Genomic DNA, 55,640 nt, shown 5'->3' on the forward strand with positions numbered 1-55,640 from the left:
CCGCGGGCGGCCTTCGAGCAGGGTGACCCGCAGTCCGGCGTCGGCGAGTTCGAGTGCGGCCGTCACGCCGGCGAGCCCGCCGCCGATGACGACGGCGCGCTGTTCGGTCGCGCTCATGCGGCCTCCCCCGTCGTACGCGTGCGGCCCGCCGGGGCGGCCGTCCGGGCGGAGCCCGCACGGTGAGACGCGGTGGGCCCGGCCGGGGTTGCCCGCCGGCCGTGCGGCCTCGGAGTCCGCGTCGTGGTGCGCGGCGTCTGCCTCGGGCCCATCAGCTCCGCCTCCGCGTGCTCTGGCGGGAGATGGTGCGGGCGTCGAGGCCGGACAGGCCGCGCACGGCGACGTACGCCTTCTCGTGCGGGGGCAGCGAGACGCGGCCGCGGAGCACGGCCTCGGGCTCGCGCTCGATCCGGTCGAGCAGGCGCCGGTAGATGCCGGCCATCGCGGCGACGCAGGCGCCGCTGCGCCGGTCGAGCATGGGGAGCAGCCGGTAGCCCTCGACGAACAGGGCGCGGGCGCGCCGGACTTCGTGGTGGACGAGCCCGGCGAAGTCGGCTCCGGCGGGCATCCGATCACTGCCGAACCCGTCCGAGCAGCCGAACTTGGCGAGGTCTTCGGCGGGCAGGTACGTACGCCCGTTGGCGGCGTCCTCGCGGACGTCGCGCAGGATGTTGGTGAGCTGGAGGGCGAGGCCGAGGGTGTCCGCGTACTCGCCGGCGCGCGCGGCGTCGGGGGCGCCGAGGCCGCCCGTGTGCACGGTGCCGAACACGCCGAGGGAGAGCCGCCCGATGGCTCCTGCCACGCAACGGCAGTAGGCCTTGAGGTCGTCCCAGGTCTCGTAGGTCTCGCCGCGGACGTCCATGAGGACCCCGTCGATGAGCTCGTCGAGGCCGCCGAGCGGGATCGGGAAGCGCCGGGCGGCGTGGGCGAGGGCGACGGCGACCGGGTCGGTGTCGTCCTCGTCGATCTCCTCGGCCCGGATCCGGCCGAGCAGGGCGCGGGTCTCCTCGAGCCGGGCGAACTTGGCCTCGGGGGCGAGCGTGCCGTCGCCGATGTCGTCGACGCGCCGGGAGAACGCGTACAGCGCGGACATCGCCTGCCGCTTGTCGGAGGGCAGCAGCCGGATGCCGTACGCGAAGTTGCGCGCCTGGGAACCGGTGACGGCCTCGCAGTAGCTGTACGCCGCCAGGACCGCTGCGGACGGTGCGGACGTGTGTGCGGAACCCTCCACGGTCGGGCTCACCCCTTTCTCGGCGCTGTGCGCAGGACGGCGGCCACCTCGCGGAGCAGGCCGCTCCTGGTGGGCTTGGGCGGGCCGGGAAGTACGTCGAAGCCGGCGGCGGTGACGGCTCGCAGGGCGGCGCGCCCTCCTCCCACGAAGCCCGCGAGCAGCAGCCGGAGTCTGCCGTGCACGCTACCCACGAGCGGGGTGCCTTCATTCAGGAGGTCCCGGGCACGTTCCGCTTCGAACGCGACCAGGGAGCGTACGGACGCGCCGGCGCGGTGGGCCTTGAGGTCGGTTTCGGCCACGTGGAAGCGGCGCATGTCCTCGGCCGGGAGGTAGATCCGGTCGCGGCCGAGGTCCTCCGCGACGTCCTGCAGGTGTTCGACGATCTGGAGGGCGGTGCAGACGGCGTCGGAGCGGCGGATCCGCTCGGGGGTGCTGGTGCCGGTGAGGGACAGCACGAGGCGGCCGACCGGGTTCGCGGAGAGTTCGCAGTACGCGAGGAGGTCGCCGTACGTCGCGTAGCGCGTGACGCGCTGGTCCTGGCGGTTGGCCTCGATGAGCCCGAGGAAGGGCTCGGGAGTGAGGCCGTGGGCGCGGACCACCGGCTGGAGCGCCTGCAGGAGGGGGTGGCGCGGGGGGCCGTCGGGGCCGCCGGTCCGCCGGAAGACGCGGTGCAGGTCGGTTTCGAGGGCGTCGAGCATCGCGAGCGGTTCGTCCGCGGCGGACGGGTCGAGGCCGAGGAGCACCGCGTCGTGTCCGCCGGGGGCGAGGTCGCCGTCGCCGATGTCGTCGACCAGGCGGGCGTACCCGTAGACGGCCATGAGGCCGTCGCGCCAGGCGCGCGGGAGGAAGGACGGGGCGACGGGGAAGTTCTCCGAGCGCGCCTTGCCGAGGGTGGCGTACGCGTGGGCTCGGGCGTCGGGGGCTGTGGGGGCCGCGTCCCCGCCGGGCCGGATACCGTGCCCGGGGGTCACCGCCCGCCGCCCGCGCGGGGGACGGCCGTAATGCCTGGGGGCCGGAGAATTCCCGTAGCCATTGCCGTCACGTCTCCCGTTCTACACTGCCGACCCAATACATCCTATTTCGGACACGCCGCCGGACTTTCCCCGGGGTACCCCGGGCCGTTCACCTGCGGGGAATCGTCCCCTCTGGCGTGATTCAGGACTGCTCCAGCTTACGCTGTACAACGCCGCGGCAGCCTCTCGGGTATTCGCTCGGCCACCGAATGTCGGCCGACAAGCCGAAACCCCCGCCGCTCGGAGCGACGGGGGCCGGCGAGGACCGCGGTCAGGCGCTGGTCGCCTTCTCGTAGGCCGAGACGACTTCCTCGGTGGGCCCGTCCATCAGCAGTTCACCCTTCTCCAGCCACAGCACGCGGCTGCAGGTGTCGCGGATGGACTTGTTGTTGTGGCTCACCAGGAAAACGGTTCCGGCGTGCTTGCGCAGTTCGCGGATGCGCTCCTCGGAACGCACCTGGAACTTCCGGTCACCGGTGGCCAGGGCCTCGTCGATCATCAGAACGTCGTGGTCCTTGGCCGCGGCAATGGAAAAACGCAGGCGCGCCGCCATACCGGAGGAGTACGTGCGCATCGGGAGGGAGATGAAATCGCCCTTGTCGTTGATGCCCGAGAAGTCGACGATGTCCTCGTAGCGCTCCCGGATCTGCTCGCGGCTCATTCCCATCGCGAGACCGCCGAGGACCACGTTGCGCTCGCCGGTGAGGTCGTTCATCAGTGCGGCGTTGACGCCCAGCAGCGAGGGCTGGCCGTCGGTGTAGACCTTGCCGGACTCGCAGGGCAGCAGGCCCGCGATGGCGCGCAGCAGGGTGGACTTGCCGGAGCCGTTGGAGCCGATGACGCCGATGGCCTCGCCGCGGTACGCGGTGAAGGACACGCCGCGCACGGCGTGCACCCGGCGGACGCCCGGCGCATCGCCCTTGCCCCGGCGCATTATCTTGCTCAGCGCGGCGGTGGCACTGCCCTTGCCGGAGCTGCCGGTGTTGACGCGGTAGACGATGTGCACGTCGTCGGCGATGACGGTGGGGACGTTGCCCCGGTTGATCTCAGCCACGGCCGTAACGCTCCTCAGCCTTCCAGAAGTACACGAAACCGCCGAGGCCGATCACGACGGCCCAGCCGACGGCGAAAGCCCAGACGTGCGGCGGCAGGTTCTCCCGGCCGTAGTCGTCGATCAGCGCGAACCGGACCAGGTCCATGTAGATCGCCGCCGGGTTCCACTGGAGCACGTCCGTGACCCACGCGGGCACGTGCCTGTCCTCGAGCGCCCCGCTGATCGAGAACATGACGCCCGAGGCGTACATCCACGTACGCGTGATGAACGGCATCAGCTGCGCGAGGTCGGGGGTCTTGGAACCCATCCGCCCGAAGACCAGCGCGAGGCCGGTGTTGAAGACGAACTGGAGCGCCAGGGTCGGGATGACCAGCAGCCACGACAGCCTCGGGTAGTTGCCGAAGCCGACCGTGACGACCACCACGACGATCATCGAGTACAGCAGCTGCTGGAGTTGCTGCATCGAGAAGGAGATCGGCAGGGAGGCGCGCGGGAAGTGCAGGGCGCGGACCAGGCCGAGGTTGCCGGGGATGGCCCGGACTCCCGCCATCAGCGAGCTCTGGGTGAAGGTGAAGACGAAGATGCCCGTCACCAGGAAGGGGATGTAGACCCCCTTCTCCATCCCCCGGCCCGCGTTCATGATCAGGCCGAAGATCAGGTAGTACACCAGAGCGTTGAGCAGCGGGGTCGCCACCTGCCAGATCTGGCCGAGCCGCGCCTCGCTGTACTGGGCCATCAGCTTGGCCCGGGAGAACGCCATGATGAAGTGGCGCCGGTCCCAGAGCTGCCGCACGTACTCGACCAGGGTCGGCCGGGCACCACTGACGGACAGGCCGTACTTCCTGGCGAGCTCCGCGGGGGCCAGCCCCGCGTCTTCGGACGGCGGCTTGCTCGTGGCGAGGGCGCCATCCTGGGTTGTGTCACTCACAAGTTGAAACTTTCCGTCTTCAAGATGCGGCAGAAGGTGGCATCGGGCCTGGGGCGCTCGGCCCGTGATCATGCATGTTCCGTGACCGCGTACGTCCCGGGGTCACGAATTTTCTCAGACGCGAGCGTGTCAGATGACAGGCGGTCGTCCCAGCCGGGTCAGCCGCCAGACCGTACGCCACTTCATGGGGCGCCGGGGACCGCAGGGGGTGGTCCATCCCTCCTTGAACCCACCGAACCAGGCCTTGAGCGCCGGCACCGAGGGCCTGCGCAACAGCGTCAGCAGGAGCCAGACGCCCAGGTAGACCGGGACCAGCGGGGCAGGCAGGTTACGGCGGGCGAGCCACACCCGGTTACGGGCAACCATACGGTGGTAGACCGCGTGCCGGGAGGGGGCGGTCGTCGGATGCAGGAGCACCATGTCCGCCCGGTAGTCGATCAGCCACCCTGCGTCGAGCGCCCGCCAGGCCAGGTCGGTCTCCTCGTGCGCGTAGAAGAACTCCCCGGGCAACGCTCCGACCTGCTTGAACACCGACGTGCGGACGGCATTGGCGCCGCCCAGGAAGGTGGTCACGCGGGAGGAGCGCATCGGGTCGGAGGCGCGCAGCCGGGGCACGTGCCGGCGCTGGGTCTCGCCGGACTCCGGATCGGCGATCCGGAAGCTGACGATCCCGAGCTTCGGGTCCTCGGCGAAGGCCTGACGGCACAGCTCGGCGGTGTCGGTGCGCTCCAGCAGCCCGTCGTCGTCGAGGAAGAGCAGGGCGTCGACATCGCCGCCGCCGGGGCCGAAGGCCTCGATGCCGACGTTGCGGCCGCCGGGGATGCCCAGGTTCTCGGGAAGCTCGACGGTGCGCAGGCCCGGAAGCACACCCTCCAGCCCGGTGACCGGCACCCCCTGGCCCACGACGACGACCTCGACCGGGTCGCCCTCCTGGCGGGCGACCGAGTCGAGGAGCGCCTTGAGCTCGTCGGGGCGGTTGCCCATGGTGATGATCACGGCGCCCAGCCGCATCGGCTTCGTCACTTGAGCCTGCTGGAGGCCAGGATCGACACCAGGTGCAGCACCGTCTGGAGCATCGCGATGCCGGCCAGCACGGCCACGCCGAGCCGGGAGAAGTACAGGTCGCCCCGTATCTGGTCCAGGATCGCGAGCAGCAGGATGAGCAGCGAGGCCTCGATGCCGAGGACGAGCCGGTGGAACTTGAGCGCGGACGCGGCCCGGCGGGCCAGCGCCATGCCGGAGGAGCGCGGCTCGGCGGCGGCCTCCGCGACGGGCTCCTTGCCGGTCTGGTGGCGCGCGACGCCGACCAGGTCGGTCTCGGCCTTGATCAGGATGGCGCCGAGGGCCGCGAGGGTGCCCAGGAAGGCCCACAGCCAGTCGATCCGCCCGGTGCCCCACAGGTCGCTGGCGCGCAGGCCGAAGCCGACGAGGACGGCCGCGTCGCACAGGTAGGCGCCGACCCGGTCGAGGTACACGCCGGAGAGCGAGTACTGCTTCTTCCAGCGGGCGACCTCGCCGTCGACGCAGTCGAGCAGCAGGTACAGCTGGACCATGACCACGCCGAGGGCGGCGCCCCAGATGCCCGGGATCAGCAGGGCCGGGGCGGCCAGGACACCCGCGAGGGTCATCACGTAGGTCAGCTGGTTGGGCGTGACCTTGGTGTTCACCAGGACGCGGGTGATGCGCAGGGAGATCTCGCGCATGTACAGGCGACCGCCCCAGTGCTCGCCACTGCGCCGGTCCTTGACGCCCGGCGGGTGAACGACGGGCCGGAGTTCAGCTACGGATGGTCTTGGCATAGTCGGCGTAAGCGTCCCTGATCTCGGCTGTGGACAGATTGAGGTGCTCCAGGATCGTGAAGCGTCCCGGACGGGTCTGGGGGGCGTACTCGACGGCCGCGACGAACTCGTCCACGCTGAACCCGATCTCGGCGGGCAGCACGGGCAGTCCGTGGCCGCGCAGCGACTCGACGAAGAGCCCGGCCTGCTCGTCGGCGCCGCGCAGGAACATCGCGAAGGCGGCGCCGAGGCCGACCTGCTCGCCGTGGAGCGCGGAGCGGCCCGGGTAGAGCAGGTCGAAGGCGTGGCTGATCTCGTGGCAGGCTCCGGAGGCCGGCCGGGTGTCCCCGCTGATCGACATGGCGATGCCGGTGAGCACCAGGGCTTCCGCGAGCACGGTGAGGAACGTGTCGTCGCCGCAGCCGCCGGGGTGGCGCAGGACGGCCTCGCCGGCCGTACGGGCCATGGCGGCGGCCAGGCCGTCCACGGGCTCCCCGGTGATCTTGTGCGAAAGCTCCCAGTCGGCGATGGCCGAGATGTTCGAGAGCGCGTCACCGATGCCGGAGCGGACGAACCGCACCGGGGCGTCGCGGATCACGTCGAGGTCGATGACCATCGCGATCGGCGTGGGCACACCGTAGGAGCCGCGGCCGTTGTCGTTGTCCAGCGTGGCCACGGGCGAGCAGATGCCGTCGTGCGCCAGGTTGGTGGCGACCGCCACCATGGGCAGGCCGACCCGCGCCGCGGCGTACTTCGCCACGTCGATGATCTTTCCCCCGCCCAGGCCGACGACGGCGTCGTAGCGACGGCCCTTTATGTCGTCGGCCAGCTTGACGGCGGAGTCGATCGTGCCGTCCGCGACCGGGTACCAGTCCGCGTGCGGCAGTACGGGCTCCAGCTTGGAGCGCAGCAGCTGGCCGGAGCCGCCGCTGATCGCGATCGCCAGTTTGCCGGACGCCGAGATCCGCTGGTCGGCCAGGAGGCCGGCCAGGTCGTCCATGGCGCCGCGGCTGATGTCGACGACGACCGGGGAGGGGATGAGCCTCGTCAGTACTGGCATGCGATCGTCCGGCCCTTGGCGAGGTCGTCGTGGTTGTCGATCTCGACCCACTTGACGTCGCCGATGGGGGCCACGTCGATGACGAAGCCGTCGTTGACGAGGTGCTGGTAGCCGTCCTCGTAGTACAGGTCGGGGTCGCGCTCGAAGGTGGTCTTCAGGGCCTCGGCGAGGGCCTCGGCGGCCTCCGGCTCGATGAGGGTGACGCCGATGTACTCGCCGGTGGCGTCGGACGGCTCCATGAGCTTGGTGATCTTCCGCACGCCCTCGGCGCCGTCGACGACGACCTTCATCTCCTCGTCGGCCAGGCTCTTGACCGTGTCGAGGGCAAGGATGATCTTCCGGCCGTCGCCGCGGGCGCCGAGCAGGGTCCGCTCGACGGAGACCGGGTGGACGGTGTCGCCGTTGGCGAGGATCACACCCTGCTTCAGGACGTCACGGGCGCACCACAGGGAGTAGGCGTTGTTCCACTCCTCGGCCTTGTCGTTGTCGATCAGCGTGATCTTGACGCCGTACTTGGCCTCCAGGGCCTCGCGGCGCTCGTACACGGCCTCCTTGCGGTAGCCGACGACGATCGCGACCTCGGTGAGGCCGACCTCGGCGAAGTTGCCGAGGGTGAGGTCCAGCACGGTCAGGCCGTCCTCGGCGCCTTCGGGGCCGACGGGCACGAGGGCCTTGGGCAGGGTGTCGGTGTAGGGACGCAGGCGGCGTCCGGCACCGGCAGCGAGTACAAGGCCGATCATGCTGGTTCTCCTTCGTCATGTACGGCGGGTGCCCCGGAGGAGACCCAGAAGCGGATGCTCTCCACGAGCACCACGAGTGCCACGAACACGGCCAGGGCCGTGAGCGCGACGGGGAAGTCCGCGGCGCGCGTCGCCAGGACGGCGGCCAGGACCGCGGTCAGCAGGACCCGGCCGTCGTGACCGCCGATCGTCCACACCAGCCACCGCGGGGGCGCGCCCGATCCACCGCGGATGCGGTAGACCGTGTCGTAGTGATGGTAGGCGACCGCCGCGACCAGTCCGAATGCCGCCGGAAGGGCCCCGGGCACGTCCGCCTTGGCGGCGAGGATCAGCACGGTGGTGTACTCGGCCGCCCGGAAGACGGGCGGGACGAGCCAGTCGAGGGCGCCCTTGAGGGGGCGGGCGACGGCCGCTCCGGCCAGTACGGCGTAGAACGCGGCTGCGACGATCACCTGGCGGGCGCCGAACGCGTACGCCCAGGCCGTCCACAGCAGGGCCACCGAGCCGATCACGGCGGCGGCGATCCCGGCCCCGGGGGCCATCCGGCCCACGACCCGGCCCGCGAGCTCGGCAACGGGGCCGGAGTCGGCGAGGTCGGCCAGCGCCCGTGCGGCCCGGTCGGTCCGCCGCGCCCTGCGCGTCAGCGAGCGCAGCACGCGGCCGGCGGTGGTGTAGAGGGCTCCGAACGCGCAGCCGATGAGCAGGGCGTAGAAGACGATCCGGGGGGTGGTGGCCGCGGTGAGCACCGCGATCATGGCCCAGCGTTCGCCGATCGGCAGGATGATCATCCGCCGGACCCAGACCGTCCAGCCGACGCTGTCGAGCTTGTCGGACAGGGCCGCCGTCGGGCTCGTGTTCGCGGTCGCGTCGTGGTTGGCCTCGTTGAAGGCGAAGTCGACGACGTGGCGGCAGGTCATGAGGATCATCGCGCCGAGCGCGAGGGCCCACACGTCGTCGCCGTTCCTGGCGGCGCCGAGCGCGAGGCCCGCGTAGAAGGAGTACTCCTTCGCGCGGTCGAAGGTGGCGTCGAGCCAGGCGCCCATCGTCGAGTACTGGAGCGAGTAGCGGGCGAGCTGCCCGTCCGTGCAGTCCAGTACGAAGGAGACGAGGAGCAGCACGCCGGCCGCGATGTAGCCGCCCCGCTCTCCGGTGGCGGCGCAGCCGGCCGCGATCAGCGCGGTGATCAGCGAGGCGGTGGTGACCTGGTTCGGGGTCAGGCCGCGGCGCGCGCACCAGCGGGCGATGTAGCGCGAGTACGGGCTGATGAAGAAGGTGGTGAAGAACCCGTCGCGGGACTTCACGGCGGTGCGCAGGCGTACGGCCTCGTCGTCCACGGCGGCGACGGCGGCGTCCGCCGCGGCGCGCTCGGCGTCGGTCGTGGGGACGGTGGCGACCAGGGTGCCCAGCTCGGGGTGCTGGACGGTGGTCCCGGCGGCCTCGACGGCGGCCGCGAGCCGGTCCGCGTAGGGGCCGTCGCCCTCCACCGGGAGGACCGCGGCCTTGTCCAGGGCCGCGCGGGCCGCCGGCTGGACGGCGAAGGCACCGGTCACGGCGCAGGCGTCGAAGCGCGGGTCGGTCAGTGCGAGCCGCAGGGCGTGGACGTGTCCGACGAAGGCGCTGTCGACGACGGCGACGCGCTGGTCGGCCGGTACGCCGGCCAGCACCGCGGCGGTCTCTTCGGGGCCGGCGGCCGGACGGACGTCGAAGCCGAGGGAGCGCAGCCCGTCGGTGAGCGGCGATCCGGGGACCGGCAGGCCGGTGAGGATGACGGTCGACAGACGGACTCACTCCTTGCAGCGAACACTGGACGGGCGCCCCGGCGGGGGCGGCGGCACGTCGGCAGAGGCTATCGGATGAATGGAAGCGGGGGTTCACCACCCGTTTTGCTCCCCGACAAGCCGAATATTCCGGGGCCTCCGGCCCCGGCGCGATCATCATTGACGATCACGGTGAGATACCACAAACCCGGGGAGCGGGGCTGCTCGGCCCCCGCCGCTTACCACGCCCCAGGGGCGGACATGCGCGGATGGCCGAAGTGGGGACAAGCCTCTTTTGTACGGCAGACTGAAGGCCGAAGTCCGAAGCGAAGGATGGGTATGCCGACCACACCAGCCACCGCCGCGAACACCGCGTCCCCCGGCACCGGCACTCAGGAACCGATCATGCTCGAACTGGTCGATGAGTCCGGCAATACCATCGGCACGGCGGAGAAGCTCTCCGCCCATCAGGCGCCCGGTCTGCTGCACCGGGCCTTCTCCGTGTTCCTCTTCGACGAGCAGGGCCGGCTGCTGCTCCAGCAGCGCGCCCTCGGGAAGTACCACTCCCCCGGCGTCTGGTCGAACACCTGCTGCGGTCACCCCTATCCCGGGGAATCGCCGTTCGCGGCGGCGGCCCGGCGGACCCACGAGGAGCTGGGCCTGTCGCCCTCGCTGCTCGCGGAGGCGGGAACCGTGCGCTACAACCACCCGGATCCCGCGTCGGGTCTGGTGGAGCAGGAGTTCAACCACCTTTTCGTGGGACTCGCGCAGTCGCGGCTGCGGCCGGATCCGGAGGAGGTCGGGGACACCGCGTTCGTGACCGCCGAGGAGCTGGCCGAGCGGCACGACGAGGTGCCGTTCTCCGCCTGGTTCATGACCGTGCTCGACGCGGCCCGGCCCGCGATCCGTGAACTGACCGGGGATGCCGCGGGCTGGTAGCCGCCGTACGTCGTTTCAGACCACGGTGGTCCGCGGGGCCGGTGCGACGAGCGGCAGGGCCGCCCAGATGACCTTGCCGCCCGTCGAGGTGTGCTCGACGTCGCAGACCCCGCCGGACTCGCGCGTGACCTCGCGCACCAGGAGCAGGCCCCGGCCGCCGGTCTGGCCGAAATCCGCCTCCAGCGCCTTGGGGCGGTACGGGTGGTTGTCCTCGACCGCCACCCGTACCCACTCCCGGCCGATGGCGACCTCCACCGCGACCTCCGGCGAGAGCAGGGCCGCGTGCCGGACCGAGTTCGTCACCAGTTCGGAGACGATCAGCAGCAGCGAGTACACGAGGTCCCGGTCGGCGGGCACGCCCTGGCGGCCCAGCAGGTCGCGGACGGCCCGACGGGCTTGGGGAACGGATTCTTCTACGGCGGGCACGGTGAACCGCCACACGCCCTCGTACGCGAGGGGGTCGGCCGGGGCGGCCGCCGGCTCCCCCTCCTTGGCTGGCGGGACGCTCCCGCTGACATCCATCTTCCGGCCCCCGTCTTCACGCTCGATCGTCTCCACGCGTCAAGAGTGGGGAGCGGACTGGTCCGGACCGGACCCCTGACCAGAAGTCAGCGTCAATCGGACGCTTTCTGACCGTTGGCGTATGACAGCGTCAGTTGTGCGACCGTTCCTGATCTTCCGTGGCGCCCTTCTCGGCCGCGATGTCCGGCGCGGCGGACGCGGCCGCGTCCGCCGGGGCCCCGTCTTCCCTGACCAAGCCCAGGATGCGCCGGGCACTCGTGCCCAGGAGGATCAGGCTCAGCCCGTCGAACAGCAGGGCGAGCGAGAAGAAGGTTCCGATCACGTGGAGACTGCTGCTCGGCCAGCCGGCGGGGATCAGGAAGCCCAGCAGGATCCCGAAGGCGCCCTGGACCAGGTTGACCCAGAGGTTCGTCCCGCGCACCACCAGCCCGCCGGCCAGCCGGAACACCCCGCCGATGAGGAAGAACAGCGCGGCGAACATGGTCAGGGCCTCGGCGCTCGCCTCGGGCCGGCGCAGGATCACGAAGCCCGCGGCCGGGGCCGCGGTTCCGGAACGGTCTGCGCCCCTGGTCGTGCCACCTCTCAGCACCCCGCGGACCGACTCCCCTTGATCATGGGATCGGCCGACCGGGATAGCATCCGGCGCATGGACGCAGCCCAGGACGCACCTCAGGAAGCAGCCCTCCGGCACAACGTCGCCGACGGGGTCGCCACGGTCGTCATCGCCCATCCCGCCAAGCGCAACGCCATGACGGCGGCGATGTGGCGGGCCCTCCCGGAGGTACTGGACGGGCTCGCGGCCGATCCGGCCGTACGGGTTCTCGTCCTGACCGGGGTCGGCCCGACCTTCTGCGCGGGGGCCGACATCTCCTCGCTGACCGGGGACGAGGACCCGCAGGCGCTGGCCGTGGCGGCGGAGGAGGCCCTGGCCGCCTTCCCCAAGCCGACGCTCGCGGCGATCCGCGGATTCTGCGTGGGCGGCGGCAGCCAGCTGGCGGCGGCCTGTGATCTGCGCTTCGCCGAGGAGGGGGCCTCCTTCGGGGTGACCCCGGCGAAGCTCGGCATCGTCTACCCCGCGTCCTCGACCCGCAGGCTCGCCGCGCTGGTCGGCCCGGCCGTCGCCAAGTACCTGCTCTTCTCGGCGGAGCTGATCGACGCGGAGCACGCGCTGCGGGCCGGCTTCCTGAACGAACTGCTGCCGGCCGGGCAACTGGACGAGCGCGTCGCGGACTTCGCCCGCGTCCTGACCAGCCGCTCGCAGCTGACGCAGGCGGCGGCCAAGGAGTTCACGAACGGGCGGACCGACCGGGACGCGTACTGGGCGGAGCAGGCGGCCGGAAGCGGCGACACCGCGGAGGGTGTCGCCGCGTTCCTGCAACGCCGTACGCCGTCGTTCGGCTGGACCACCGCGCCGACCGCCGCGCCGACGACCGGGCGGGCTACCGGGCGCCCGGCGGGTTGACCGCGCGCAGCCGCGCCACGATCTCGGCCGGGGCCTTGTCCGGCGAGCCGGCGTCGTAGGGCGGCTGGGGATCGTACTCGGTCATGAGCTGGACGGTCTGGGCGTACGCGTCGCCGGCGATCCGGCCGAGGAGGCCGAGGCCCATGTCGATGCCGGAGGACACCCCGGCGGCGGTGACGTACTTCCCGTCGTACACGACGCGCTCGCCGGTGGGCTCGGCGCCGAAGGCGGGCAGCCGGTCCAGGTAGAGCCAGTGGCTCGCCGCCCGGCGCCCCTTGAGCAGCCCGGCGGCGGCCAGCAGGAGCGAACCGGTGCAGACCGAGGTGGTCCAGGTGGTGGCGGCGTCGACGGCGCGCAGCCAGTCGACGACGGCCGCGTTCTCCATCTCCAGCTCGGGGTGGGGCCCGCCCGGGACGACGACGATGTCGGGCCGGGTCACCTCGTCGAGCCCCTTGTCGGCGACGAGGGCGAGCGCCCCGTTGTCGGTCCGCACGGGCCCGGGGCGCTCCGAGACGAACACGACCTCGGCGTCGGGCAGCCGTCCGAGGGTGTCGAAGGGCCCGATGGCGTCGAGCGCGGTGAACCGGTCGTAGAGCAGGACGGCGATCTGCATGTTTCCTCCTGAGTGATGGTCGGCCCGCTGGGCGGTGGTGCGTGCAGGCTTTAGAGGGCGGGGCCGAAGCGGCGGCGGTATTCCGCCGGGGGCTGGCCCAGGGTCTTCACGAAGGCGCGGCGCAGGGCCTCCGGGGTGCCGTAGCCGCAGGCGCGGGAGATCTGCGCGACCCCGTCCCCGGTGTCCTCCAGGAGCCGCCGCGCGTGCTCCACGCGGACCCGCTCCACGTAGCGGCCGGGCGTGACCCCCGTCTCCTGCTGGAAGGCACGGGCGAAGTGGCGCGGGGAGAGCCTGGCCCGCGCCGCAAGCGCCTCCACGCTCAGGTCCGCGCCCGGATGCTCCGTGATCCACTGCTGCACCTCCCGCAGCGGATCGCGCTGCGCGGTCTGCGCCGCCAGCTGCGCGCTGAACTGGGCCTGGTTCCCGGGCCTGCGCAGGAACACCACCAGGTGCCGCGCGATGCGCAGCGCCAGCTCCCGCCCGTGGTCCTCCTCCACCAGCGCCAGCGCGAGGTCGATCCCCGCCGTGACCCCGGCCGAGGTGGCGACCGGGCCGTCCCGTACGTAGATCGGGTCCGGTTCGACGGTCACCCGCGGGTAGTCCCGGGCCATCTGCTCGCACACGTACCAGTGCGTCGTCGCCCGCCGCCCGTCCAGGAGCCCGGCCTCGGCCAGCAGCAGCCCGCCCGTACAGACGGACACCAGCCGCTCCGCGCCACCCCCGTACGCGCGGAGCCACTCGGTGAGCCGGGGCTCGAAGTCCCCCCGGTACTGCCCGCCCGGCACCAGCAGGGTGGTGCCCGCCCCCGGCCGTTCGCCCTCCAGGTCCCCGTCCGGCACCAGCCTGAGCCCGCTGCTCGTCCGTACGGTCGCCCCGCCCGGGGAGACCGTACGGATCGCGTACCCGGCGCCCGCCCGGCCCGGGAAGCGGCCGACCGCGGCGAACACCTCCACGGGCCCGGTCACGTCCAGGCTCTGCAGGCCGTCGTAGAGGACGACGAGCACGTTTCGCAACGACATGAACCCATGGTGTGACGCGGCGCCCATGGCCGCAATGACGCTCATCCCACCTTTACGGCCATGCCCCGCGGCGCGGATAGGATCGACGGACCATGACTGCAACCCTCGTCGCCAAGAACCTCACCGCCGCGCACGGTGAGCGCACGCTCTTCGCCGATCTCGACCTCGTCGTCGCGCCCGGCGACGTCATCGGCCTCGTCGGCGTCAACGGCGCCGGGAAGTCCACCCTGCTGCGCCTGCTCGCCGGCCTGGACACGCCCGAGACCGGTGAGCTGCGGCTCTCCCCGCCCACCGCCGCCGTCGGCCACCTCCCCCAGGAGCCGGAGCGGCGTCCCGAAGAGTCCGTACGGGACTTCCTGGCCCGCCGGACGGGCGTCGCCGCCGCCCAGGCGGCGCTGGACGCGGCGACCCAGGGCCTGGTCGACGGGACCCCGGGCGCGGACGACGCGTACGCGACGACCCTGGACCAGTGGCTGAACCTCGGCGGCGCCGACCTCGACGAGCGGGCCCAGGAGGTCGCCGACGAGCTCGGGCTGGCCGTGAGCCTGGACCTGCCGATGACCGCGCTGTCCGGCGGCCAGGCGGCCCGCGCGGGCCTCGCCTCGCTGCTGCTCTCCCGCTACGACGTCTTCCTGCTCGACGAGCCGACCAACGACCTGGACCTGGAGGGTCTGGAGCGCCTGGAGCGGTTCGTGAAGGGCCTGCGCGCGGGCACGGTCGTGATCAGCCACGACCGCGAGTTCCTGACCCGGACGGTCACCAAGGTCCTCGAACTCGACCTGGCGCAGCAGCAGATCAACCTCTACGGCGGCGGCTACGACGCCTATCTGGAGGAGCGCGAGCGGGCCCGTACGCACGCCCGCGAGGAGTTCGACGAGTACGCGGGCAAGAAGGCGGCCCTGGAGGGCCGCGCCCAGATGCAGCGCAACTGGATGGACAAGGGCGTCCGCAACGCCCGCCGCAAGGCGAGCGACAACGACAAGATCGGCAAGAACCTGCGGGGCGAGTCCAGCGAGAAGCAGGCCGCCAAGGCCCGCCAGACGCAGCGGGCCATCGAGCGGCTCGAAGTCGTCGACGAGCCCCGCAAGGAGTGGGAGCTGCGCATGGAGATCGCGGCGGCGCCGCGCTCCGGCTCGGTCGTCGCCACCCTGAACGAGGCGGCCGTGCGGCGCGGGGACTTCGCCTTCGGCCCGGCCAGCCTGCAGATCGACTGGGCGGACCGGGTCGCGATCACCGGCGCCAACGGCGCGGGCAAGTCCACGCTCCTCGCCGTGCTCCTCGGCCGGCTGGTGCCCGACTCCGGTGCGGCCACGCTCGGTTCGGGCGTACTGGTCGGCGAGGTGGACCAGGCGCGCGGGCTCTTCCTCGGGGACGAGCCGCTGCTGGAGGCCTTCTGCGCGGCGGTGCCGGACACCGAGCCGGCCGAAGTGCGGACCCTGCTGGCCAAGTTCGGCCTGAAGGCGGCGCACGTCCTGCGTCCGGCCGCCACGCTCTCCCCCGGCGAGCGCACCCGGGCGGCCCTCGCGCTGCTCCAGGGCCGCGGGGTGAACCTGCTGGTGCTGGACGAGCCCACGAACCACCTGGACCTTCCGGCGATCGAGCAGCTGGAGGCGGCCCTGGACGCGTACGAGGGCACCCTGCTGCTGGTCACCCACGACCGCCGGATGCTGGACGCGGTGCACGTGACCCGCCGCCTCGAGGTCGCGGACGGCAAGGTCACCGAGCTCTAGGCGGTGCCTTCGGGGCGGGCCGTCACCGCTGCGGCGCGCGCCGCTTGCGCGCCAGCCTCTCGGCCACGAAGCCGCGCGGCAGGTGCCGGACGGCGAGCGCGTACGCCTGGTAGCGGCGGCCGGTGATGCTCACCGGCCGCCGCAGGGCCAGGTCCCGCAGGGCCTTGCCCACCACGGCCTCGGGCTCCAGCCACACCGCCTCGCGCAGGGAGCTGACGTCCATCCCGGCGCGCGCCTGGAACTCGGTGCGGGTGAAGCCCGGGACCACCGCGAGCACCCGGACCCCGTACGGCGCCATGTCCACCCGCAGGGACTCGCTGAACGCGGTGACCCAGGCCTTGGCGGCCCCGTACGTCCCGGTCGGCAGCAGTGCGGCCACCGAGGAGACGTTCACCACCGCGCCCCGGCGGCGCTCGCGCAGCCCGGGGAGCACGGCGTGGGTGAGCCGCAGCGGGACCTTCACCAGCAGGTCGAGCAGCCGCTCCTCGTCCTCGACCGGGCTGTGAGGGAACGGCGCGGGCAGCCCGAAGCCCGCGTTGTTGACCAGGATGTCCACGGGCCGCTCCCGGTCGGCGAGCCGCTCGGCGACGGCCGTGCAGTCCGCCGGGTCCAGCAGATCGGCGGGCAGTACCTCGCTGGACGTGCCGAACTCCCGGCCGAGTTCCCGGGCCACGGCTTCGAGGCGGTCCTTGTCGCGGGCGACCAGGACGAGCTCGCAGCCCTTGGCCGCGAAGCCGCGGGCGAAGGCGGCGCCGAGTCCGGCACTGGCCCCGGTGATCAGAACGGTGGTCAAGGGAAGATCACTTCCTTACGGGGTGTGCGGGCGCTGCGGGGTCGGGCCCAGTGGGGTGAAGTCCGTGGTCGACGGCGATCCGTAGGCCCGCGCCACGTCGACCAGGAACCTGGCCTCGTCGTCGAGGTCGCCCCCCTCGGCGGAGGTCTGCATGGCGGCGGGCAGTTCCCACGCCGCGTCCTCCCCCGGCTGCCCGGGCCGCCCGGCGAGCTTCGCCTGCCGCGCCTCCTTCAGTACGCAGGCCAGCGCGGCCGCGGTGCGCCGCTGCTCGGGGATGCCGTGCCCGGTGACATGGGTGCGGGCCAGCTCCGGAAGGCCCGGGGCGACGTACTCGCCGAGGATCAGGATCGCGTCGCGGGTCTCGATCACCTTGCGGTACACCAGCAGGTTGCGCGGGACGGGCGGCCACAGCAGCTCCACGACCCGGCCGGCCCGCGGCTTGGTGAGGGCGACGTGCGGGACGGCCTGGACCAGGTCGCGCCAGAGCGGCCACAGCCGCCACGCGGTGGCGATGTCGGCGCTCGTGCGGCGCAGCGTGAACAGCGTGGGCACGAGGATCGCGGCGGCCCGCAGCAGTCCGTGCAGGTTCATCATCAGCGGCAGGGCGGGCATCGCCCAGGTGCTGCCGAAGAGGGCCTTGAGCAGGTACGCGAACCAGAACAGGCCCGCGAGCGCGGTGCCGAGGCCGAAAAGCCGCAGCCCGGCGGCCAGTCCCCGGCTCTCGGTGCGCCGGCTGTAGCGCCAGCAGAGCGAGACGCAGGTGGTGTTGGCGAGGAGGTGCGCGGAGATCAGGAACAGCCAGTACGCGAGCGAGGGCACCGGGTCGCCCTGCGGCGGGATCGTGTGCGTGGTGTGCTCGGGGGCGGCCGTGTCGAGCACCACCAGGGTGGTCAGCCAGGCCACCGTACCCACCCAGGCGGCGAGTTGGAGGGCCCGGCCGCGGGTGGCCGCGGCGACGAAGTAGAGCACGGTGCCCGCGGACAGCACGCCGATCAGGTTGCGGAAGAGGCCGACGGTGTGCGCGTAGTCCGGGTCGCGCATCGCGTACGTGACGACGTCGGGGAGGTTCAGGGTCATCGCGGCGGCGGCGGTGGCGACGGCGAGCCACAGGCCGCGCTGCTGCGGGGAGCGCAGGGCGGCGGGGGCGCGCAGCAGGACGGCCGCCCAGAGGCAGACGACGCTGGGCACGGCGAGCGAGTCGCCGAACGCGGTGAGGTCAGCGGCGTCCATGGCTACCCCGCCCGTAGCCCATGGCGGATTCCAGCCAGGCGAGGGTGCCCCGGGGCGCGGCGGCCGACTGCGGGCAGGATCCCGTGGTGCGGATGCGGATCATGCTGGCCAGCATTTCCGCCTCCTGCTCCTGGCTGGTGGTGTAGTTGGTGCGCCCGAGGACGGTGGGGACCTGCCCGTCGTTCTCCTCGGCCTCCAGGGAGTTGTGGCCGAACAGGATGTGCCCGAGCTCGTGGAGCACGATGTGCTCGCGGTGCAGCGCGGTGGTCTGTGCCTCGTAGAAGACGAAGTCGGCGCTGTCGGTGCCCACCCACAGCCCGCAGACCCCGGATTCCGCCGCTTCCTTGGGGAGCGGGTGGAGGTGGATCGGGCGGCCCCGCTGCTCGGCGATCCGGTTGCACAGCCCTTCGATGGAGAAGGGATGTGTCAGCTCCAGATGGCCGAGAATCTTCTCGCACCGTTTACGGAGGCTGGGTTGCGAGTGGGGCATGTGATCCCTCTTCGGACCCTTTCGCGGGCAGCGTCGGTAGGCGTGCGTGGGCGTGGGCATGGCGTCCTGTGCCTTCAAGGCGGCCTCTGGGAGTGGGGTCCTGAGGGGAGAAACGGAAGCCCGTTCGCCATTCGGCGAACGGGCGTTCCACCATGCCTACAGATCATGTACGGGAGTTCGCAAGGTGTGTCCCCAGGTGGGGTGCCTATTCGGCCATCCTGGAAACCGGGCGATCCGCCTGTGTCCCACGCCCCCGGCGGCTCCGCAGACCACTGCCGGCGGAGCCGCGGGACACACCCTCCTCAGCGCTTGCGGCGCTCCTCGCCACCGCCGGTGAGGCCGGCCCGGCGCAGGGCGTCGGCCATCGCACTGTTGGCCGGGGCCGGGGAGCCACCGCCGCTGCCGCCCTGGCGCTGGCCGCCCTGGCGCTGGCCGCCGCCCTGGCCGCGGCCCTGGCCGCCGCCCTGACCCTGGCCGCCGCGCTGCTGCGGGGGACGGCCGCCGCCGCGTCGCTCCTGGCGCTCCTGCCGGTCCTCGCGCTGTCGGGGGGCGCCACCCGCCGTGCGGTCGGCCTCGTCCTCCAGCCGCAGCGTCAGCGAGATCCGCTTGCGCGGGATGTCCACGTCCAGGACCTTCACCCGGACGATGTCGCCCGGCTTGACCACGTCCCGCGGGTCCTTGACGAAGTTCTTCGACAGCGCCGAGACGTGGGCCAGCCCGTCCTGGTGGACGCCGATGTCGATGAAGGCGCCGAACGCGGCCACGTTCGTGACCACGCCCTCCAGGATCATCCCCGGCGCCAGGTCCCCGATCTTCTCGACGCCCTCCTTGAACGTGGCGGTCTTGAAAGCCGGCCGCGGGTCGCGGCCCGGCTTCTCCAGCTCGCGCAGGATGTCCGTCACGGTGGGCAGGCCGAAGGCCTCCGTGACGAACTGCTCCGGCCGCAGCGAGCGCAGCACGCCGGTGTTGCCGATCAGCGCCGCCACGTCGCTGCCGGCCGTCTTGGCCATGCCCCGGACCAGCGGGTACGACTCGGGGTGCACGCTGGAGAAGTCCAGCGGGTCGTCCCCGCCGCGGATGCGCAGGAAGCCCGCGCACTGCTCGTACGCCTTCGGACCCAGGCGCGCGACGTCCTTCAGCGCCTTGCGGCTGCGGAAGGGGCCGTTGTTGTCGCGGTGGGCCACGATGTTCTCGGCGAGGCCGCCGCTGATGCCCGAGACCCGCGAGAGCAGCGGGGCGGACGCGGTGTTGACGTCGACACCGACGCCGTTCACACAGTCCTCGACCACCGCGTCGAGCGAGCGCGAGAGCTTCACCTCGGAGAGGTCGTGCTGGTACTGGCCGACGCCGATCGACTTGGGGTCGATCTTCACGAGCTCGGCGAGCGGGTCCTGGAGGCGGCGGGCGATGGACACCGCGCCGCGCAGCGACACGTCCATGTCCGGGAGTTCCTGCGAGGCGAACGCGGAGGCCGAGTACACGGAGGCACCGGCCTCGGACACCATCACCTTGGTGAGCTTCAGCTCGGGGTGGCGGGTGATCAGGTCCCCGGCGAGCTTGTCGGTCTCGCGCGAGGCCGTGCCGTTGCCGATGGCGACCAGCTCGACCGCGTGCTCCTCGGCGAGGCGGGCCAGCTTGGCGAGCGACTCGTCCCACTTGTTGGCGGGGACGTGCGGGTAGATCACATCGGTGGCCACGACCTTGCCGGTGGCGTCGACGACGGCGACCTTCACACCGGTGCGGAAGCCCGGGTCGAGACCGAGGGTGGCGCGGGTGCCGGCGGGCGCCGCGAGCAGCAGGTCGCGCAGGTTGGACGCGAAGACCCGTACGGCCTCGTCCTCGGCCGCCTGGCGCAGCCGCATCCGCAGGTCGATGCCGAGGTGCACCTGGATCTTCGTACGCCAGGCCCAGCGGACCGTGTCGGCCAGCCACTTGTCGCCGGGGCGGCCTCGGTCGTTCACCCCGAAGCGGCGGGCGATCATGCCCTCGTACGTGGACGGGCCGGGCTCCTCGCGGGGCTCCTCGGGCTCCAGGACGAGGTCGAGGACGTCTTCCTTCTCGCCGCGCAGCATGGCGAGGACGCGGTGCGAGGGCAGTGCGGTGAAGGGCTCGGCGAAGTCGAAGTAGTCGGCGAACTTGGCGCCCGCCTCCTCCTTGCCCTCGCGGACCTTCGCGGCGAGCCGGCCGCGGCCCCACATGCGCTCGCGCAGCTCGCCGATCAGGTCGGCGTCCTCGCCGAAGCGCTCGGTGAGGATCGCGCGGGCGCCCTCCAGGGCCGCGGCCGGGTCGGCGACGCCCTTGTCGGCGTCGACGAACGCGGCCGCGGCGGCGGCCGGTTCCACCGACGGGTCGGCCAGCAGGCCGTCGGCGAGCGGCTCCAGGCCGGCCTCGCGGGCGATCTGCGCCTTGGTGCGCCGCTTGGGCTTGAACGGGAGGTAGATGTCCTCCAGCCGTGCCTTGGTGTCGGCCGCGTTGATCCGGGTCTCCAGCTCGGCGTCGAGCTTGCCCTGCTCCCGCACGGAGTCCAGGATCGCCGCGCGCCGGTCCTCCAGCTCGCGCAGATAGCGCAGCCGCTCCTCGAGGGTGCGCAGCTGGGCGTCGTCGAGCATCTCGGTCGCTTCCTTGCGGTAGCGCGCGATGAACGGCACGGTGGAGCCGCCGTCGAGCAGCTCGACGGCGGCCTTCACCTGCCGCTCCCGTACGCCGAGCTCCTCGGCGATCCTGCCTTCGATGGACATCGTCACGATCGGGTCCCGCCTGCCTTCGTTTGCACTGGAAGGCTGCCAATTGTGGCAGGTGGCGGCGACGGGGGCCGGGAGACCCGCGCCCGGGTCCTCGCCCGGGTCCCTGCCCGGGGCCGGGTCCGGGTCCCTGCCCGGCCCCGCCCCGGACCCGTCAGGCCTTGCCGAAGGCGTCCGCGGGGAAGGCGCCGGCGGTGACGGCCTTGACGACGAGTCCGCCGCCGAGCTCGGCGAGCCGGGCCAGGCCCTCGGCGCCGAGGTGCTCGTACGGGGCCGCGTCGAGGCGGTCGGTGTCGGCTTCGAGGCGCTCGCGTACGGCCGCGCCCTCCGCGGTGAGTTCACCTTCGGCGTCGAGGATCCCGCGCTCGCGCAGCCGGTCGGCGGCGGCGTCGAGGTCGGACTGCTCCCAGCCGCGGATGGCCTTGATCCACTTGTGGGTCATGCCGCGCCCGGTGGCGGTGTGGCTGACCAGGGCCTCCAGCGGGTCCAGCCCCGCGAGCAGCAGGGCGGCGAGGTGGCCGTCGCCGCGGTGCTCGCGCAGCAGGGTGGTGGCGTGCCAGAGCCGCAGGTGCGGCTCCTCGGGTACGGGGAGGTCGGCGTGGGCGGCGTAGAGGGGCCGGGCGTGCCGGGTGCATCCCTCGGTGGCGCGCAGGGCGAGGTCGGCGGCCTCGGCGAGCTCGGGGGAATCGATCGCCTCCGCTCCGAGCAGCCGGCGCAGGGTGCTGTCGGCGGCGCGCAGCCGGGCGTCCAGGGCCTGTTCGGGGCTGGTGGTGTCCCAGACGGCGGGCAGGTGGCGGGCGACGAAGTCGTGGCGGTAGTTGTAGAAGGTGGCGGTGACCGTGCCGGGTCCGACGGCTCCCATGGCGGCGGAGCGGGAGGCGAGGTTCACGGCGGGCCGCTCGGTGACCCCGAGGGCGGCGAACTCCTTGCCCAGGTCGGGAGAGAAGTAGATGGTCGCGTGCAGCGGGTTGATCGCAGCATGCCAACAGTTGCGGGCGGCGCGCGGAGGAATCGTCATGGCGGCCAGATTACCGACCGCTCAGTATGTCGGGTAGACCGAGTCCCGGCCGTCGTGCATATGATCGAGCCGACATCAACGGGGAGGCGTGAACATGTCAGAGGATGGCAGCCAGGTGGCGGACCTTCAGGTCGGCATGCGGTTGAACCACGTACCGGTCGAGCCGAGCGGCCCGACAGCGCCGGCGCCGCCGACGGGACCGACGGCGCCGGGCAACCCGAAGGGCCCGATGGGCCCGTTCGTTCCCGGTGGTTCCGGGGACTTCGCTTCGACGCCGGCCCAGAAGAAGGCCGCGGCGAACACGATCGAGACCGAGCTGGAGCCCAACACCAAGAAGGCCGCGGTGCACGCGGACACCGACACCGGTACCGCCCAGAAGGGCTTCGACGGCTGGGAGACCGCCGCCGGCCTGAAGAAGGTGGCGGACACCTGGGACCAGCAGGTGAAGAACCTGATGGGCCGTCTGGCCGCCGAGAAGACCAGCCTGCGCGGCGCTTCGGGCCTCTTCGCGAGCAACGACACCGGCATCGGCAACCAGTTCCTCGCGACCAACTCGAAGCTGAACGGCCTCTAGGTCGCGTTCCGGGTCTCGCCCGGCATCCGGTTTCCGGCCTTCTTCCGCGCGGTGCGCCGCGCGGAAGAAGGCCGTTCGCGTACCCGGACACGGGCTCTTCGGGGCGGTGGGCCACGGCCCGGCCGCCCGCCTGTGACGGCCGAATGGCGATCGTGTGACACCGGCGGCCATGGACATGACGTAGGGCGGCGGGCGTGAATACGGTCGGACGACAAGCCGTTGAACAGAACTGTCTCCCTACCCCTTGGAGCTCTTCGTGCACCGCAAAGTCATCGCCCCGAGCGTCCTCGCCGCCTCCCTCCTGCTGGTGATCCCGGCGTCGGCGGCGAGTTCCGTCCAAGGGGCGCCGGGTATCGGCGACCCCTACTACCCGGCCAGCGGCAACAGCGGGTACGACGTGTCCCACTACGACCTGCGCCTGCAGTACCAGCCGAAGACGGACCTGCTGGAGGGCACCGCCACCCTCCTGACCACCGCCAGGCAGGACCTCTCCCGCTTCAACCTGGACTTCGGCCTGAAGGTCAGCGAGATCCGGGTCAACGGCGCCAAGGCGAAGTTCGCCACGTCCGGGGACCACGAGCTGGAAGTGACCCCCGCCCAGCCGCTCAAGAAGGACACCCCGGCATCGGTCGTCGTCAAGTACGCCGGAAAGCCTTCGGAGTTCAAGATCGACGGCTGGTCGGCCTGGCAGCGCACCCCGGACGGCGGCGTCGCCGCCCAGGAGCCCGACTCGGCCGTCTGGTGGTTCCCGAGCAACGACCACCCGCTCGACAAGGCCACCTTCGACATCTCGGTCAACGTCCCCGACGGCACCCAGGCCATCAGCAACGGCGTGCTCCAGTCGCAGAGTTCCCGGCTCGGCTGGACGCGGTACAACTGGCGCTCGAACAAGCCGCAGGCCACGTACCTCGCCACCCTCGCGATCGGCAAGTTCGACGTCACCACCGGCACGACGGCGAGCGGGCTGCCGATCGTCAACGCGTACAGCAAGGACCTCGGCGACAACGCGGGCGCGGCGCGCGCGAGCGTGGAGCGGACCGGCGAGGTCGCCGAGTGGCTGGAGGGGGTCTTCGGGCCGTACCCCTTCAACGCCCTGGGCGGGTACGTGCCGAACGTGCCCTCCAGCTTCGCGCTGGAGACGCAGACCCGGCCGTTCTACAGCCCGAAGCAGTTCGCGAACGGCGCCAACGTCTCGGTGGTCGTGCACGAGCTGGCCCACCAGTGGTACGGGGACAGCGTCTCCGTCGACGGCTGGAAGGACATCTGGATCAACGAGGGCTTCGCCCGCTACAGCCAGTGGCTGTGGTCGGAGAAGGAGGGCGAGGGCACCGCGCAGGAGCTCGCCGACTGGACGTACGGACTGCGCGCCGCGGACGACCCGTTCTGGCAGGTCAAGCCGGGTGACCCGGGCCCGGACAACCAGTTCCACGGAGCCGTCTACGACCGTGGTGCGATCGCCCTGCAGGCGCTGCGCAACGAGATCGGCGACGAGAAGTTCTTCAAGATCCTCAAGGGCTGGCCGACCGAGCGGGCCTACGGGAACGCCAAGGTCGGGGACTTCGTCCGGTACGCGGAGAAGGTGTCGAACAAGCCGCTGGCCCAGCTGTTCGAGACCTGGCTGTACACCCCGGGCAAGCCGGCCTTCGCCCCGCCGGCCGCCACGTCCAAGACCGCCCGGTCCCCCAAGGCCCCCGCCGCGAAGCCGGTGGAGCCGAAGTCCTGGAAGAAGATCGCCGAGACGAACACGATCCACGACCACTGATCCGCGCACGTACTGATCCGCGTACGTACGGACACCCGCGCGCCGGTGCCCCTCAGGGGGTGCCGGCGCGGTGGCGGGCTCGGGCGGCGCGGGCGATGGGCAGGTAGCGCAGGCGCTCCGGCAGCAGCGGTACGAGGAGCCGTACGGCCGTGCTGAGCCGCCGGAGCCTGCGCTCCTGGGCCGGGCTCCACTCCAGCCCGATGGCGGAGCGGGCGTCGGGCGGCATGTACCCCACGGTGACGAACGCCCGGAAGCGCAGGAACGCGGCCCGCAGCACCGGCCAGGTGATCCGCAGCAGCAGCCGTACCGGCAGGGAGCCGCCCTCGGGCCTCGGCAGCGGCACGTCGGTGGCGACCAGCTCGCGGGCGACCTTGGTCGGCTCGATCTCCTCGGCCAGCATCCGGCGGTAGTAGACCCAGTACTCCTCGATGGTCTGCGGCATGTCCCGGTCGTGTATGCCGAGGATCCGGCCCACCTGGAGCCACTCCCGGTACAGCTGCCGCTCCTGCGCCGGGGTGAAGCGGCGCAGGAGGTACCGCCCGGCGTAGAGGTAGATCGGGAAGCCGGTGGCGTGCACCCAGGAGTAGCAGGCGGGGTCGAGGGAGTGGTAGCGCCGCCCCCGGGTGTCGATGCCCTGGATCTCCTTGTGCAGGCGGCGTACCCGGCGGCCCTCCTCGGCGGCCCGCTCCCCGCCGTACACCCACAGCTGGACGGAGCGCAGCGAGCGCTCGCCGCGCCCCCAGGGGTCGGTGCGGAAGACGGAGTGCTCGTCGACCCCGGCGCCGATCGCGGGGTGGGCCACCTGCAGGGTGAAGGCGGCGGGGAGCATCAGCAGGGCCCGGATGTCACCGGAGATGGTCCAGAGCACCCCGCCGGGGGCCGGCGGCTCCGGATCGGGGCGGCGCGCGGCCTTCGTTCCGGGTGCGGGGAGCTCTGCTTCTCTCATGGTCCCAGTATGCGAGTGCTGAAGGTTCGGGTTGCGGGTGCCGGACGTCCGGGCTCGCGAGTGCCGGACCTCGGGTGCGAGTGCCAGACGTCCGCTCCCGGACAGAAAGTCTTGTCACGGGTGTTACCCAGAGGTAACCGCGGCTGCTTGGATGACGGAGTCGATCTCCCCCTGCAGGAATGATGGAGACCTCATGCTGCACACCAAGCTCAGCCGCAACCGCGCCGCCGCCACGGCCGTTGCGGCGATCGCCGTCGGCGCACTGGCCGCCACCGGTGCGCCGGCCGCCTCGGCCGCGGAGAGCGCCGCGGCCCCGCGGCTCAGCGTCCTCACGTACAACACGTTCCTGATGAGCAAGAACCTCTACCCCAACTGGGGCCAGGACCACCGGGCTTCGGAGATCCCCAAGGCGTCCTTCTTCCAGGGCCACGACGTGGTCGTGCTCCAGGAGGCTTTCGACAACGGCGCCTCGGACGCGCTGAAGTCGGGCGCCTCCGCGCAGTACCCGTACCAGACCCCGATCGTCGGCCGCAGCAAGAGCGGCTGGGACGCGACGGGCGGCGCCTATTCCTCGACCACCCCCGAGGACGGCGGCGTCACGATCCTCAGCAAGTGGCCGATCGTCCGCAAGGAGCAGGTGGTCTACAAGGACGCCTGCGGCGCCGACTGGTGGTCCAACAAGGGCTTCGCCTACGTCGTGCTGAACGTGAACGGCACCAAGGTCCACGTGGTCGGCACCCACGCCCAGTCCACCGACCCTGGCTGCGGCTCCGGCGAGGCGGCCGAGATGCGCGCCCGCCAGTTCAAGGCGATGGACGCCTTCCTGGACGGCAAGAACATCCCGGCGGGCGAGCAGGTCATCGTCGCCGGCGACATGAACGTCGACTCGCGCTCCCCCGAGTTCGCGTCCATGCTCGCCAACGCCGACCTGGCGGACTCCGACTCGCGCACGGGCCACCCGTACTCGTTCGACACCGCGCAGAACTCCATCGCGAACTACCGCTACCCGACGGACCCGCGCGAGGACCTGGACTACGTCCTGTACCGCAAGGGCAACGCGCGCCCGGCGGGCTGGGAGAACAACGTGGTCAAGGAGCAGTCGGCGCCCTGGACCGTCTCCAGCTGGGGCACCTCGTACACGTACACCAACCTCTCCGACCACTACCCGCTGATCGGCCGCTAGTCCGCACCCCCGGGTGCCCGCCGTACGGCCGGCACCCGGGGTCCGTACGACGGCCGCCGTGCGGGTGGCGCGCGGTCCGAGGGCGGGGGCGCCGGTGGCGGGGTCCGGGCGGAAGCCGTAGGACAGGGTACCGCCGTCGGCCCCGACGACCCACGGCCGTACGGCGCCCAGCAGCATCAGCAGCGCTCCGGCGGCGCCCGGGGTGGTCGGCAGGCGCCGGGGGGGTGACCGGCAAGGACAGTACGGCTGCGGCCCGGCCCGTACCGCCGGTGAGGACCTTCCTCCGCCCAGTCTGACGACGTCGGTGGTGCAGGTGGTGAAGGCGACGTGGACCACCACGGGCACGAGCAGGACGGCGGCCGGCGGCAGCAGCCAGGTGCAGAGGGGCCGCAGCCTGGTGACCCGCAGTCTGCGCGGGGTCCACAGCAGGGTGCCCGGAAAGCGAGTGATGCCCGCACCGGGCGGCGCGGACGGAACCCGTCCGGCGGGCGGTCGTGCTCCCGCCGGACGGGGCCGTCCGGGCTACGGGGCCGGGGCCGCCCGTGGTTCCCCGTGAGGGTCCTCGTACAGGGCCTCGATGAGGGGGCCGTACTTCTCCCGGACCACCCTGCGGCGCAGTTTCAGCGACGGGGTGAGCTCCCCGGAGGCGGGGCCCCACTCCTCGGTCAGCAGCCGGTACCGCTTGATCTGCTCGGTCCGGTTGAGCCGGGCGTTGGCCGCCGCGACGGCGGCGGCGATCTCCTCGCGGACGGCGGGGTGCTCCGCGAGCCCGGCGAGCGGGCCGGCCTCGATGCCGCGGGCCGCCGCCCACGCCGGGGCCACCTCCCCGTCCAGCACGAGGAGGGCGACGAGGTAGGAGCGGCCGTCTCCGTGCACCAGGGCCTGGCCTATCAGCGGGTGCTCCTTGACGGTGTTCTCCACCAGGGCCGGCGAGACGTTCTTGCCGTTCGAGGTGATGATGAGTTCCTTCTTGCGGTCGGTCAGCCAGAGGAACCCGTCCTCGTCGAGCCGGCCGACGTCCCCGGTCGGGAACCATCCCTCGGCGTCGTGCGCACTCTCCACCGAGCCGTCGGGCCGCAGGTAACCGGCGAAGACGGTCTCACCGCGCGTGAGGATCTCCCCGTCCTCGGCGAGCCGCAGCTCCAGCCCCTCGATCGGGCGTCCCACCGAGCCCAGCCGGAAACCGTCCGGGCTGTTGATCGTGCACACGCCCGAGGTCTCGGTGAGCCCCCACGCGTCCATGATGGTGATCCCCCAGCCCGCCCAGAAGCGGACCACGTCGATCGGCATCGGGGCGGTGGCACTGGCCGTCCACACCAGCCGGTCCAGCCCGGCCAGGCCCAGCAGCGGGTCCAGCACCTGCTCCTTGGCCCGGGCGTACGAGGCCTCGAGCGCGGCCGGGATCCGCTCGCCGCGCTCCCGGTGGCCGGCCCGGGCCCGGGCGAGGTCGTTCGCGGCCTCGATGGACTCCCGCTGCGCGGCGGGAAGCTGCGCGAGCACCGCCCGTACGGACGCGGCGAGCTTCTCCCAGACCCGGGGCACCCCGAAGAACTGCACCGGGTGCAGTTCGCGTACGGCGGCCCCCACGGCGGCCGGGTCGGCGACGAGTCGGACGTGCGCGGCCCGCAGCAGCGGCAGGTAGATGCCGAGGATCCGCTCGGCGATGTGCGCGAACGGCAGGTAGCAGATGTGCTCGGCGTGCTCGGGAAGGTCCGTGCGCCCGTCGATGCGGACGGCCTGGAGCATGATGTTGCGGTGGGTCAGCCGTACGCCCTTGGGGTCGCCGGTGGTGCCGGAGGTGTAGACGACGGTCAGCGGGTCCTCGGGGCGGGTCTCGCGCCAGGCCTTCTCGAAGGCCTCGGGGCGGTGCGTACGGGCGCCGCTCGCGTGCAGGGATCCGTACGTACGGTGCGGACCCGCCTCGGCGGCCTCGGCCACGACCAGCCGCTCCAGGGGCACCTGTGCGTCGGCGAGCAGCGGCTCCCAGCGGGCCAGCTCGCCGGCTCCTTCGAGGACCGCGATCCGGGCCCGGCTGTGCCGGGCGATGTGGGCGATCTGTTCGGGCGCGGAGGTCCCGTACACGGTGACCGGGACGGCGCCGAGGTGGACGAGGGCCAGGTCGGTCAGCCAGTGCTCGGGGCGGTTGCCCATCATGATCAGGACGTGTTCGCCGCGTTCTATGCCCAGGGCTGCGTATCCGGAGGCGAGGACGGCGACCTTGCGGCGGACCTCGGTCCAGTCGAGGGTCGTCCAGCCGTCGCCCTCGCGCCAGGAGAGGGCCGGGAGGGCGCCGTGTTCGGCGGCGTTGCGTGCCAGCAGGGCGGGGACGGTGAGCTCTTCGGGTCGTCCGGGCAGTCGCAGTTTCATGGTCATGGGCAGCTCCTGGCCGTTTCACATCGTTGGTGCGACAGCAATACTGTTGAACCCAAGCTGTGGAGCAGAGAGCGAGGCGCAGACGATGGCCGACCAGGCACCCGAGCCGATGCTCACCGTCGACGAGCTGGCGGCCCGGGCGGGCGTCACCGTGCGCACCGTTCGTTTCTACAGCACGCGCGGGCTTTTGCCCCCTCCCGTGATCGGCCCTCGTCGGGTGGGGCACTACGGGCCGGAGCACCTGTCCCGGCTGGCGCTCATCGAGGAACTCCAGCACCAGGGCATGACGTTGTCGGCCATCGAGCGCTATCTGGACGCGCTGCCCGACGACCTGAGCGCGCACGACCTGGCGATCCACCGTGCCATGGTGTCCAGTTGGGCTCCGGACGCGCCCCAGGAGGTGTCGCGGGAGGAGCTGGAGAAGCGGGCCGGGCGGAGCCTGTCGGACGCCGACGTGCGGCGGCTGACGGCGATGAACGTACTGGCACCGGCCGCCGGCGGGTTCCGGGTGGACGTGGGGCTGCTGCGCCTGGGCGTCGCGCTGCTGGACGTGCCGATCGCGCACGAGACGATCCTGGTGGCGCGCAAGGTCCTGCTGGAGCACGCTCGGACGGCGGCGCACGAGCTGACGGCCCTGTTCCGGGACGAGGTGTGGGGGCCGTTCACGCGGGGCGAGAGCGATCCGGAGCGGGTGGAGTCGATGAAGGCGCTGTCCGCGCACATGCAACCGATGGTGGTGCAGGCGCTGGTGACCGCGTTCCAGCGGTCCCTGAAGGAAGAGCTGCGGGCGGCGTTCGTCTCGGAGCCCGAAGGCTCCGGGTGAACGCCGCCCGCGGCGGGTCGGGCGGTCTCGGCGGGATCAGTCGGCGTACGTCTCGCCGCGCTCGGCCTTCGCCACGAGCGAGGCCGGCGGGGTGAAGCGCTCGCCGTACTGGGCGGCCAGCTCACGGGAGCGGGCGACGAAGCCCGCCAGGCCGCCCTCGTAGCCGTTGATGTACTGGATCACGCCACCGGTCCAGGCCGGGAAGCCGATGCCCATGATGGAGCCGATGTTGGCGTCGGCGATCGAGGTGAGCACGCCCTCGTCGAGGCAGCGGACGGTGTCCAGGGCCTCGGAGAAGAGCATCCGCTCCTTCATGTCGATGAACGGGATGTCCGCGTCCGGCTTGGCGAAGTGCTCGCGCAGGCCCGGCCAGATGCCGGCGCGCTTGCCGCTCTCGTCGTACGCGTAGAAGCCGGCCCCGCCGCTGCGGCCGGGGCGGCCGAACTCGTCGACCATCCGGTCGATGACCGCGTCCGCGGGGTGCGCGGTCCACGTGCGGCCCTCGGCCTCGAAGGCCTTGCGGGTCTCGTTGCGGATCTTGCGCGGGAGGGTGAGCGTGAGCTCGTCCATCAGGGAGAGCACCTTGGCCGGGTAGCCGGCCTGGGCCGCGGCCTGCTCGATGGAGGCGGGCTCCACGCCCTCGCCGACCATCGCCACGCCCTCGTTGATGAACTGGCCGATGACGCGCGAGGTGAAGAAGCCGCGCGAGTCGTTGACCACGATCGGGGTCTTGTTGATCTGCCGTACGAGGTCGAAGGCGCGGGCGATGGCCTCGTCGCCGGTGCGCTCACCCTTGATGATCTCCACCAGCGGCATCTTGTCGACGGGCGAGAAGAAGTGCAGTCCGATGAAGTCGACGGGGCGCGAAACCCCTTCCGCGAGGCCCGTGATGGGCAGCGTGGAGGTGTTGGAGCACAGCAGCGCGTCGGGGGCGATGACGTCCTGGATCTCCTGGAACACCTTGTGCTTGAGGGAGGTGTCCTCGAACACGGCCTCGATGACGGCGTCGCAGCCGGCCAGGTCGGCGGCCTCGGCGGTCGGGGTGATCCGGGCGAGCAGCTCCGCGCGCTGCGCCTCGGTGCTGCGGCCGCGGGAGACGGCCTTGTCGAGCAGCTTCTCGGAGTACGCCTTGCCCTTCGCGGCGGCCTCGGCGGTGACGTCCTTCAGCACCACCTCGATGCCCGCGCGGGCACAGGAGTACGCGATGCCGGCGCCCATCATGCCGGCGCCGAGGACGGCGACCTTGGTGACCTTGCGGGGCACGATGCCCTGCGGGCGGCTGCGGCCGGCGTTGACGGCCTGGAGGTCGAAGAAGAACGCCTGGATCATGTTCTTGGCGGTCTGCCCGGTGACCAGCTCGGTGAAGTAGCGGGCCTCGATGGTCAGCGCGGTCTCGAAGTCCACCTGGGCGCCCTCGACGGCACACGCCAGGATGTTGCGCGGGGCCGGGTACGGGGCGCCGTTCAGCTGCTTGCGCAGGTTGGCCGGGAAGGCCGGGAGGTTGGCGGCGAACTTCGGGTTCGACGGCGTGCCGCCCGGGATCCGGTAGCCGGGTACGTCCCAGGGCTGCTTCGACTCGGGGTTGGCGTCGATGAAGGCGCGGGCCTTGGCGAGCATCTCCTCGGGGGTGGCGGCCAGTTCGTGGACGAGGCCGTTGTCGAGGGCGCGCTGCGGGTTGTACTGGGTGCCCTGGAGCAGGACCTTGAGCAGTGCGTCGGCGATACCCATGAGGCGGACCGTACGGGTGAGACCGCCGCCGGCCGGGAGCAGCCCGAGGGTGACCTCGGGCAGGCCGATCTTGGAGCCGGGGGCGTCGAGGGCGACGCGGTGGTGGGAGGCGAGGCAGATCTCGTAACCGCCGCCCAGGGCGGCGCCGTTGATGGCGGCGACGACGGGCTTGCCGAGGGTCTCGATGCGACGCAGCGAGCGCTTGATCTCGGTGCCGGTGTCGAAGGCGAGCTGCGCGTCCTCGGGACGCAGCCGGATCATGTCCTTGAGGTCGCCGCCCGCGAAGAAGGTCTTCTTGGCGGAGGTGTAGATGATGCCGCGGATGGAGTCCTTCTCGGCCTCGGCGCGGTCGGCGACGGCCGCGATGGAGTCCTTGAAGGCCTGGTTCATCGTGTTGGCGGACTGGCCCGGGTCGTCGAGGGTGAGGGTGACGACGCCGGTCTCGTCCTGTTCCCAGCGGATCGTGGTGGACTCGCTCATGTTTCTCGCTGCTTCCGTGTCGGGGAGGAGGTCTGGGGTGTGCAGGACGGGATTCAGAGGCGTTCGACGATGGTGGCGACGCCCATGCCGCCGCCGACGCAGAGGGTGACGAGCCCGTAGCGCTTGTCCTGGCGCTCCAGTTCGTCGATGACGGTGCCGAGGAGCATCGCGCCGGTGGCGCCGAGCGGGTGGCCGAGCGCGATGGAGCCGCCGTTGACGTTGACCCTGTCGAGGGAGATGCCCATGTCCTTGACGAAGCGCAGGACGACGCCGGCGAAGGCCTCGTTCATCTCGATCAGGTCGATGTCGTCGATGGTCAGGCCGGCCTTGGCGAGGGCCTTGCGGGTGGCCGGGGCGGGGCCGGTGAGCATGATGGTGGGCTCGGAGCCGGAGACGGCGGCCGAGACGATCCGGGCGCGGGGCGCGAGGCCGTTCCGTTCGCCCGCCTCGCGGGTGCCGATCGCGACGAGCGAGGCGCCGTCGACGATGCCGGAGGAGTTGCCCGCGTGGTGGACGTGGTCGATCTTCTCGATCCAGTGGTACTTCTGCAGGGCGACGGCGTCGAAGCCGCCGAGGTCGCCGATGTCCGCGAAGGACGGCTTGAGCTTCGCGAGGGTGTCGGCGGTGGTGCCGGGGCGGACGAACTCCTCCTGGTCCAGGACGACCAGGCCGTTGCGGTCGGTGACCGGGACGACGGACTTCGCGAAGCGGCCCTCCTTGATGGAGGTGGCCGCGCGCTCCTGGGAGAGGGCGGCGTACTCGTCGACGTCGCGCCGGGAGAAGCCCTCGATGGTGGCGATGAGGTCGGCGCCGATGCCCTGGGGGACGAAGCCGGTGTCCCAGTTGGTCATCGGGTCGTTGAACCAGGCGCCGCCGTCGGAGGCCATCGGGACGCGGGACATGGACTCCACGCCGCCCGCGAGGACCAGGTCCTCCCAGCCGGAGCGGACCTTGGCGGCGGCCAGGTTGACGGCCTCCAGGCCGGAGGCGCAGAAGCGGTTCTCCTGCACGCCGGCCACCGTGTCCGGGAGTCCGGCGGCGATGGCCGCGATCCGGGCGATGTCGGAGCCCTGGTCGCCGACCGGGCCGACGACGCCGAGCACGATGTCGTCGATGGTGGCGGGGTCCAGGCCGGGGTTGCGCTCGCGCAGGGCGTTGATCAGGCCGACGACCAGGTCGATCGGCTTGGTGCCGTGCAGGGCGCCGTTGGCCTTGCCGCGGCCGCGCGGCGTGCGGATCGCGTCGTATACGTACGCTTCGGTGCTCACTGGTCAAGCCTTTCGGGGAGAGGTCGTGCGTTAGCCGAGGAGGGAGCGGCCGATGATCTCTTTCATGATCTCGGTCGTGCCGCCGTAGATGGTCTGGATACGGCCGTCGGTGAAGGCCCGTGCGACCCGGTATTCGCTCATGTAGCCGTACCCGCCGTGCAGTTGCAGGCAGCGGTCGGCGACCCGCTTCTGGAGCTCGGTCGCCCACCACTTGGCCATCGAGGCGTGCACGTGGTCCAGCTCGCCGTTGGAGTGGTCGACGATGCAGCGGTCCAGGAAGGTGCGGGTGACGGCGCACTCGGTGGCCATCTCCGCTATCTCGAAGCGGATGTGCTGGAGCTTGGAGAGCGGCCGCCCGAAGGCCTCGCGCTCCTTCACGTACGTGGTGGTGATCTCCAGCAGGTGTTCGGCGGCGGCGATGCCGGCCATCGCGATGCCCATCCGCTCCTGCGCGAGGTTGGTCATCAGGTGGACGAAGGCACCGTTGAGCTCGCCGAGCAGGTTCTCCTTGGGAACGCGTACGTCGTGGAAGAACAGTTCGGCGGTGTCCTGCGCCTTCTGGCCGATCTTGTCGAGGTTGCGGCCGCGTTCGAAGCCCTCCGTACCGCGCTCGACCACCAGCAGCGACAGGCCGTGCGCCCCGCCCTCCGGGGTGGTCTTGGCGACGACGACCACCAGGTCGGCCAGGATGCCGTTGGAGATGAAGGTCTTGGAGCCGTTGAGGACCCAGTGGTCGCCGCGGTCCTCGGCGCTGGTCCGGATCCCCTGCAGGTCGGAGCCCGCGCCCGGCTCGGTCATCGCGATGGCGGTGATGGTCTCGCCGGAGCAGAAGCCGGGCAGCCAGCGCCGCTTCTGCTCCTCGGTGGCGAGCGAGGTCAGGTACGGGCCGATGATGTCGTTGTGCAGGCCGATCGCGAGCCCGGCCGCCCCGGCCCGGGTGAACTCCTCGGCGATCACGGCGGCGTAACGGAAGTCTGTGTTCCCGCCGCCCCCGTACTCCTCGGGGACGGCCAGGCCCAGCAGGCCCTGCCGGCCGGCGGCCCGCCAGGCCTCGCGGCTGACGATCCCGTCCTTCTCCCACTGCTCGTAGTGCGGCAGCACCTCCTTGGTGAGGAAGGTGCGCACGGTCTCGCGGAACGCCTCGTGGTCGGCGTCGAAGATGCGGCGTTGCATCGGGCCCCCTAGGTCGTGTTCTGTTCGGATCATGCCGGGCTCGCGACCTAGAGCCAGCTCTTGACGGTTTCGATCAGCCGGGCCGGCTCGGCTCCGACGGGTGTGACGTTGAGCATGGTGACGCCCGCCTCCCGGAAGGCCTCGACCCGCTCGCGTACGTAGCCCTCCGGCCCGCACAACGTCATGAGCTCGCAGAACTCGTCCGGGACGGCTGCCGCGGCGTCGCGCTTGCGGCCGGAGAGGTAGAGCTCCTGGATCTTCCGGGCCTCCTCCCCGTACCCGTAGGCGACGGCGAGGTCGTTGTAGAAGTTCTTGCCGACCGCGCCCATCCCGCCGACGTACAGGGCGATCTGCGGGCGCGCGAGGTCCCGTACGGCGGCGGCGTCCTCGCCGATCGCGAGCAGCCCGCCCGCCACGGTCTGCAGCGGGCCGAGCTCCGGGGAGCGCAGGGCCGCGCCCTCGGCGAGGGCGCCGCCCCACACCGCGTGGGCCTTCTCCGGCAGGAACAGGGTGGGCAGCCAGCCGTCCGCGATCTCGGCGGTCATCCGCACGTTGGCGGGACCGAGCGAGGCGATGTAGACGGGGACCGCGTCGCGGACCGGCCGGGTGAGGATCTTCAGCGGCTTGCCGTGACGGCCGCCCTTCTCGGGCGGCAGCGGCATGTCGGTGATGCCGTGGTGGTCGATCGTCTCGCGGCGCCAGATCCGGCGGCACAGCTCGACGGTCTCGCGGGTCCGGCCGATCGGCTTGTCGTACGGCTTCCCGTGCCAGCCCTCGACGACCTGCGGGCCCGAGGCGCCCAGACCCAGCAGCGCCCGGCCTCCGGAGACCGCGTCCAGGCCGGCGGCCGTCTGGGCGACGAGGGCCGGGGTGCGCGAGTAGACGTTGAGGATGGCCGAGCCGATCTTCATCCGCTCGGTGCGGGCGGCGAGGTAGCCCATGATCGTCGGGGAGTCGAAGCCCCAGGCCTCGGCGACCCACACGGCGTCGAGCCCGGCCGCCTCCAGCGCTGCGGCCTCGTCGGCGGCCCGGCGCGGGTCTCCGGCGTAGTCGAGCATCATGGACAGTTCCATCAGACCTCTTTCGGGAGCAGGGCCGGTACGTCCCAGTCGCGGGCCACGGACTCGGTGTGCGCGCCCGGCAGGGCGGGGCCGGCGACGACCGCGGCCGGGGTGGCCGAGAACCGGGGCGCGGGGGCGGGCTGCGTGATCCCGCCGAAGTCGGTGAAGGTGGCGCGGGCGGCGAGGTGCGGGTGGAACGGCGCCTCGCGCAGGGACAGTACGGGCGCCACGCAGGCGTCGGAGCCCTCGAACACCTCCGTCCACTCCTGCCTCGTACGGGACTTGAAGCGGGCGGCGACCGCCTCGCGGAGCTCGCCCCAGCGGGCCGGGTCCTTGCGGGCCGGGGCCCGGCCCTCGATGCCGAGCAGCTCGACGAAGGTGTCGTAGAACTGCTGCTCCAGCGCGCCGACCGCCATGTATCCGCCGTCGGAGGTCTCGTACGTGCCGTAGAACGGGCAGCCGCCGTCGAGGAGGTTGACCCCGCGACGGTCCTGCCAGCCGCCGGCCGCCATCATGCCGTGGATCATGGCGGTGAGGTGGGCGGTGCCGTCGACGATGGCCGCGTCGACGACCTGGCCGGCGCCGCCGGGGGTGCGGGCGTGCTGGAGGGCGGCGAGCACGCCGATCACCAGGTAGAGCGAGCCGCCCGCGTAGTCCCCGACGAGGTTGGCGGGGACGGCCGGCGGCTCGCCCGGGTTCCCGATCATGCCGAGGGCGCCGGTGACGGCGATGTACGCGATGTCGTGCCCGGCGGTGTGGGCGAGCGGCCCGTCCTGGCCCCAGCCGGTCATCCGGCCGTAGACGAGCTTCGGATTGCGGGCGTGGCATTCGGCGGGGCCGACGCCGAGCCGCTCGGCGACCTGGGGACGGAACCCCTCGATGAGCACGTCGGCCCGCTCGACGAGGTCCAGTACGAGGGCCGGGCCCCCGGCGGACTTCAGGTCGACCAGGACGGAGCGCTTGCCGCGGTTGGTGACGTCGTACGCGGGGTTGACCGCGAGCCCGCCGCCGCCGGGCCGGTCCACCCGTACGACGTCCGCCCCCAGGTCGGCGAGGAGCATGGCGGCGAACGGGCCGGGGCCGATGCCCGCCAGTTCGACGACGCGCACGCCCGCGAGCGGGCCGCGGCCGCGGCCGCCTGGGCCGCCCGGCCCGCCGGGCACGTTCCCTGTCACTGCCATCGAGCCCCCAGCGTCCGTAGCGTCCGTGGCGCGCCATTGTGTGACACAACTGATGTAACACCAGTGATGCTAGGAACGCGCCCCACTCAACACAAGAGCAACCGCTTAGCCGGTTGACTCGTTTCGCACGGCGGGGCCCGCGTCCGGCCCCGCGTCGAGCCGTGCGTCGAGTTCCTTGAGGTGCCGCTTGAGGGCGACCGTCCGGTAGCTCTCCTCCACCCACTCGCACAGCACGTCGAGGGCCGGCGCCCCCTTCTCCCCCAACGGCACGAAGACCCAGCCGGCCCTCCCCAGCCCGTACCCGGTCGGCTCCGCACCGGGCGCGGTCATGGCGTGGCCGTGGAGCGCCTCGTCCTTGAGCTTCACGGAGAGGCCGGGCGCCCGCGGGCCTTCCACGCCGCCCAGGAACACGAAGATCTTCTTGTTGACCTTCACGACGCAGTCCTCGGGCCCCCAGGGAAACTCCATCACGGCCTCCGGCAGCCCCCGGGCGAACTCCCGCACCGCCTCCCACTTGCGCACCGCAGCCTTCATCAACGCCTCCCGTCACACAGCCACCCGCTCGCACGGGCACTCGACCCTCACGCTAGCGCCGCCCCCCGACACGGACCGGGAAGCGGACCACGACCTTCCCGCGGCCGCCGTCGGACGCCCACGGGCACCACCGGTTACCGGAACCGGAGCGGCGGCGACATCAGCCCCGCCGTCGGCTTTTTCGGGGCCTACCCGGACAACTGGTCAGAGAACACGAAACGCCTGATCACAGCAGCCAGATATGACTTCCGTGCCACTTTCGCGACTCTTTCGGCAGGCGCGGGAAATGAACACGGGGGGCGTTAAGCGGAAGCTCAGGAGCTATGTAATCTGAGCGAGCTTTCAGCCCTGGCCAAGGGCTCACGGAACCTAGGGGGCTCGGTGTCCTACCGCCGACTCGCAGCATCCGCCGCCGTCTTCGCGGCCGGCATTTCTCTCATACCGGGCATGGCCCATGCGGCCGGCACCGACTCCGGCGACGCCCAGGGCATCAGCAAGCCCGACCTGGTCCAGGACGGCCTGAAGGACACCACCAAGTTCTCCAGCCCCGCCGACCGGTCGATCCGGCAGAGCACAGCGGCCCCCAAGAGCAAGCTCGCGGCCGCTCCCATGACGGAGACCGCCGGCGCCGCCAACCCGACCCTCGCGGCCGCCCTGGACGCGTTCGCCACCTCCGCGCACGCGATCGAGCTGGACACCTCCGTCACGAGCGCCGCCACCCCGCTCGACATCACCATCGCCTGGGGCGACGGGGCCACCACCACCGCCTCGGCCGCCGGCACCCAGATCGTGACCTCCGAGCACACCTACGCGGAGCTCGGCACCTACACCGTCAAGGTCACCGTGACGGACAAGGCCGCCAACACCTCGGTCACCAACGAGGTGGCGTTCACCACCGCCGGCTCGGACTACACCCCGTACGGCCCCACCCGCCTGCTGGACACCCGCAACGGCACCGGCGCCGCGAAGGCCGCCAAGGTCGCCCCGTACACCTCCGCGCACCTGAAGATCGGCGGGAACGGCTCCATCCCCGCCGGCGTCACCGCGGTGGTCCTCAACGTCACCGTCACCGGCACCACCAGCGGCGGCCACGTCACCGCCTTCGCCGACGGCGACGAGAAGCCGAGCACCTCGAACGTCAACTTCGTCCCCGGCCAGACGGTCCCGAACCTGGTCATCGTGCCGGTCGGCGCGAACGGCTACGTCAACCTGTACAACGGCGGCTGGGAGCCGGTCGACCTCATCGCCGACGTCACCGGCTACTTCACGCAGACCGCCTCCAGCGGCTACACCCCGCTGGCGCCGCAGCGCTTCGTCGACACCCGCAGCGGCACCGGCACCGCCAAGGGCCAGCTCGCCGGATACGCGTCCTTCGGCACCCAGATCACCGGCCTGGGGAAGGTGCCGGCCTCCGGCGTCACCGCCGTGGCGCTCAACGTGACCGTCACCAACCCGCGCAGCGACGGCCACCTGACCGTCTACCCGAGCGGCCAGCAGGCCCCGACCGCGTCCAACGTGAACTTCACGACCGGGCAGACCATCGCCAACTCGGTGATCGTCCCGGTCGGCCCCGACGGCAGGATCAACATCCGCAACGGCGGCTGGAACCCGGCCGACGTCATCGTCGACGTCGTCGGCTACTACAGCCCGCAGAGCAAGGGCTCCTACCTGCCCTTCGCCCCGGAGCGGATGCTCGACACCCGCGACCCCGAGAGCCCGGTCCACGGCCCCCTGGCCGGCCGCGACTACATCTACACGGGAATGGCCGAGCCCGGCTCCGGCGTCACCGGCTTCGTGCTGAACGCCACGGTCACCAACACCAGGGACAGCGGCTTCCTCGCGGTCGCCCCGGACCCGAACACGCTGGACGAGTACGACAACGACGCGGCGGGCCCGCCGGCACCGCCCACCTCCTCGACCCTGAACTGGACGACCGGCAAGACCGTCCCGAACCTGGTCCAGGCGAGCACCGGCGGTACCGGCGTCGTCGACTTCTGGAACCAGAGCGACGGCAACACCGATCTCATCGTCGACGTCTTCGGCATGTACCAGGAGAACTGAGGCACGGCGCCCCGCGCCGACCGAAGCGCCCCGCGGCGGCCGTCCAGGCCGCCTCCGGGGCGCTGTTCTGCGTACGGGGGCGTGCGGGTTAGCCTCAGCCACCGACAGGAGTGGGAGGAGCCGTGGTGAACGAAGAGGTTCGACGGGCCGACGGGGCCGCGGGGCGCGAACCCGCACGCGCGCGCTCACGCGAACGGTCCTATGACGTGGTGCTCTTCGGGGCGACCGGGTTCGTCGGCGCCCTCACCGCCGAGTACCTCGCCGCACACGCCCCCGCCGGCTGCCGGTGGGCCCTCGCGGGGCGCGACCTCGGAAAGCTGGAACGCCTGCGCGAACGGCTGACCGCGCTCGACCCCGGCTGCGCCTCGCTGCCGCTGCTGCGCGCGGACGCCGGAGACCCGTCGGCCGTACGGGAACTGGCCGCCTCCACCCGGGTCCTGGCCACGACCGTCGGACCGTACGTGCTGTGCGGGGCGGAGCTGGTCGCCGCCTGCGCGGCGGCGGGCACGGACTACGTGGACCTCACGGGCGAGCCGGAGTTCGTGGACCGGATGTACGTGGAGCACGACGGCCGGGCCCGGGAGAGCGGTGCGCGGCTGGTGCACGCCTGCGGCTTCGACTCGATCCCGGCCGACCTCGGCGCGTACTTCACCGTGGGGCAGCTGCCGGAGGGCGTCCCGCTGCGGGTGGACGGGTTCATGCGCTCCCACGCGACCTTCTCCGGCGGCACCCTGGCCTCCGCGCTGACCGCCATGGGCCGCGGACCGCAGACCCTGGCGGCGGCGCAGGAGCGGCGGCTGCACGAACCCCGGCTGCTGGACCGCCGCGTACGGGGGCCCCTGGGCGCGCCGCGGTTCAGCCGGGAGACCGGCACCTGGGCGCTGCCGCTGCCGACCCTGGACCACCGGATCGTGACCCGCTCGGCGGCCGCGCTGGAGCGGTACGGGCCGGACTTCCGCTATCGGCAGTACGCCTCGGTGAAGCACCTCCCGGTCGCCGTGGGCGGTGCGGCGGCGGTCGGCGCGGCGGTGGCCCTGGCGCAGCTCCCGGCGGCGCGGCGCTGGATGACGAGCCGCCGGGAGGCGGGCCAGGGCCCGGACGCGGAGCGGCGGGCGCGCAGCTGGTTCACCGTCCGCTTCGTGGGCGAGGGCGGCGGCCGCCGCGTGTTCACCGAGGTCTCGGGCGGCGACCCGGGCTACGGGGAGACCGCCAAGATGCTGGCGGAGTCCGCGCTGTGCCTCGCGTACGACGCCCTGCCGGAGCGGGCGGGCCAGCTCACCACGGCGGTGGCGATGGGCGACGCCCTGCTGGACCGGCTCCAGAAGGCGGGGATCCGGTTCCGGGTGGCCGCCGCTCGCTGAACCGGCCGCCGTTCAGGAGGCTTCGCGCAGGGCCCGCCGGCAGAGCGAGTCGGCGTGCCGGGTGGACTCGGGGATCCGGAAGCGCGGGCTCAGCGCGAGGGCGTGGGCGCAGGCGGTGTCGAGGGAGATCCGGTGGCCCACGGAGACGTACACCGGCTTGACCCCGTCCTGCGTGCGCAGCGCGCGCCCGACGACGGCGCCGTCGGGCGCGACCAGCGGGGCGGCGTCGCCGCGCCGGGCCCCGGGCTCCTCGTACGTGAAGGTGAACGGGTTCTTCGCGACGCCCATGCTCGGCAGTCCGGTGACGACCCCGAGGTGGCAGGCGAGGCCGAATCCGCGGGGGTGGGCGAGCCCGTAACCGTCGCAGACGACCAGGTCGGGGGCGGCGGTGAGCGAGTCGAGCGCGGCCAGCACGGTGGGCAGTTCACGGAAGGCGAGGAGCCCGGGCACGTAGGGGAAGCTGACGTGCCCGACGGCCGTCGCCTCCTCGACGACCTCCAGGGTGGCGGCGTCGAGGACGACGGCCGCGGCGGCGACGAGGTCGCGCTCGTCGTCGTAGGCGACGTCCACGCCCGCCACCAGCCCGCGCCCGGGCGGCGGACCGGTCTCGTCGAGCACCACGGTCTTGCGCAGTTCGTCCTGTATCGCCCGGGCCTCGGCCTCATCGGCGGGGGTCTTCGTACTCGTCATGATGGTGCGAGAGTAGCCTGGCGATCATGTTCGTCATGGAGCTCACCTACACCGCGCCCATCGAAGCCGTCGAAGACGAGCTGGACGCCCACATCGCGTGGCTGGACGGCTATTACGCCTCCGGCGTCTTCCTCGCCTCGGGCCGCAAGGTCCCGCGCGAGGGCGGCGTCATCCTGGCCGCCGGCGTCTCCCGCACGGAGGTCGAGCGCATCGCGGCAGAGGACCCCTTCACCCTGGCCGGCGTATGCGAGTACCGCATCACGGAGTTCATCGCGACGAAGACGTCGGGGGACTTGGCGAACGTACGGGAGAACCCGGCGGTCTAGGGGGTGGGGCTTCGCTGCGGGGGCGGGGTCCCGAAGCGGCGGGGTCGGGGTGGTGTCCGGGGGCGTCCCGTCAGTCCACTGTCCTTCCGTGTCGGGTCGGTCCGTCAAGGGCGCTCCCTGCGGTCGCGTCGCTCCGCGATGTCGCTGCGCTCCACCCTTGACCGACCGCCCCGCCCCGGAATGCCATAAGACTGCCGGGAAGCCCCCGAAGGAATGGCCGGGAGGTTACCGGGCAGGGACGGGCCCTCAGCGATGCCGACCGGCGGTCTCGGCCGGCCCTGTTCCCGTCCCGGGACCACCACCCCCGGCCATGGCAGGGGGCGCCCCAGATCGCTACGCGCTCCTCACGGCATGGCGACCGGCGACCGTCTGGGGCCGGACATAAGCCGCCCACACACCAGGTGCGAAAGGCCTTTCGGCGCCTGCACGCCGCCGGAGGACGCAAGAGGGCTTTCACGGGCGGCTTTCCGGGCGCCTGCAGACCGTCTGACGACGAAAAAGGGGCGAGATGAGGGCGAGAGGGAGTCTGATGCCGGATCTCTCAACCTCCCACTCCGACAAGGCGGTTTACGGGTTCCGATCGGTCACCAAAAGGGACAAACAGGCCGCAGGCGCCCCATCGGAGGGGTTGGTGCCGGCCATGGGCGGTCTATGTCCAGCCCCAGACGGCCGCCGGACGCTAAGACGTGAGGAGCACGTAGCGATCCGGGGCGAACGGGCGGGGGATGGTCATCTCACCGCTGTCCGGCGCGGGTTGACCTGCCGAGGTGCGGAATGACCGGCCATGACACCCTCTCGGCCTGCTGATGCACAGGAGACGCCGATCGGCATCGCTGAGGGCCCGTCCCTGCCCGGTAACCTCCCGGCCATTCCTTCGGGGGCTTCCCGGCAGTCTTATGGCATTCCGGGGCGGGGCGGTCAGTCAAGGGGGGCCGAAGGCCATCGCGAAGCGACGCGACCGAAGGGAGCGCCCTTGACGGACCGACCCGACACGGAAGGACAGTGGACTGACGGGACGCCCCCGAACACCACCCCGACCCCGAGCCCATGAGTCCCGCCCCCGAAGCCCCCGCCCCGGCCCGCCCGGCACCCCGCCGCCGAAGCCCCCGCCGGCCTCATGCTCCCTCCAGCCTTCCGACCCGTCCCTTCTCCCCCGCCGCCCAGCAGCCGCCGTCGCTCGCGCAGTCGACGGTGTCGAACGAGCCCGGGTCCAGCGGCCGCCAGGTCCTGCCCGCGTCCGTCGTGACGTCCGTGCCCGTCGGCCCCACCGCCAGGGCCGCCGTGCGCAGGTGCGGGAGCCAGGCCGCGCCCGAGCGGTAGGCGGGTGGCGGGGTCGGAGCCGGGCGCCAGGTGCGGCCCGCGTCCGCCGATACCGCGGCGGCCTGCGGGGAAGCCTCGCCGGTGCGGTAGTCGCCGCCGACCGCGAGGCCCGTCGTACGGTCGCGGAAGGCCAGGGCGAAGACCCCCTTGGCCGGATCCCCCGCCGGGATGCCCGATTCGGCGACCCGCCAGGTACGGCCGCGATCGGCCGAGTGCAGGATCCGGGCGGTCGCGCCGCCGCCCGTGGCCAGCCAGGCGTCGCGCGGACCGGAGTTCACCAGGCACTGGCCACTGGCCGCGAAGCCCGCCTCGCCCGGCAGGGCGTCCGGCTTCCCCGCGCTCGGCAGCACCGCCCAGTTCCGGCCGCCGTCGTCCGTCGACAGGATCCGGAACCTGCCGTCCACCGGGTCGCTCATGGCCAGCCCGTGCCGGGAGTCGAAGAAGGTGAGGCAGTCGTAGAAGGCCCGCGGGTCGGGGTTGCGGAAGGCCTCCGTCCAGGTGGCGCCGCCGTCCTCGGTGCGCAGCACCCGCGAAGCCTCGCCCTCCCCGATGGACAGGGCCACCGCGCGCCGCGCGTCGAAGGCCTCGATGTCGCGCAGCTCCAGGCCCTCCGCGACCGCGCCCGGCGGTGAGACGTCACGCCAGCTGCGGCCGCCGTCCGTCGTGCGCAACACCGTGCCCTTGGTGCCGGCCACCCAGGCCGTGGAGCGACTGACCGCCGCCAGTCCGCGGAACCGGGCGTCCTTGCCGGTGCCCTTCAGCGCCCAGCCCACGCTCTTGGCCCGTAATCCCTGCGGGTCGCCCAGGTCCTGCGCGTGCGCCGGGGCGGCCAGCAGACCCACCGCCAAAGCCGCCGCGCACATGCCAACTCCCAGAAGTCTCATGGCGCCGGAAGCTAATGCACGCCGGATTCGGCGTCCAGGGTGCGTCCTCATCCCCGCGTTCCTACGCTGAGGCCATGCCATCCAAGGAACCCAAGGCCTACGACGGCAAGCGCATCACCGTCACCTACGACACCGGGCGGTGCCTGCACGCCGCCGAATGCGTGCGCGGGCTCCCCGAGGTGTTCGACTCGGGGAAGCGTCCGTGGGTGCAGCCGGACGGCGCCGAGCCGGAGCGGGTCGCGGAGGTGATCCGCCGCTGCCCCTCGGGCGCGCTCCAGTACCGGCTCGCCTGCGAGGGGCCCACCGAGGAGCCGGACCGGCCCACCACGGTCGTGCGGTCGTCGGCCGGGCAGCTCGTCCTGCGCGGCGATCTGCGCGTGACGACCCCCGAGGGGGCCGTCCGACGGGAGACCAGGGCCATGCTTTGCGCCTGTGGAGTGAGCGGGAACCAGCCGTTCTGTGACCACTCCGGGGCCTGCGGCAACGACTGAGAACCCTTCACCCACCCCCCTCCACCCGTCACTCTGTGCGATCAAACGGACGCGTTCCAGCCAATCGGTGACACAGCTCACGTCAGTTCGCATGCACGGATTTGCCGATTCCGGCGTCTATCCGGTTGCCGGGCCTCACCCACGCCCGGCAGCAGATCCGCCGCAAGGGAGCGAGCCTTGATCACTGTTATCGAGCAGGCCGTGCAGGCCCGTCTGGTCGCCACCGCCCCGAAGGTCGAGACCGTACCCGTCACGCTCTGCTACGACCGTTCGGATCCGTTCGCCGTGCGCATGGCCTTCCCCGCCCCCGCCACCCTGGAAGGCGTCGAGGTTTCGTGGACCTTCGCCCGCGAGCTCCTCGAATCGGGGCTGGACCGCCCGACGGGGTGGGGCGACGTGCGGGTGCGGCCGTACGACATCGACCGGACCACCATCGAGTTCCACGCCTCCGAGGGCGTGGCGATCGTGCTGATGCTGACGGCCGAGCTCCACCGGTTCCTGGAGCGGGCCGCGACGATCGTGCCGCCGGGTCTGGAGCACCTGTACCTCGACATGGACCACAGCCTGGCCGAGCTGATGCGCGACCCGCGCTGAATCCGGATCCCCCGCCCTCCCGCGGTTAATTCGTTTGCGGGCGGCTCCCGGCCGCCCGTAGCTTCGTAGACGCCCCACTGCCGTCGAAACGGAGCAGGACGTTGCTCTTCTGAGGTCCGAGACACCGACCGATCCCGCTGATCCCGCCGATCCGACCCGTTCCGCGTCGGATCCGACCGTCGGCTGTCTCCCCGCGTTGCACGCACCACTCACGCAACCTGGAGGCCTCCATGAGCCATACCCCTGCATTCATCACCTGCTCCGCCCTGTCCTTCGACTGGCCCGACGGAACTCCCGTCTTCGAGGACTTCCAGCTGGCCGTCGGCCCCGGCCGTACCGGCCTGATCGGGGTCAACGGCTGCGGGAAGTCCACCCTGCTGAAACTCATCGCGGGTGAACTGACCGCATCCGACGGCCAGTCGTCCGTGGCCGGCACCCTCGGGTACCTCCCGCAGAACGTCACCCTCGACACCGCCCTGCGCGTCGACGAGGCGCTCGGCATCCGCGCCACCCGCGCCGCCCTGCACGCCATCGAGGCGGGCGAGGCCACCGAGGCGAACTTCGCCGCGGTCGGCGACGACTGGGACGTCGAGGAACGCGCCCTGGCCACCCTCGACCAGCTCGGCCTCGCCCGGATCGGCCTGGACCGCACGGTCGGCGAACTGTCCGGTGGCGAAGGCGTGCTGCTGCGCCTCGCCGCGCTGCTGCTCGCCCGCCCCGACGTCCTGCTGCTGGACGAGCCGACGAACAACCTGGACCTGCGGGCCCGGCGCCGGCTGTACGCGGCGGTCGAGTCCTGGTCCGGGGTGATGCTCCTGGTCAGCCACGACCGCGAGCTGCTGGAGCGGGTCGACCAGATCGCCGACCTGCACGACGGCGAAGTCCGCTGGTACGGAGGGAACTTCTCGGCGTACGAGGAGCAGCTCGCCGCCGAGCAGGACGCGGCCGAACGGATGGTCCGGGTCGCGGAGGCCGACGTACAGCGGCAGAAGCGGGAACTGTCCGACGCCCACATGAAGTTGGCGCGGCGCAAACGGTACGGCCAGAAGATGTACGACACGAAGCGCGAGCCGAAGATCGTCATGGGCGCCCGCAAGCGCGCGGCGCAGGAGTCGGCCGGCAAGCACCGCATCATGCACGCGGAGAAGCTGGCACAGGCGAAGGAGCGGCTGGACCAGGCGGCGGAGGCCGTCCGGGACGACGACGAGATCCGGATCAAGCTGCCGGCCACCCAGGTCCCGCCCGGTCGCCGGGTCCTGACCCTGAGCAACGTGCGCCTGGCGCACGGAGCCCGGGTCGCGGGCGAGTGGGAGCTGCGCGGTCCGGAGCGGATCGCACTGGTGGGGCGCAACGGCTCCGGCAAGACGACCCTGCTGCGCACGATCGCGGGGGCGCTCGCACCGGTGTCCGGGGAGGCGATCACGCACGTGCCGACGCGGTTCCTGCCGCAGCGGCTGGACGTGCTCGACGAGAGCCGGTCGGTGGTGGAGAACGTGGCCCGGTTCGCCCCGCAGGCATCGAACAACCTGATCCGGGCGCGGCTCGCGCACTTCCTGCTCCGGGGCGCCCGGGCGGACCGGCCGGCCGGCACCCTGTCGGGCGGCGAGCGGTTCCGGGCGGCGCTGGCGGCGCTGCTGCTGGCCGAGCCGGCTCCGCAGCTGCTGATGCTGGACGAGCCGACGAACAACCTCGACCTGGCGAGCGTACGGCAGCTCACGGACGCGCTGGAGTCGTACGAGGGTGCACTGCTGGTGGCCAGCCATGACGTGCCGTTCCTGGAGTCGATCGGGATCACCCGGTGGCTGCTGCTCGACGGTGAGCTGAAGCCGACCACGGCCGAGGAGGTGGGCGAGGCCCTCTGGCACGAGTGAACCCGCGGCCGAGCGCGCGGCCGGCTCCGCGCCGGCGATGCCCGTCCGGACGGCGACAGCCGTCAAGGCGGGCATCGCCGGCCACCTGCCGGGGCGACTTTCGTCCCGCCGGGCCCCTCCCGCACGCCTTCAAACTGCGCAGATAACCGGACGTAACCAGTCATATGAACGCCTGGGGCTTGGCTGGCCCTCACGCTCCGCTTAACCTACGGGTTCGTAGGCTACGGAACCGTAGGTATTTCGCTTTGTCCCCAGGAGCACCCGTGACGATCACCTCTCCCCACCTCGGCAGCTCGGAGGCGTGGACCGACGCCAAGCTGCTGTTCGCGCTGGAAGAGGTGGTCGAGAAGGAACTCAACCGCCATCTGAAGGTCACCAAGGACTGGATGCCCCACGAGTACGTCCCGTGGAGCGACGGCCGGAACTTCCCGGGCTTCTTCGAGGACGGCGAGGCCTGGAACCCTCAGCAGTCCAAGGTCACCGACATCGGCAAGATCGCGCTGGTCGTGAACCTGCTGACCGAGGACAACCTCCCCAGCTACCACCACGAGATCGCCACGCTCTTCGGCCGCAACGGCGCCTGGGGCACGTGGGTGCACCGCTGGACGGCCGAGGAGGGCCGCCACGGCATCGTGATGCGCGACTACCTGCTGGCCTCGCGCGCCGTGGACCCGGACAAGCTGGAAGCGTTCCGCATGCAGCACATGTCGGAGGGCTTCGAGTCCGACAACCGGCACTCGATGCTGCACTCGGTGGCGTACGTGGCCTTCCAGGAGCTCGCGACCCGCATCTCGCACCGCAACACCGGCCACCAGTCCGGTGACCCGGTCTGCGACCGGATGCTGGCCCGCATCGCGCAGGACGAGAACCTGCACATGGTCTTCTACCGCAACCTGCTGGGCGCGGCCTTCGAGCTCGCCCCGGACCTGACGATGCAGGCCGTGCGGGACGTCGTGGTCAACTTCCGGATGCCGGGACACGGCATGCCCGGCTTCGAGCGGATGGCCGCCCAGATGGCGATCGGCGGGGTCTACAACCTGCGGATCCACCACGACGACGTGCTGAGCCCGGTGATCCGCTTCCTGAAGATCATGGACATCGACGGCCTCGGCCCCGAGGGCCGGCAGGCCCAGGAGGAGCTCGGGCTCTTCATGAACGGCCTGGACTCCGAGGCCCGCAAGTTCGACGAGCGCCTGGCCGCCCGCGCCGCGCGTCTCGCGGCCCGCAAGGCCTGACCGCCCCGCACTGCTCGACCGCACTGCTCGACCGACCGCACGGCCTGAGCGACCCGCACGGCCTGAGCGATCCGCAACGCCCCGAGACCCTGGCACGGCCCCCGCCCCGCCAGGGTTTCGTGTTGTCCGGGCACGGATGGCCCGGAGGTGGCGGGCCCGGTCAGCCGCGCGGGCGCAGGGCGAGACGCTCCGACTCCGAGAGGCCGCCCCAGACGCCGAAGCGCTCGTCATTGGCCAAGGCGTACTCCAGGCATGCCGTGCGGCCCTCGCACGCCCCGCACAGCCGCTTCGCCTCCCGCAGGGACGAGCCCGGCTCCGGGAAGAAGAAGCCCGGCCCCGTCTGGGCGCAGAGGGCGAGGTCGTACCATGCGGGCGCTGCGGTGGTGGCGGTGGTGGTGGCGGTGTTCATCGACATGCCGGAGATACTCATCGCCGCCGATGGACGTCCGATCAACGCCTGATCAACAACGCTCCGCTCCCGGCCGCGTGGCCTCAGGCGCCCGGTGCGGGAGCACTGGCGATGACCGCGAACCGTGCACCGTAGGGGTCCGCCAGCTTCGCGAAGCGGCCGACGCCCTCCATGGACACCGGCGACAGCCGGACCTTGCCGCCCGACTCCTCCGCCCCGGCCGCCGTCACATCGCAGTCGTCGACCTCGAAGTACGGGGTCCAGTAGGGCCGTTCGGCGTCCTCCACCGGGTCGACCCCGATCGGGACCAGTCCGCCGAAAGCCGCTTCCTCGGGCGTGCCCGCCGCCCTGACCACGGTGTACGAGCCGCCCTCGAAGGGCATCTCGCCGATCTCCCAGCCGAAGACGGAGCCGTAGAAGGCCGCGGCCGCCGGCACGTCGTGCGTGTACAGCTCGGTCCAGCACAGGCTGCCGACGTCGGTCACCACGCCGAGGCCTTCGATCCTGCCCGGCTGCCAGACGGAGAACGTGACCCCCGCCGGGTCGGCGAAGATCGCCATCCGGCCGAGGCCCATGACGTCCCTGGGCTCGACCGCCACCGTGCCGCCCGCCTTGACCACGGCGGCCGCGGTGGCGTCCGCGTCGGAGGTCTGGAAGTAGAGCGTCCAGGCCGTCCGGACCTCCTCGGGCGCGACGGCCATGCCGCCGGCCGCGATCTTGCCGTCGAGGCGGAACATCGCGTATCCGCCGGCCTCCTCACCACCCGGCCGGTAGTCCCAGCCGAACAGTCCGGTGTAGAACCCGGCGGCGCCGTCGAGGTCGGGCGTGCCGAGGTCGACCCAGTTCGGCGAGCCGTCCTTGTAGTCCGTCGTGAGCATGACCCGTACTCCTTCCGTCCTCCCTACGAGCATGGCACCCGCCACCGACAGCGCTCAGTCCTCGCCCTTCGCGTCCTCGTGCTTCGCCCGGCTCGGCTGGACGCGTTTCGGTTCGCCCGGCATCTTCGGGTAGTCCGGCGGGTACGGCATGTCGCCCAGGCCGTGGTCGTGTTCGTGGCGGTCGGCCAGTTCCAGGGCCGCGTCCAGGGTGAAGGCGTGCCCGTCCATGTCCGCGTGGAGGTCGCCGAGTTCGGCGTAGCGCGCCGGCATCGTGGTGATGTCGAAGTCACGGGGCTCGGCGGAGTCGATCTCGTCCCAGCGCAGCGGGGCCGAGACGGGAGCGTGCGGGCGCGGGCGTACCGAGTACGCGGAGGCGATCGTGCGGTCGCGGGCGGTCTGGTTGTAGTCCACGAAGATCCGCTCGCCGCGCTCCTCCTTCCACCACGCCGTGGTCACCTTGCCGGGCATCCGCTGTTCCAGCTCGCGGCCGATCGCGATCGCGCAGCGCCGGACCTCGGTGAAGGTCCAGCGCGGTTCGATCGGGACGAAGACGTGCAGACCGCGCCCGCCGGAGGTCTTGGGCCAGCCCCGCAGGCCCAGGTCCTCCAGTACGTCGCGCAGCTCGTGGGCGCAGATCACCGCGTGGTGGTAGTCGGTGCCCGGCTGCGGGTCCAGGTCGATGCGCAGTTCGTCGGGCCGGTCGGTGTCCTCGCGCCGCACCGGCCAGGGGTGGAAGGTGAGACAGCCCAGGTTGGCGGCCCACAGCACGGCGGCCGGCTCGGTCGGGCAGATCTCGTCGGCCGAGCGCCCGCTGGGGAACTCGATGTGCGCGGTCGGGATCCAGTCGGGCAGGTTCTTCGGGGCGCGCTTCTGGAAGAAGGACTCGCCCCCGACCCCGTCGGGGTAGCGCTCCAGGGTGGTGGGCCGGTTGCGCAGGGCGCGCATGATCCCGCCGGCCACGGACAGGTAATACTGCGCCACGTCCAGCTTCGTCAGGCCCCGCTCGGGAAAGTAGACCTTGTCCGGGCTGGACAGCCGCACGGTCCGCCCGCCCGCGTCCAGCTCGATGGCATTACCGGATGCACCCATGTGCGCCACGGTAGGCGGCTCCCGCCCGGTGTGCATACCGGGCGCATCGTGATGTACCACCGCAGAATCTAAGACATGGATCTGCCCGTGATGCCGCCCGTGAAGCCGATGCTCGCCAAGTCGGTGGCCAAGATCCCGCCGGGTATGCAGTACGAGGCCAAGTGGGACGGTTTCCGGGCCGTCGTGCACCGCGACGGCGACGAGGTGGAGATCGGCAGCCGCACCGGCAAGACCCTGACCCGGTACTTTCCCGAGCTGGTGACCGCGCTGAAGGAGAACCTGCCGCCCCGCTGCGTGGTGGACGGCGAGATCGTCATCGTGCACGGCGGGCGGCTGGACTTCGACCGGCTGACCGAGCGGATCCATCCCGCGCAGTCCCGTGTCGACATGCTGGCGCAGAAGACCCCCGCCAGCTTCGTCGCCTTCGATCTGCTCGCGCTCGGCGACGAGGGGCTCCTCGACACCCCGCTCGTCGACCGCCGCAGCGCCCTCACCGATGCCCTGTCCACCGCCCGGCCCCCCGTTCACCTCGCGCCCGCGACCACCGACCCCGCGCTCGCGCAGGAGTGGTTCGAGCGGTTCGAGGGCGCCGGGCTGGACGGGGTGGTCGCCAAACCGCTCGACCTCCCCTACCGGCCCGATGCCCGCCTCATGTTCAAGATCAAGCACGAGCGTACGGCGGACGTCGTCATCGCGGGTTTCCGTTTCCACAAGAGCGGTCCGATTGTCGGATCGCTGCTCCTGGGCCTGTACGACGCCCACGGCGGCCTCCAGCACGTGGGGGTCTGCGCCGCCTTCCCGATGAAGCGCCGCGCCGAGCTGGTGGACGAGCTCGCGCCGCTGCGGATGGAGGACACCACCGGCCATCCGTGGGCCGCCTGGGCCGAGGAGTCCGCGCACGAGAGCGCCCGGCTGCCCGGTGCGCAGAGCCGCTGGACCGGCAAGAAGGACCTCTCGTGGGTGCCGCTGCGCCCCGAGCGCGTCTGCGAGGTCGCCTACGACCACATGGAGGGCGACCGCTTCCGGCACACCGCCCAGTTCCGCCGCTGGCGGCCCGACCGCGAACCGGCGGGCTGTACGTACGCCCAGCTCGAGGAGGTCGTCGGCTACGACCTCGCCGAGGTCCTCGGCGAGGTCGCCGGATCGTAGACCAGCCGCTCCCACTCCTCCCGGTCCGGCCCCGTCTCGTGCGGCACGTACCCGGGCCGGGCCGCCAGCCAGTGCTCCACCCGCTCCCGCACCTGCGGATCGGCGTACGCCCGCTCCGGTGGCTCGACCAGGTGGCGCACCCGCGCCCGGGCCCGCATCACCTCGGGGTCCTCCAGTGCGCACTCGAACAGCGCGGCCACCGCGCGCGCCGAATCCGTCCGCCGCCCGGCCCGCGTCGCGAACCGCTCCCCGATGGCCGTGTCGGCCACCACCTGGAAGTCGAACCACGGCTTCAGGGTCCGCACGGCCCAGGCGTGGTACGCGGCGGCGAACCGCACCGACCCCACGTCCCGGTCCGCCGTACGGGCCACCCTGCGGGCGGCCCAGAGCGCCAGCGAGGTGCCCTGGCCCAGCGTCGGATTGGTGTGCGTGATCGCGTCCCCGATCGGGACCAGTCCGGTCGCCACCGGCCCCCGCCCGTCGACCAGCGCGCTCCACCGGTTGTCCAGGCTCGCCGCGGCCAGTACCCCGGACAGCGGTGCGGCGCCCAGGTCCAGCCAGGCCGCGCCGGGCGGAAAGGCCCGCGCGGCGGCCTCGAACACGGCGGGATCGCGCAGCGCGGAGCGGGTGGCGTCCCGGGTGTGGACGAACAGGGTGACCGCGAAGACCCGGTTGTCGGCCGGGAAGACGGCGCACCCGGCGAACGCTCCGCCGGTCACCGCCCAGGGCCGGCGCGGCCCCTCCTCCATCCCCTCGGGCAGCCGGTACCAGCGGCAGAAGTACGCCAGCCCCGTGCGGTGCCGCTCCACGACCGCCGGCCGGCAGCCCGCCGCGGGCAGCAGGCGCTCGACGCCTCCTCGCCGCCCGCCCGCGTCCACGACGAGGTCCCCCGCGTACGCACCGGCCGGCGTGATCACGCCCCTCACCCGTACGGCGGAGCCCGTCGGCTCGGCCAGCAGCCCGGTCACCGGCTCCCCGTGGTGCATGACGGCCCCGGGCTCGGCGCGCAGGGCGGTGGCCAGGGCGCTCTCCAGCACGATGCGCCGGGCCTGGAGCATCACCAGGTCCTCGTCGCCGGGCCGGGCCGGCGGGCGTACGTCGAACCAGTCCAGCTCGTGCCGCTCACGGGCGCCCAGCCGCAACATCTCCGCGTGGACGTCGGGCAGTTCCTGCCGCAGGACGGTACGGGCCGCGCCGAGCAGGGCGTGCGGCTGCGTGGCCTGCGGGACGCCCGGCCGGTGCCATCCGAAGAAGTCCCGGTCGAGCGCGGCGCCGGGTGCGCGCGTATCGCGTTCGAACAGTTCGGCGGTGTGTCCGTGGCGCGCGGCGAGCAGCGCGGCCGCCAGCCCTCCGACACCGCCGCCGATGACCAGCACATGTGCCATTGCGAGCCCCTCGAGCCTCTGAGCCGACGAACGGTACGAAGATCAGACCGCTCAGAGCCTGCACGAACCCACCCCGACCGAAACCCGCACAGGCGTCCGACACCCCTAGGCCCCGCGGCCGGCGGCGCGGTGGGCTTCGAGGGCTCGCCGCCCCTCCTCCTCGATGAGGTCGGTGTTGATCGCCACGGCCGCGCGCACCCCGGCCGCGGCGGCGCCGGCCAGCTGTTCCATGGGCCCGGCCACGTTCCCGGCGGCCCAGACGCCGCGCAGCGCGGTGGCTCCGCTCGCCGGATCCGCCTCCAGACAGGTGCCGATCACCGCTCCGGCCCGTTCCACGGTGGCGACGGGCAGCCCGAGGCTCGCCGCCACCCCGGCGCGGGCGGTGAACCGCGGGGCCACCACCAGGGCCGTGCACGCGACGGCCGCGCCGTCGGCCAGGGTCACCCCGGCCAGCCGGTCGCCGGCGGTGTCGAGGCCGGTCACCTCGCCCTCCACCACCGTGATTCCGAGCGCGGACAGCAGCTCCCGGTCCTCGTCGGCGGGCCGCCAGGTGTGGGTCAGCAGGGTCACGCGGTCGGTCCAGTTCCGCCACGTCTGCGCCTGGTGCACGGCGAGCGGGCCGGTGGCCAGGACGGCGACCGGCTCGTCGCGGACCTCCCAGCCGTGACAGTACGGGCAGTGCAGCACGTCCCGCCCCCAGTGCTCCCGGAGCCCGGGCAGCTCCGGCAGCTCGTCGACCAGCCCGGTGGCCACCAGCAGCCGGCCGGCCCGTACGGCGGACCCGTCGGCGCAGCGGACGACGAAGCCGCCGCCCGGCAGCCGGTCGGCGGCGAGCGCGGTGCCGACGGCACCCGCCCGGATCTCGCACCCGTACGCGGTGACCTCGGCCCGCCCCACGGCCAGCAGCTCCGCCGGACTCGCGCCGTCCCGGCCCAGGTAGCCGTGCAGATGGGCGGCGGGGGCGTTGCGGGGGCTGCCGGAGTCGAGCACCAGCACCGCACGGCGGGCCCGGGCCAGGGTCAGCGCCCCGGCGAGTCCGGCGGTCCCGCCTCCCACGACCACCACGTCGAAAGAGCCGGTCAGCGTGTTGTCCCTCGTGTCGTCCATGCATCCGAGGGTGTGGCCGCCCCGCCCTGCTGACAAACTCTGTTGCCGAACCGGCAAACCGAGTGGCAGGGCGGAGCAGAACGATGACCACACCGAACGACCGGCCCGAACCCCCGGCCCGGGCCGTCCCACGGCCCAACGCCGTCGTCGGGGTCGGCCTCGTCGTCACCGACGCGGACGGGCGGGTACTGCTCGGCCAGGCGCACGACGGCCGCTGGGAGCTGCCCGGCGGCAAGGTCGACCCCGGCGAGAGCTTCGAGCAGGCCGCCGCCCGCGAGCTGGCCGAGGAGACGGATCTGCGGGTGGCTCCCGGGGACATCCGGATCCTGACCGTCCAGCTCTCCCCGGAGGCCGAGACGACCCGCCTGACGGCGGGGGCCGTCACCGGCTCCGCCGAGGGCACCGCGAAGGTCACCGAGCCGCACAAGATCCTGCGCTGGCGGTGGTTCGCCCCGGACGGGATCCCGGAGGCCCTCTACGCGCCTTCGGCGGCGGTCCTGCGCGCCTGGCGCCCCGAGCTCGGGCCGACCCTGCCGCCCGTCCCCTCGTACGACTACCCGACCCCGTAGGGCCGCGGGGGCGGCCGTCGTCCGCTGTGACATCTCCCACCCCCTCTTGCCAGCGGAAGGAAGGCATACCTAAGTTCTGAAGCATGCCCCCACAGCACCCCACACACCCCAGCGACCCGGGCGCCCCCGGGCTGGTCGACTTCAGCGTCGACCTCACCGCCCAGGAGGTCCTCCGGCGGGCCCAGGTCATGGCCGCCCTCGGCCCCGACTGGGACCCGATCGAGGTACTGCGCGGTGAGGAAGCGGCGTACGACCTGCTGTACTCCGGCCTCGACGCCGAGCAGCAGCGCATCTACGACGGTCTGGTCGAGGCCGGTGTGCTCGCCCCGCGCGGGGACGGCCATGCTGCCACTTGACCCGCAGGCGGACCCCGGGCGGCGCGCCTGGGTGGCCTGCCCGAGCTGCGACGACGCCCGCGGCTGCGCGCCCTGCGAGGAGCGGCGCACCTGTTCCGCGCACTGGCGCTACCTGCTCACCAACACGGGCAGCCTGCTGCACCTGCAGTGCCCTTCCTGCACCCACGTCTGGGTGCACGAGAGCGGTTTCGGCGCCACGCGTTCCGTGTGGAGCCGCATCACCAGCGGCCCGTCCGCCGGCCTCTGAGGCCACGACCGCGGCCGCGGATCAGACCCCGACCGGGGTCTTCTGCGCGAAGTAGCCCCCGCCCAGGTCCTCCGCCAGCAGCCGCTTCGCGATCGCGTCGGCCGCGGCCCGGAGTTCCTCGCTCCGCGGCCGGCCGCGGTCCTTCTCCAGCTGGTCGCCGAGCCAGTCCCCCCACGCCTTCGAGAGGGTCGCCGCCTCCCGCCGCCCGGCCGGAGTGAGCGTGAAGAAGGTGCCCTCGCGGGTCAGGAACCCCTCCTGCTCCATCCGGTCGAAGACCGGTACCAGTACCTCCGGCGGCAGGGCGCGGCGCGAGGCGATGAGCCCGAGGCTCGCGTGGCCGACCGTACGGGTCATGATCTCCACCTGCATCACCGCCCACGCGCCCGCGATGTCCAGCCGCGTGTCCGAGGCGTCGAC

At 72.2% G+C, this 55,640-nt stretch carries 53 protein-coding genes (2 of these 53 cut by a window edge); 18 read left to right on the plus strand and 35 right to left on the minus strand.

Annotated elements, in window-relative coordinates:
• The 10 genes from hpnE to K7B10_RS09250 all read right to left on the minus strand — a co-directional run.
• Positions 1-117, minus strand: partial view of a hydroxysqualene dehydroxylase HpnE gene (gene hpnE / locus K7B10_RS09205; protein WP_229335552.1) — the start only. Its footprint begins 1,263 nt before the window's first position; 117 of the gene's 1,380 nt are visible here — the first part of the coding sequence; its start codon is at positions 115-117; its stop codon lies beyond the left edge, outside the window.
• Positions 118-268: 151 nt separating this feature from the next.
• Positions 269-1,240 (minus strand): presqualene diphosphate synthase HpnD, encoded by a 972-nt coding sequence (hpnD, locus tag K7B10_RS09210; protein ID WP_372481391.1) that lies wholly within the window; start codon positions 1,238-1,240, stop codon positions 269-271.
• The gene (hpnC, locus tag K7B10_RS09215) at positions 1,237-2,181 is read right to left on the minus strand and encodes a squalene synthase HpnC (protein ID WP_229344875.1); all 945 of its coding nucleotides are present in this window, start codon (positions 2,179-2,181) and stop codon (positions 1,237-1,239) included. Before hpnC ends, hpnD begins: the two co-directional genes overlap by 4 nt.
• A 331-nt stretch (positions 2,182-2,512) precedes the next feature.
• Positions 2,513-3,295 carry an ABC transporter ATP-binding protein gene (locus K7B10_RS09220; protein WP_229335555.1) on the minus strand — a complete coding sequence of 261 codons (783 nt, stop codon included), beginning with the start codon at positions 3,293-3,295 and terminating at the stop codon, positions 2,513-2,515.
• Positions 3,288-4,223: an ABC transporter permease gene (locus tag K7B10_RS09225; RefSeq protein ID WP_229335557.1), complete on the minus strand. Its 936-nt coding sequence runs from the start codon at positions 4,221-4,223 to the stop codon at positions 3,288-3,290. Before K7B10_RS09225 ends, K7B10_RS09220 begins: the two co-directional genes overlap by 8 nt.
• A 129-nt stretch (positions 4,224-4,352) precedes the next feature.
• On the minus strand, positions 4,353-5,234 hold the full coding sequence (locus K7B10_RS09230) for a glycosyltransferase family 2 protein (RefSeq protein WP_267501820.1): 882 nt from the start codon (positions 5,232-5,234) through the stop codon (positions 4,353-4,355).
• An 8-nt stretch (positions 5,235-5,242) separates the two neighbouring features.
• Positions 5,243-6,022, minus strand: coding sequence for a CDP-alcohol phosphatidyltransferase family protein (locus K7B10_RS09235; protein ID WP_229335561.1), 780 nt, complete (start codon positions 6,020-6,022; stop codon positions 5,243-5,245).
• The gene (locus K7B10_RS09240; RefSeq protein ID WP_229335564.1) at positions 6,000-7,061 is read right to left on the minus strand and encodes an iron-containing alcohol dehydrogenase family protein; all 1,062 of its coding nucleotides are present in this window, start codon (positions 7,059-7,061) and stop codon (positions 6,000-6,002) included. The genes K7B10_RS09235 and K7B10_RS09240 overlap by 23 nt, the downstream gene beginning before the upstream one ends.
• Positions 7,049-7,801, minus strand: coding sequence for a phosphocholine cytidylyltransferase family protein (locus K7B10_RS09245; RefSeq protein ID WP_229335565.1), 753 nt, complete (start codon positions 7,799-7,801; stop codon positions 7,049-7,051). Before K7B10_RS09245 ends, K7B10_RS09240 begins: the two co-directional genes overlap by 13 nt.
• Positions 7,798-9,579: a DUF5941 domain-containing protein gene (locus K7B10_RS09250; RefSeq protein ID WP_229344878.1), complete on the minus strand. Its 1,782-nt coding sequence runs from the start codon at positions 9,577-9,579 to the stop codon at positions 7,798-7,800. The genes K7B10_RS09245 and K7B10_RS09250 overlap by 4 nt, the downstream gene beginning before the upstream one ends.
• Before the next feature lie 318 nt (positions 9,580-9,897).
• Here K7B10_RS09250 and idi point away from each other — a divergent pair, with 318 nt between their 5' ends.
• On the plus strand, positions 9,898-10,497 hold the full coding sequence (idi, locus tag K7B10_RS09255; RefSeq protein WP_229335566.1) for an isopentenyl-diphosphate Delta-isomerase: 600 nt from the start codon (positions 9,898-9,900) through the stop codon (positions 10,495-10,497).
• A gap of 15 nt (positions 10,498-10,512) precedes the next feature.
• Here idi and K7B10_RS09260 read toward each other — a convergent pair whose 3' ends face one another.
• Positions 10,513-11,019: an ATP-binding protein gene (locus K7B10_RS09260; protein ID WP_229344880.1), complete on the minus strand. Its 507-nt coding sequence runs from the start codon at positions 11,017-11,019 to the stop codon at positions 10,513-10,515.
• A 130-nt stretch (positions 11,020-11,149) separates the two neighbouring features.
• Positions 11,150-11,542, minus strand: a complete 393-nt coding sequence (locus K7B10_RS09265; protein WP_372481392.1) for an HdeD family acid-resistance protein — start codon at positions 11,540-11,542, stop codon at positions 11,150-11,152.
• Between the two features lie 123 nt (positions 11,543-11,665).
• On the opposite strand from K7B10_RS09265, the gene K7B10_RS09270 reads away from it, so the two are divergent.
• Positions 11,666-12,481 carry an enoyl-CoA hydratase/isomerase family protein gene (locus K7B10_RS09270; RefSeq protein ID WP_229335568.1) on the plus strand — a complete coding sequence of 272 codons (816 nt, stop codon included), beginning with the start codon at positions 11,666-11,668 and terminating at the stop codon, positions 12,479-12,481.
• Here K7B10_RS09270 and K7B10_RS09275 read toward each other — a convergent pair.
• Together K7B10_RS09275 and K7B10_RS09280 are read right to left on the minus strand one after the other, a co-directional pair.
• Positions 12,459-13,094 (minus strand): DJ-1/PfpI family protein, encoded by a 636-nt coding sequence (locus K7B10_RS09275; protein WP_229335570.1) that lies wholly within the window; start codon positions 13,092-13,094, stop codon positions 12,459-12,461. The two genes, K7B10_RS09270 and K7B10_RS09275, sit on opposite strands and share 23 nt — an antisense overlap.
• A 50-nt stretch (positions 13,095-13,144) precedes the next feature.
• Complete coding sequence (locus K7B10_RS09280; protein ID WP_229335571.1) at positions 13,145-14,113, minus strand: GlxA family transcriptional regulator; 969 nt, start codon at positions 14,111-14,113, stop codon at positions 13,145-13,147.
• Between the two features lie 92 nt (positions 14,114-14,205).
• Here K7B10_RS09280 and K7B10_RS09285 point away from each other — a divergent pair, with 92 nt between their 5' ends.
• The gene (locus K7B10_RS09285; protein ID WP_229335573.1) at positions 14,206-15,843 is read left to right on the plus strand and encodes an ABC-F family ATP-binding cassette domain-containing protein; all 1,638 of its coding nucleotides are present in this window, start codon (positions 14,206-14,208) and stop codon (positions 15,841-15,843) included.
• A gap of 22 nt (positions 15,844-15,865) precedes the next feature.
• Here the strand turns inward: K7B10_RS09285 and K7B10_RS09290 are convergent, their stop codons facing one another.
• The 5 genes from K7B10_RS09290 to K7B10_RS09310 form a co-directional block, all read right to left on the minus strand.
• On the minus strand, positions 15,866-16,636 hold the full coding sequence (locus tag K7B10_RS09290; RefSeq protein ID WP_229335575.1) for an SDR family NAD(P)-dependent oxidoreductase: 771 nt from the start codon (positions 16,634-16,636) through the stop codon (positions 15,866-15,868).
• A 15-nt stretch (positions 16,637-16,651) separates the two neighbouring features.
• Entirely contained in the window at positions 16,652-17,866 is a 1,215-nt protein-coding gene (locus tag K7B10_RS09295; protein WP_229335576.1) for an MAB_1171c family putative transporter, read from the minus strand.
• Positions 17,853-18,356 carry a hypothetical protein gene (locus K7B10_RS09300; RefSeq protein WP_229335578.1) on the minus strand — a complete coding sequence of 168 codons (504 nt, stop codon included), beginning with the start codon at positions 18,354-18,356 and terminating at the stop codon, positions 17,853-17,855. Before K7B10_RS09300 ends, K7B10_RS09295 begins: the two co-directional genes overlap by 14 nt.
• 302 nt (positions 18,357-18,658) lie before the next feature.
• Positions 18,659-21,100 (minus strand): Tex family protein, encoded by a 2,442-nt coding sequence (locus K7B10_RS09305; protein ID WP_308284567.1) that lies wholly within the window; start codon positions 21,098-21,100, stop codon positions 18,659-18,661.
• Between the two features lie 151 nt (positions 21,101-21,251).
• On the minus strand, positions 21,252-22,115 hold the full coding sequence (locus K7B10_RS09310; RefSeq protein ID WP_229335580.1) for an SCO6745 family protein: 864 nt from the start codon (positions 22,113-22,115) through the stop codon (positions 21,252-21,254).
• A 94-nt stretch (positions 22,116-22,209) separates the two neighbouring features.
• Here K7B10_RS09310 and K7B10_RS09315 point away from each other — a divergent pair, with 94 nt between their 5' ends.
• On the plus strand, positions 22,210-22,689 hold the full coding sequence (locus K7B10_RS09315; protein WP_372481393.1) for a hypothetical protein: 480 nt from the start codon (positions 22,210-22,212) through the stop codon (positions 22,687-22,689).
• 256 nt (positions 22,690-22,945) lie between these two features.
• The gene (locus tag K7B10_RS09320) at positions 22,946-24,451 is read left to right on the plus strand and encodes a M1 family metallopeptidase (protein WP_229335582.1); all 1,506 of its coding nucleotides are present in this window, start codon (positions 22,946-22,948) and stop codon (positions 24,449-24,451) included.
• Positions 24,452-24,503: 52 nt separating this feature from the next.
• Here K7B10_RS09320 and K7B10_RS09325 read toward each other — a convergent pair whose 3' ends face one another.
• Positions 24,504-25,397, minus strand: coding sequence for an oxygenase MpaB family protein (locus K7B10_RS09325; protein ID WP_229335584.1), 894 nt, complete (start codon positions 25,395-25,397; stop codon positions 24,504-24,506).
• A gap of 193 nt (positions 25,398-25,590) precedes the next feature.
• Between K7B10_RS09325 and sph the strand changes: the two genes are divergently transcribed.
• On the plus strand, positions 25,591-26,580 hold the full coding sequence (gene sph, locus K7B10_RS09330) for a sphingomyelin phosphodiesterase (protein ID WP_229335586.1): 990 nt from the start codon (positions 25,591-25,593) through the stop codon (positions 26,578-26,580).
• A gap of 522 nt (positions 26,581-27,102) precedes the next feature.
• Here sph and K7B10_RS09335 read toward each other — a convergent pair.
• The gene (locus K7B10_RS09335) at positions 27,103-28,953 is read right to left on the minus strand and encodes an AMP-dependent synthetase/ligase (RefSeq protein WP_229335588.1); all 1,851 of its coding nucleotides are present in this window, start codon (positions 28,951-28,953) and stop codon (positions 27,103-27,105) included.
• An 85-nt stretch (positions 28,954-29,038) separates the two neighbouring features.
• On the opposite strand from K7B10_RS09335, the gene K7B10_RS09340 reads away from it, so the two are divergent.
• Positions 29,039-29,776 (plus strand): MerR family transcriptional regulator, encoded by a 738-nt coding sequence (locus K7B10_RS09340; protein ID WP_229335589.1) that lies wholly within the window; start codon positions 29,039-29,041, stop codon positions 29,774-29,776.
• 36 nt (positions 29,777-29,812) lie between these two features.
• Here the strand turns inward: K7B10_RS09340 and K7B10_RS09345 are convergent, their stop codons facing one another.
• The 6 genes from K7B10_RS09345 to K7B10_RS09370 all read right to left on the minus strand — a co-directional run bounded on the left by K7B10_RS09345 (position 29,813) and on the right by K7B10_RS09370 (position 37,201).
• Positions 29,813-31,984 (minus strand): 3-hydroxyacyl-CoA dehydrogenase NAD-binding domain-containing protein, encoded by a 2,172-nt coding sequence (locus K7B10_RS09345; protein WP_229335591.1) that lies wholly within the window; start codon positions 31,982-31,984, stop codon positions 29,813-29,815.
• Positions 31,985-32,037: 53 nt separating this feature from the next.
• The gene (locus K7B10_RS09350; protein WP_229335593.1) at positions 32,038-33,252 is read right to left on the minus strand and encodes an acetyl-CoA C-acetyltransferase; all 1,215 of its coding nucleotides are present in this window, start codon (positions 33,250-33,252) and stop codon (positions 32,038-32,040) included.
• A 30-nt stretch (positions 33,253-33,282) separates the two neighbouring features.
• Entirely contained in the window at positions 33,283-34,425 is a 1,143-nt protein-coding gene (locus tag K7B10_RS09355) for an acyl-CoA dehydrogenase family protein (RefSeq protein WP_229335595.1), read from the minus strand.
• A gap of 47 nt (positions 34,426-34,472) precedes the next feature.
• Positions 34,473-35,498 carry an LLM class F420-dependent oxidoreductase gene (locus K7B10_RS09360; RefSeq protein WP_229335597.1) on the minus strand — a complete coding sequence of 342 codons (1,026 nt, stop codon included), beginning with the start codon at positions 35,496-35,498 and terminating at the stop codon, positions 34,473-34,475.
• Positions 35,498-36,667, minus strand: a complete 1,170-nt coding sequence (locus K7B10_RS09365) for a CaiB/BaiF CoA transferase family protein (protein WP_229335599.1) — start codon at positions 36,665-36,667, stop codon at positions 35,498-35,500. Before K7B10_RS09365 ends, K7B10_RS09360 begins: the two co-directional genes overlap by 1 nt.
• A 105-nt stretch (positions 36,668-36,772) precedes the next feature.
• Positions 36,773-37,201: an MmcQ/YjbR family DNA-binding protein gene (locus K7B10_RS09370; protein WP_229335601.1), complete on the minus strand. Its 429-nt coding sequence runs from the start codon at positions 37,199-37,201 to the stop codon at positions 36,773-36,775.
• Positions 37,202-37,648: 447 nt separating this feature from the next.
• Here K7B10_RS09370 and K7B10_RS09375 point away from each other — a divergent pair, with 447 nt between their 5' ends.
• Both K7B10_RS09375 and K7B10_RS09380 read left to right on the plus strand, forming a co-directional pair.
• A complete protein-coding gene (locus tag K7B10_RS09375; protein ID WP_229335602.1) occupies positions 37,649-39,262 on the plus strand; it encodes a PKD domain-containing protein in 1,614 nt (537 codons plus the stop codon).
• Between the two features lie 206 nt (positions 39,263-39,468).
• Positions 39,469-40,623 carry a saccharopine dehydrogenase family protein gene (locus K7B10_RS09380; protein ID WP_229344888.1) on the plus strand — a complete coding sequence of 385 codons (1,155 nt, stop codon included), beginning with the start codon at positions 39,469-39,471 and terminating at the stop codon, positions 40,621-40,623.
• 12 nt (positions 40,624-40,635) lie between these two features.
• On the opposite strand, the gene K7B10_RS09385 is transcribed toward K7B10_RS09380, so the two are convergent.
• Positions 40,636-41,313 (minus strand): endonuclease V, encoded by a 678-nt coding sequence (locus K7B10_RS09385; RefSeq protein WP_229335604.1) that lies wholly within the window; start codon positions 41,311-41,313, stop codon positions 40,636-40,638.
• A gap of 26 nt (positions 41,314-41,339) precedes the next feature.
• Between K7B10_RS09385 and K7B10_RS09390 the strand changes: the two genes are divergently transcribed.
• Positions 41,340-41,639: a YciI family protein gene (locus K7B10_RS09390; protein WP_229335606.1), complete on the plus strand. Its 300-nt coding sequence runs from the start codon at positions 41,340-41,342 to the stop codon at positions 41,637-41,639.
• Positions 41,640-42,754: 1,115 nt separating this feature from the next.
• Here the strand turns inward: K7B10_RS09390 and K7B10_RS09395 are convergent.
• Entirely contained in the window at positions 42,755-43,843 is a 1,089-nt protein-coding gene (locus K7B10_RS09395; RefSeq protein WP_229335608.1) for a WD40/YVTN/BNR-like repeat-containing protein, read from the minus strand.
• A gap of 74 nt (positions 43,844-43,917) precedes the next feature.
• On the opposite strand from K7B10_RS09395, the gene K7B10_RS09400 reads away from it, so the two are divergent.
• The 4 genes from K7B10_RS09400 (at position 43,918) to K7B10_RS09415 (ending at position 48,034) form a co-directional block, all read left to right on the plus strand.
• Positions 43,918-44,334, plus strand: a complete 417-nt coding sequence (locus K7B10_RS09400; RefSeq protein WP_229335609.1) for a (4Fe-4S)-binding protein — start codon at positions 43,918-43,920, stop codon at positions 44,332-44,334.
• Between the two features lie 177 nt (positions 44,335-44,511).
• A complete protein-coding gene (gene ssgD / locus K7B10_RS09405) occupies positions 44,512-44,928 on the plus strand; it encodes a spore wall synthesis regulator SsgD (protein WP_229335610.1) in 417 nt (138 codons plus the stop codon).
• A 230-nt stretch (positions 44,929-45,158) separates the two neighbouring features.
• The gene (locus K7B10_RS09410; protein WP_229335612.1) at positions 45,159-46,799 is read left to right on the plus strand and encodes an ABC-F family ATP-binding cassette domain-containing protein; all 1,641 of its coding nucleotides are present in this window, start codon (positions 45,159-45,161) and stop codon (positions 46,797-46,799) included.
• A 263-nt stretch (positions 46,800-47,062) separates the two neighbouring features.
• Positions 47,063-48,034, plus strand: coding sequence for an acyl-ACP desaturase (locus tag K7B10_RS09415; RefSeq protein ID WP_229335614.1), 972 nt, complete (start codon positions 47,063-47,065; stop codon positions 48,032-48,034).
• 160 nt (positions 48,035-48,194) lie between these two features.
• Here K7B10_RS09415 and K7B10_RS09420 read toward each other — a convergent pair whose 3' ends face one another.
• From K7B10_RS09420 to ligD, 3 genes are all read right to left on the minus strand, one after another.
• Positions 48,195-48,449, minus strand: a complete 255-nt coding sequence (locus K7B10_RS09420; protein ID WP_229335615.1) for a WhiB family transcriptional regulator — start codon at positions 48,447-48,449, stop codon at positions 48,195-48,197.
• Positions 48,450-48,526: 77 nt separating this feature from the next.
• Positions 48,527-49,321 carry a VOC family protein gene (locus K7B10_RS09425; protein WP_229335617.1) on the minus strand — a complete coding sequence of 265 codons (795 nt, stop codon included), beginning with the start codon at positions 49,319-49,321 and terminating at the stop codon, positions 48,527-48,529.
• 54 nt (positions 49,322-49,375) lie between these two features.
• Positions 49,376-50,410 carry a non-homologous end-joining DNA ligase gene (ligD, locus tag K7B10_RS09430; RefSeq protein ID WP_229335619.1) on the minus strand — a complete coding sequence of 345 codons (1,035 nt, stop codon included), beginning with the start codon at positions 50,408-50,410 and terminating at the stop codon, positions 49,376-49,378.
• A gap of 75 nt (positions 50,411-50,485) precedes the next feature.
• Here ligD and K7B10_RS09435 point away from each other — a divergent pair, with 75 nt between their 5' ends.
• Positions 50,486-51,559, plus strand: a complete 1,074-nt coding sequence (locus K7B10_RS09435) for an ATP-dependent DNA ligase (RefSeq protein ID WP_229335621.1) — start codon at positions 50,486-50,488, stop codon at positions 51,557-51,559.
• Here the strand turns inward: K7B10_RS09435 and K7B10_RS09440 are convergent.
• Both K7B10_RS09440 and K7B10_RS09445 read right to left on the minus strand, forming a co-directional pair.
• The gene (locus K7B10_RS09440) at positions 51,517-52,944 is read right to left on the minus strand and encodes an NAD(P)/FAD-dependent oxidoreductase (RefSeq protein ID WP_229335622.1); all 1,428 of its coding nucleotides are present in this window, start codon (positions 52,942-52,944) and stop codon (positions 51,517-51,519) included. The two genes, K7B10_RS09435 and K7B10_RS09440, sit on opposite strands and share 43 nt — an antisense overlap.
• Before the next feature lie 105 nt (positions 52,945-53,049).
• Positions 53,050-54,051, minus strand: a complete 1,002-nt coding sequence (locus K7B10_RS09445; protein ID WP_229335623.1) for an NAD(P)/FAD-dependent oxidoreductase — start codon at positions 54,049-54,051, stop codon at positions 53,050-53,052.
• Positions 54,052-54,134: 83 nt separating this feature from the next.
• On the opposite strand from K7B10_RS09445, the gene K7B10_RS09450 reads away from it, so the two are divergent.
• From K7B10_RS09450 to K7B10_RS09460, 3 genes are all read left to right on the plus strand, one after another.
• A complete protein-coding gene (locus K7B10_RS09450; RefSeq protein ID WP_229335624.1) occupies positions 54,135-54,620 on the plus strand; it encodes a nucleotide triphosphate diphosphatase NUDT15 in 486 nt (161 codons plus the stop codon).
• Positions 54,621-54,703: 83 nt separating this feature from the next.
• Positions 54,704-54,976, plus strand: coding sequence for a DUF6400 family protein (locus tag K7B10_RS09455; RefSeq protein WP_229335625.1), 273 nt, complete (start codon positions 54,704-54,706; stop codon positions 54,974-54,976).
• Positions 54,963-55,223: a hypothetical protein gene (locus K7B10_RS09460; protein WP_229335626.1), complete on the plus strand. Its 261-nt coding sequence runs from the start codon at positions 54,963-54,965 to the stop codon at positions 55,221-55,223. The genes K7B10_RS09455 and K7B10_RS09460 overlap by 14 nt, the downstream gene beginning before the upstream one ends.
• 21 nt (positions 55,224-55,244) lie before the next feature.
• Here K7B10_RS09460 and K7B10_RS09465 read toward each other — a convergent pair whose 3' ends face one another.
• Positions 55,245-55,640 carry the 3' portion of a DHA2 family efflux MFS transporter permease subunit gene (locus K7B10_RS09465; protein WP_372481544.1) on the minus strand. Its footprint extends 1,713 nt past the window's final position, so the window shows 396 of its 2,109 coding nt (coding positions 1,714-2,109); its start codon lies off the right edge, out of view; its stop codon occupies positions 55,245-55,247.

Origin of the sequence: Streptomyces flavotricini (genome assembly GCF_020639365.1) — a bacterium.
GTDB classification, from domain to species: Bacteria; Actinomycetota; Actinomycetes; order Streptomycetales; family Streptomycetaceae; genus Streptomyces; species Streptomyces flavotricini.

Excerpts from the sequence above, each read along its gene's own strand:
- K7B10_RS09230 (WP_267501820.1), bottom strand. The coding sequence starts at position 5,234 with ATGCGGCTGGGCGCCGTGATCATCACCATGGGCAACCGCCCCGACGAG.
- K7B10_RS09235 (WP_229335561.1), bottom strand. The coding sequence starts at position 6,022 with ATGCCAAGACCATCCGTAGCTGAACTCCGGCCCGTCGTTCACCCGCCG.
- K7B10_RS09240 (WP_229335564.1), bottom strand. The coding sequence starts at position 7,061 with ATGCCAGTACTGACGAGGCTCATCCCCTCCCCGGTCGTCGTCGACATC.
- K7B10_RS09245 (WP_229335565.1), bottom strand. The coding sequence starts at position 7,801 with ATGATCGGCCTTGTACTCGCTGCCGGTGCCGGACGCCGCCTGCGTCCC.
- idi (WP_229335566.1), top strand. The coding sequence starts at position 9,898 with ATGCCGACCACACCAGCCACCGCCGCGAACACCGCGTCCCCCGGCACC.
- K7B10_RS09260 (WP_229344880.1), bottom strand. The coding sequence starts at position 11,019 with ATGGATGTCAGCGGGAGCGTCCCGCCAGCCAAGGAGGGGGAGCCGGCG.
- K7B10_RS09270 (WP_229335568.1), top strand. The coding sequence starts at position 11,666 with ATGGACGCAGCCCAGGACGCACCTCAGGAAGCAGCCCTCCGGCACAAC.
- K7B10_RS09275 (WP_229335570.1), bottom strand. The coding sequence starts at position 13,094 with ATGCAGATCGCCGTCCTGCTCTACGACCGGTTCACCGCGCTCGACGCC.
- K7B10_RS09280 (WP_229335571.1), bottom strand. The coding sequence starts at position 14,113 with ATGTCGTTGCGAAACGTGCTCGTCGTCCTCTACGACGGCCTGCAGAGC.
- K7B10_RS09285 (WP_229335573.1), top strand. The coding sequence starts at position 14,206 with ATGACTGCAACCCTCGTCGCCAAGAACCTCACCGCCGCGCACGGTGAG.
- K7B10_RS09295 (WP_229335576.1), bottom strand. The coding sequence starts at position 17,866 with ATGGACGCCGCTGACCTCACCGCGTTCGGCGACTCGCTCGCCGTGCCC.
- K7B10_RS09300 (WP_229335578.1), bottom strand. The coding sequence starts at position 18,356 with ATGCCCCACTCGCAACCCAGCCTCCGTAAACGGTGCGAGAAGATTCTC.
- K7B10_RS09310 (WP_229335580.1), bottom strand. The coding sequence starts at position 22,115 with ATGACGATTCCTCCGCGCGCCGCCCGCAACTGTTGGCATGCTGCGATC.
- K7B10_RS09315 (WP_372481393.1), top strand. The coding sequence starts at position 22,210 with ATGTCAGAGGATGGCAGCCAGGTGGCGGACCTTCAGGTCGGCATGCGG.
- K7B10_RS09325 (WP_229335584.1), bottom strand. The coding sequence starts at position 25,397 with ATGAGAGAAGCAGAGCTCCCCGCACCCGGAACGAAGGCCGCGCGCCGC.
- sph (WP_229335586.1), top strand. The coding sequence starts at position 25,591 with ATGCTGCACACCAAGCTCAGCCGCAACCGCGCCGCCGCCACGGCCGTT.
- K7B10_RS09335 (WP_229335588.1), bottom strand. The coding sequence starts at position 28,953 with ATGACCATGAAACTGCGACTGCCCGGACGACCCGAAGAGCTCACCGTC.
- K7B10_RS09340 (WP_229335589.1), top strand. The coding sequence starts at position 29,039 with ATGGCCGACCAGGCACCCGAGCCGATGCTCACCGTCGACGAGCTGGCG.
- K7B10_RS09345 (WP_229335591.1), bottom strand. The coding sequence starts at position 31,984 with ATGAGCGAGTCCACCACGATCCGCTGGGAACAGGACGAGACCGGCGTC.
- K7B10_RS09355 (WP_229335595.1), bottom strand. The coding sequence starts at position 34,425 with ATGCAACGCCGCATCTTCGACGCCGACCACGAGGCGTTCCGCGAGACC.
- K7B10_RS09360 (WP_229335597.1), bottom strand. The coding sequence starts at position 35,498 with ATGGAACTGTCCATGATGCTCGACTACGCCGGAGACCCGCGCCGGGCC.
- K7B10_RS09365 (WP_229335599.1), bottom strand. The coding sequence starts at position 36,667 with ATGGCAGTGACAGGGAACGTGCCCGGCGGGCCGGGCGGCCCAGGCGGC.
- K7B10_RS09370 (WP_229335601.1), bottom strand. The coding sequence starts at position 37,201 with ATGAAGGCTGCGGTGCGCAAGTGGGAGGCGGTGCGGGAGTTCGCCCGG.
- K7B10_RS09375 (WP_229335602.1), top strand. The coding sequence starts at position 37,649 with ATGGCCCATGCGGCCGGCACCGACTCCGGCGACGCCCAGGGCATCAGC.
- K7B10_RS09385 (WP_229335604.1), bottom strand. The coding sequence starts at position 41,313 with ATGACGAGTACGAAGACCCCCGCCGATGAGGCCGAGGCCCGGGCGATA.
- K7B10_RS09390 (WP_229335606.1), top strand. The coding sequence starts at position 41,340 with ATGTTCGTCATGGAGCTCACCTACACCGCGCCCATCGAAGCCGTCGAA.
- K7B10_RS09395 (WP_229335608.1), bottom strand. The coding sequence starts at position 43,843 with ATGAGACTTCTGGGAGTTGGCATGTGCGCGGCGGCTTTGGCGGTGGGT.
- K7B10_RS09400 (WP_229335609.1), top strand. The coding sequence starts at position 43,918 with ATGCCATCCAAGGAACCCAAGGCCTACGACGGCAAGCGCATCACCGTC.
- K7B10_RS09410 (WP_229335612.1), top strand. The coding sequence starts at position 45,159 with ATGAGCCATACCCCTGCATTCATCACCTGCTCCGCCCTGTCCTTCGAC.
- K7B10_RS09420 (WP_229335615.1), bottom strand. The coding sequence starts at position 48,449 with ATGTCGATGAACACCGCCACCACCACCGCCACCACCGCAGCGCCCGCA.
- K7B10_RS09425 (WP_229335617.1), bottom strand. The coding sequence starts at position 49,321 with ATGCTCACGACGGACTACAAGGACGGCTCGCCGAACTGGGTCGACCTC.
- ligD (WP_229335619.1), bottom strand. The coding sequence starts at position 50,410 with ATGGGTGCATCCGGTAATGCCATCGAGCTGGACGCGGGCGGGCGGACC.
- K7B10_RS09435 (WP_229335621.1), top strand. The coding sequence starts at position 50,486 with ATGGATCTGCCCGTGATGCCGCCCGTGAAGCCGATGCTCGCCAAGTCG.
- K7B10_RS09440 (WP_229335622.1), bottom strand. The coding sequence starts at position 52,944 with ATGGCACATGTGCTGGTCATCGGCGGCGGTGTCGGAGGGCTGGCGGCC.
- K7B10_RS09445 (WP_229335623.1), bottom strand. The coding sequence starts at position 54,051 with ATGGACGACACGAGGGACAACACGCTGACCGGCTCTTTCGACGTGGTG.
- K7B10_RS09450 (WP_229335624.1), top strand. The coding sequence starts at position 54,135 with ATGACCACACCGAACGACCGGCCCGAACCCCCGGCCCGGGCCGTCCCA.
- K7B10_RS09455 (WP_229335625.1), top strand. The coding sequence starts at position 54,704 with ATGCCCCCACAGCACCCCACACACCCCAGCGACCCGGGCGCCCCCGGG.
- K7B10_RS09460 (WP_229335626.1), top strand. The coding sequence starts at position 54,963 with ATGCTGCCACTTGACCCGCAGGCGGACCCCGGGCGGCGCGCCTGGGTG.